Below are 56,841 nucleotides of genomic sequence, written 5' to 3' on the forward strand. Positions count from 1 at the left end.
TGTTGCCCGTTGAGACGGCGTTTTGTCGAGCCATAACAGGGTTTCGTCGGTATGCAGCCCAGCGATGTCGTTCGCCATGCCAGCCTGCGCGAATCATCCCCAGGACTTTCGCCATGTTGCTGCTCGCCCTGCCCCTGCTCGCCGCCGCACTCGCCGGCACCGCCCCCGCCAGCGACACCCTGCGCGAGCAGATCCGCGCAGCCGACACGCAGCTGTTCGCCGTGGCCTTCGATGCCTGCGATGCCGACAGGGCCGCCGCGATGACCACCGAAGACATGGAGTTCTTCCATGACAAGGATGGCAAGTCTGCCAACAGCCGCGAGGACTTCCGCCGCAGCGTGGCCACCCTGTGCGGCAACGCGCACAAGGGAGGCTGGCACCTGCGGCGCGAGCTGGTGGAGAGCTCACTGCAGGTCTTTCCGCTGCAGGACGATCGCGCCCTGGAAATGGGCGATCACCGCTTCCATGAGCGCGGCACCGATGGCGTTGAACGCTGGACCGGCCAGGCCCGTTTCATCCAGGTCTGGCGCCGCGTGAACGGTCAATGGCAAGCCGAGCGGGTGATCAGTTACGACCACCGCCCGGCGGACAAATAAATATCACCACCGCAGCGCCCGCTCAGTCGCGCAGGTTGCTGGCGCGCGTCAGCATCCAGCACCCGTAGCGGCGCGCGAAGGTGTAGGTATCGCGCTCGTCGTCGCTGCCGAAGGTCACGCGCTGTCCGTTGTCGTCGATCGCTTCGATGCGTGTGGGCGCGTTGTAGGTGCCTGCGCGCATGCGCTCCAGCGCGACCGGGTCACGGCTGACCGGCGAAGGCACGAACAGATCGAACGCAGCGAGGTAGCGGTAGCTGAAACGCTTCAATCGCGCGCCGCCCTGTTCCAGCGCGATGTGCGTGTGCGCCAGCCCCTCGTGGTCGTCGCGCACGGTGTGCATCGGCACCTCGTACTCCAGCGGGTCGGAGGTATAGCGCAGGCGCACCCGGTCATCGGCCGGGTCGGCAAAGCGTTGCAGGAAACGCGTGAAGTCCTGCGATGGGCAGGCGGGATCGTCCGCTGCTACCGGCGTGTCAGCCGCCGCAGCACCTGCGCAGGCCCACAGCCCCACGCCCAGCAGCAACCGCGCGGCCGCCTGTCCCCGTATCCGGATTGTCTCCCCGTGCACCACGCTTTCCCCCGCTGCCATTGCACCGGACGCCATCCCCTGCGTCGCCGGGCCACAGGCTAGCAACAAAGCGGTTACCGGCGCAGCCCGCGACCGTTTTACACTGGCCACATCCGGCCACACGGTAGCGGCCACATGGAGCCCCCAATGACCCCTGACGATTCCCTTCACCAGCAGATCCGCCAGAACGTGGCCGCACTCGACGAAAAGCACGGCCGCGCGTTCGACGCCACCAGCGAGAACGTGGCCGCCAGCCTGGCCGTCAAAGCCCGCGAACAGGGCCTGGAACGCGCCGACCACGTGGTGGTGAGCAACGCCACGGCCAACCACCCGGCCGGGCACAACATCTTCGTGGTGCAGGGCGACCCGGCCAACCCGGCGCACCTGCGGGCGATGCTGCCGACCGCCGTGGCCGCGCAGACGCCGGCCGAGGAGTCACTGCAGAAGCTGGGACTGGGTGGGCAGCAGCCGGTGCAGGCCGAGCAGCAGACGCTGGATGCACAGGCGCAGGATCAGCAGCAGAACCCTGCGCATCGGATGGGGTGAACACCGGCAGGCGTCGATGCGATCGACGCCTTTATGGCATGGGCCGCTATCAGCCCATTCGCGGCTGGGACTGCTGCGTCTGTTGCTGCAGCTGATCCTCATGCGCAATGCGGCAGGACTCACGCCCCTGATGCTGCACGCTGGCTTGTTGGTACACCTCTTCAACCGTGCCCTGCTGGGCATCGACCAGCGACAAGCGCTGGCGGTTCGCTGCAGGGTCCGGTGAAGCGGTGTCGCCAGTGCGCTGCAGAAAAACATAGCCCGGCGAATCCACAGCGCCGCCGCTGCTGAAGGCCACCTGCAAGGTATCGCGTTCGGTGTAGCCCCCCTGCACCGCCAATCGTGTCAGGTGGCCCGCCAACAGCTCGGGCTGTTGCCCCGCCGGCAGCCCTTGGCGCTCGGCGGCGTCACCCAGCGCTGCCCGCACCCGCTGGTCGAGAGGATGCAACGCGTCGCCCGGCACGCGTGCGTCGTTGGCCACCCGCTCGCCGCTGCGCTCGCCGATGTCGTCGTTGTCGCTCAGCAGGCGATGCTTCCACGTACGATCGGGCATCGGGTTGGTTTTCGTACGATTGAGATCACTGTTGGGGAACGGCGGATCGATGCTGTCGACGCCGTGGATGTTACGCAGCGGACGATAACCGTCCTTGCCACCGCCATTGATGTCCAGAGGAATGCGGACATCCGGGAAAAGCTGCCCGGCGGGACCTCCCAGCGCATTCACGTCGATGCTTCTTTTCCGCTCGATGCCCGCGTGGTTCAAGGCTTCCCAGGTGAAGTCCACGCAGTTGTTGCGGACATCCTGGTAGTGCTTGCTGAAGCCAAACCCCTCGGGATCTTTGCCGAAGGCGTCGAGCTTCTTGTATTGCTCCTCGCTGATTTCGAGCGTCCGGGTGTATCGCGGATCCTTATAGATCAGATCATCTTTCTTCACGATGTCGCCCGGCCCATTGATGTCGCCATGCACCACAGGTGCAAAGCCGTAGCTCTGGGGAGGCACACCCGTAGCGTGCAGGACGTAGAACATGTGCCCCGGCGCGGAGGTCTGCAGAACACCATCCACAACCTCCTGCTTACCGGTCGAAAGATCAAGCAGAGGGGTCCCGGGTGCCGCAATGACGATATCTACGGTGTAGCGTGGCTTGTCCATAAGATTGTTCCTTCAGTTCCTTCCAAGGGATGTAAATAGAGCCTACTTACCAACGGGTCGTGCAGCGTGGACGCGAAGACGGGCCGAATACTCGCCCAGTTCCGGGGTCACTTTGACGGTGCGAACCTGCACTCGATAGCGGTTGTCGTTCTGCAGGGGCAAGGCAACGACACTCAGCATGTACTGCCCGCCGCTACCTGACCGCAACATTGCATAGCGCCAAGTGTCCGACGTATGCCACGCAGGAAGCGGCTGACCTGCGTTGAGTGCTAGTGCCTGGTAATTGTCGTAGGTAGGCACATCCTTCCAAGCCCCGCCTGTCCAGCGCTGCAGGACCACTTCGAACGGAATGTTCAAGCGCTCCAAGTCCGGCGCATCCGCGCTGTACGGTCTTTGGCGTTGCATCTCGAGTTCCAACGCATGAATGCGGCTGGGAGTGAAATTGCGTCCGTTCATCTCGAACTCGAAAATCACCTCTTGGCCCGGCTGATCCACAGCGATCGGCTGCGTGAGGTCCAGCGGCTCGGGTGGAACAGGATCACGGCTGGAACAGGCGCCCAGCACGGAGCTCAAGATGATCAACAGGCCGGCGCGCAGCCAGCGGTGGATACACAGCATGATTCAGACCCTTTGGCTCCCTGCCATGGGCTTCAACCCTAGCGGGTTGGCGGTCGGCACTGCAACCGGGCAAAGAAAAAGGCAGGGCAAAAGCCCTGCCTTTTTCACGCGTCAGGACGCCGGGCGTGGCCCAGCGTCATCGCATCACAGCTGGATCCGCGCCACGCTCTCTTCCGCGCCCTTGGCATCCTTCTCGCCGTTCTTGATGCTCACGTACAGCACGTTGTTCCTGGCATCCAGCGCCAGGCTGTTCGGGTGCGTCGGCACGGCGTAGGTGGCCACCTTCTGGTAGCTGTCGCTGTTGTACGCGGTCACCGTACCGGCTTCGCGGTTGGTCACGTACAGGCGCTTGCGCGGTGCATCCAGCAGGATGCCCAGCGGGCCGGCGTCGGTCGGGATGCTGGCCAGTTCCTTGCCATTGCTGCGGTCGAGCACCAGCACGCGCTGGCCCGGGTGCTTGCTGACCAGCCCGCTGCTCTTGGCCTGGTAACCCCGCAGCATTTCCGAGCCCTGGTCGGTCACGAACAGGCGCTTGCCGGCCGGGTCCAGCGCGATGTTCATCGGCTGCTCGGCGGCAATCTTGTGCTGGGCTTCGACCTTGTTGGAGTCGGTGCCGACCACCACCAGATCGGCCAGCAGATTGCTGGTGTACACGCGCTTGTTGGCGGCATCCAACGCCAGGCCCGGCGCCTTGGCGTTGCCCAGGCCCGGAATGGTGTTGATCACCTTCAGGGTGTTGGTATCGATCACGAACAGCACGCTGCTCACATCGGGCTGGCTGCTGTGGCCGGTCACGTACAGGCGGTTGGCGGCGCTGTCGACCACCAGCTCGCGCAGGTCGTGGGTGTAGGCGGCCTTGCCGTCCTTGCCGGTCTTCTTCTCCATCAGCTGCACGGTGCCGATGGCCTTGTTCTGTGCGGTGTCGACCACGGTTACCGACAGGTCCACGGTGTTGCCCACGTACAGGCGGTCGTGGGCGTCATCCAGCACCACGCCGAACGCCTTGCGCTCCAGCGGGATGCGGGTTTCCACGGCGAGCGTAGTCGGGTTCAGGCGCAGCACCTGGGCCGGGCCGGCGTTGTCACCGAAGCCACCGGACGAGGCAACGAACACGGCGTTCTGCTTGGGGCTGTAAGCCAGCTCGTACAGGCCCTGGGCGATGGCCTGGCGCTGCACGGCGGTGGCGGGGCTGGTGGCGGCGGCGGCTTCGGCGGCGAAGGCGGTCGGAGCACCGAGGCTCAGCGACACGGCGACGGCCAGCGCGGCCGAACGGAAAAGGGAATTGCGGATCATGCGAGCGTCCTTCAATGGGCACGGAGGGTGTCCTGGCTCGCGGGGCCGTTCTTCGACGGCCCGGCCCTGCATCTGTCTGCGCGGGGTGGGCTGGCTGGGTAGCGCGGGAATGGTAGCAGGTAGGGGCCGTGGCGTCCGCCTGCGGATGCATGGCGGACGCGCTGTTCGGCGCTGGACGCCTAGACCATGCGCGGGGCGTGCGCCTGGGCCAGCTGCTGCTCTTCCTGTTGACGCTGGGCATCACGCTGCGGCTGTGCCTGCGCCAGTTGCTCGATGCGCTCGAACGAGGCTGCCACCGGCGTCTGCGCGGCGACGTCTGCCGGCAGACTGGCGCGCTGATGCGCCGGGTCGCTGCGATCGCCCTGCACGATGAAGAGGTTGGGGGCGGCATCGCCACGGCGCTCGCCGAGCAGCACATCATCTACGCGCGTGAACTGCTGCTCCTTGGAGAGTGCCAGGAGGCTGGCGCTGACGTTGCCGCTCTGGGCGCCGAAGGCTCCGAGGTCGGCCACCTGCTGGTGAAGCTGATTGAGGCGAGTGTGATCGGCGTGCGATGGATCGGCGGGGGTTCCGCTCAAGGGATGGGCATCCTGCGTCCGCTCGCCATTCTGCGAAATCCACCACTGACCGAAGGTCTGCGTCGGCATGTCATTCCACTTCACCTTGTCCAGCTCGCTGTCCTTGACCTGCTGTGGGATAGCGTTGATCGCGGGTATGTTGTCCAACACCTTGATCGAGCCTTCGTAGTTCCTGATCTCACCGGCCAGCCCTACCGGGCGCAGACCAGCGTGGTTCAACGCACCCCAGGCGAAGTCGGTGCAGGCATTGGTGACCAGGTTGTAGTTGTTCTTGTCGAAGCCGTGCTTTTCCGGGGCTTCAGCGAACTCCATGATCTTGTCGTACTGTTCCCTGCTGATTTCGACCGTGCGCTCGTAGCGCGGATTTCTGTAGACCAGATTGTCGTAGGTATCAACTTCACCTGCGTCCGGGTTGGTTGGCGTGGGCGCGCGCGTATATCCGTAACTTTTTGGATCGCGTCCGCTGCCATCATCGATCGTGAGGAACATGTGCCCCACGGACGAGTTCTCGAGCCGTACTGGCACGGAATCCCTCTCGCCCCAGCGAGGCGTTCCCGGAGCAGCCACATGGATCGTGACGGTGAAACGCTCTGCAGTGTCCTTCTGCATCTCTCATTTTCCCAGTAGTTGGAAGCCGACAATAAGCTCGGCCGATATGTCATTGAGCTGGGGTCGATCCTCCAGCAGGTCCACGGTCAAATGGTATCTGCCGGCATCCAGCAGGCCCGCATCGGCCAGTTGCAGCATGTGGTAGGAAACATCCTGCGAGTACAGTCCAGCCTCAATCAGCATCCCGCTTTCAACTTTCCCCTGAACCAACTTGCCGACGTGGCCGTCAGGCGGAAGAGGCTCCATGCTGCGGCCTCCCGGGGCCGTGGTCATCAGCCGCACCGATGTAGCGTGGTCGCCGTCCAGGCGCTCCAGACGAACGCGCGCGGGGACACCGACGTCCCTTATCCGCTCGGCCTCGGCAAGCAGCGGCTTGACCTCCTGTGCTTGCAGGCGGAACCCGATCTTCAGACTTGGAATCGCGGGAGGTACTGCAGGCGGCAAGTCAAAGGTCACGTCCACGATGCGCCTCGCCTTGTCCAACCGCACGTCTCGCGTGAACGGCACCACGGTCCGTGCATCAGCCTCCGCCCGGGTCAACAGCTTCGGGGCTTCAGGTGACGAAGTACTGCCGCAGCCCACCAGCAAGGCGAGTACCACCGACGCAACAACTGCAAGCGCCGCCCGCATCACTGCTCCTTCAACCGCAGCGAATCAGCCACATCGGTCTGTGCCGCCACCTCCGTAGCGATGCTCGCGCGGCGGTGCCCCGGATCATCGCGGTCGCCCTGCACGATGAAGATGCTCTCCGCCTCGTGGCTGCTCTTGGTAGGCCGGCTGAGCAGCACGTGGTCCACGCGGGAGAGGTTGTTCTGCTTGGCCAACACCAGCAGGCTGGCGCTGATGCGCTGGCTGGTGTCGTCGAAGGTGCGCCCGTGTGCAGCGTCCAGCTCGGCCACCTTCTGGATCAGCTGCGCGAACAGCCGGTGGTCCGGGTGCGAGGGGTCCAGCAGCGTACCGGCCACTTCCATCGGGCTGGGCGGCGGTTCGTGGCTCGGGCGACCGCCTTCGCGGTGCAGCTCGGCCTCGCGTTCGGGCATCGGGTGGTGCTGTTCGCCATTCAGCTCGCTGGCCGGGAATGGCGCCGCAATGCACTGGATTTCCGGCAGGTTGAACAGCACCGCGAACTCGCCCAGGTTGCTGCCGCCGTCCAGCGGTGCCGGCTGCGAATGCAGGCCGGCATAGTGCAGCGCGGACCAGACAAAATCGCTGCAGCGGTTGATGGTGGCCGGGCGATCGACATCGAAGCCGAACTCGGCCGGCTCCTCGGCGAAATCGCGCAGGCAGCCGTAGTGCTCCTCGCTGATTTCCAAGGTGCGGCTGTAATACGGGTCGCGGTGCTCGTCGGCGTCGTCGTGTACGACCTCGGCGTACTGCACACCGGCAGCGGCCTCACCGGTCGGCAGGCGCGGCGGTGCGAAGCCGTAGCTGTGTACCTCCACGCCGGCGGCGGTCTGAAAATACATGTGGCCGCGCGGTGAGCTGCCACCGCTGTTCAGCGGGGTGCCGGGCGCGGCCAGAAAGAGGGTTACCGTGTAGCGTGTTGCTTGCTCCATGCCTGCTCAGCCTTGTTGGGTACTGCGGTCCTGGCCGGATGATCGCATAGGTGGGTTCGCGGGCAGGTGGAGAGAAAAGCAGCACAGGGGCCGAAGCCCCCGAAACTGTGATCTACCATGCAGTACTCGGCCTGGGTCAACCCATTTGCATGGGCGCCCGGCTCTGTTCCAGCACGGGCTCCTGCTGTACCGCCAAGGCGCGTTCCTGCTGGCTTTGCGAAATCTGCTCGACCTTGGCGAACGACTGCTCCACTGGCGTTCGGGCTGCTTCCTCTGCCGTCATAGAGGCTCGCACATGCGCAGGATCGTTGAGCTCGCCCTGTACGACGAATAGCCGCTGTGCTGAGCCATCAACGGGGGGACTGCCCAATACAACATGATCGACGCGCTCCAGCCCATTTTCCTTGGCGGTGGCCAGCAACCCCACCGAGATGCGCTCACTGGTTTCGTCGTAGGCCCGACCGTGCCCCTCATCAATGCCCGCTACGCCCTTGCGGATGGTGTCGAGCATCTCGCGATCGTTGCCTGGCAATTGCTCATCGCTGATGAGGCGTTGCTTCAGGGTTCGGTCCGGCATCTTGTTGTAATGCTCGTTGTTCAACTCACTATCGGGAAACGGTGCGCGGATGCTCCGGATGTACTCGACATTGGTGAGCGGCTTGAGGCCACCTTGGAAATCCTTGTCCTGCATGAACAGCGCATTGGTGCGATGGAGTCCCGCGTGATTCAGCGCGCCCCAGGTGAAATCAATGCAGCTGTTGTTGAGCCCGTGATACTCCGTATTGAACCCGTGCTTGTCCGGCGCGGCACCAAATTCCTTGAGCTTTTCGTACTGATCTTTCGATACTTCAAGCGTTCGTTGGTAGAAGGGATTCTGGTACTCCCGCGCGTCAGAGTCGTAAACCTTGCCGGGGCCGGTCGTCGCCCCGTGCTCCTTGGGCGCAAACCCATAGCTGATGCTCTCACGGCCATTATCCACTGTGTAATAGACGTGACCCGCAGTAGATGTTCCCCCCTCCAACAGCGGGGTTCCTGGCGCCGCAACGTAAATTGTCACGCGATATCGTTCGTCCATGAAACGCTCCTATTTCGACTTGTGCTTGTAGGCGACAAGCAATTCTGCCGGCATCGGCGCGAGATGCACTGGTGGGTCAAGCAACTCCACACTCAGGCGGTACCTGCCCGGAGAGAGGTTCTGGCCCCACGCCATCGCCAGCTGCTTGTAGTGCCCCTGCGGATTGGACAGACCTGCCGCTTCAAGTGAAGTGTCGTCCACGTCATCAAGCCAGACCGTTGAAACGCGTCCATCAGCGTTGATCGGCACAAGAGTGGCGGCCGTTCCTGGCCGCTGCTCAACACGGACGAGTGGAGCACTTGCCTCACCCATTTCCCCGAGCTGAGTGAGGTGTACGCGTGCAGGCAGACCAGCGCTTCGAATCGTCAAGGCCCGCTCCTGCGCTACGGCACCATCTTCCCCACTTACGCGGACGGCAACCAGGAGCGTTGGTGTGGCGTTTCTACCGGGCGGCTCCAGATTGAACTCTACGACCATGGGCTCAGCCATTGACGTCAGAGTAAGCGGCCTGACAAGCGGCACATTGTTTTGTGCAGCACTTGAAGAAGTCTCAGATCGCGGCGAGGAAGTCTGTGCCTGGCAAGCGCTCAGCAGAAGAAAAGTCAAGCATGCGCCTGCTCCCAGCATCCGTCGTCCCAGTCGCAGCATCGTCCGTCCTCGCGTCAGCTTTGATTGATAGGTGTGTTTTCACCAGGCCTTCTTATACACCCAGGCCTAAAAGCAATCTACGACGACTGTCACTACAGAGCCGACCGTTACCGCCGGGCCCGCAGTAAGTCGAATTCACATCCCATGTGTTGAGACGCACTTCAGCCATTCTCCCCTCCCCACTGGAGGATCACCATGACCAAGATCGACCCCGCATGGCTCGAAGCCCTCGACAAAGAGCTCCTCCACCTGTTCGCCATCGACCACCGCGATGCTGGCATGAATGAGTACCTGCTGGGCTGCTACGCAGACCTTCCTCCACGCGAAGCAGCACTGGCGTTCGGCAGCGACTACGACCTGGAGCGCGACGATGCGCTGTGGCCACGCCCGCGCGTGCCTGTGTGAACCGCTCAGCAGTCCGGCACGCCGGCATTCAAGGCAAGCGATGCCAGGGCATGGCCGCTATGCTGGTAGCGCACCGGAATGGAAACCACGTATGCCCCGTTTGAACACCGCCCTGGCACTGAACCTCGTTCTGATGCTGCTGGGCGCTACACCAGCCATGGCCATGGCGGCAGACCCGCAGGTTTCCACTGAAGTGTTCGTAGAGCGCGGTGACAATCCCACCTTCGAGCTGCAACAGGCGCCTGCCGTTGTGTATTCAACGGCCCCTGCCACGCCGCCCGATACGTTGCTGCAGGTCCCCATGCAGGTGCTGCTGGTTGCTCAGCTGGATGAACTGGGCCACGTTTCCAACGTGATGGTGGCGCGGTCCAGCGGGCTGCGTGAGATTGATCGTGCGGCCTTTACCGCAGTGGACCAGTGGCGCTTCGAACCGGTCGTGGTTGAGGGCGTCGCGCTGCATGCGCGGGTTCGGGTCCGTCTGACCTTCGTGCCCACGGCCGAGGCGCCGCCCGGCTGAACCGCCGATCCAAACTGTCGTAATTGATCCTACGCCATGGGCCTGGCTGTGGGCATCCTGCGCTTGGGGCCAATAGCGCCAAGCCCTTCAAGACCGTTGCGGCACAATCGCTTGCCGGCTTAACACCGTGTGCGACAATTCCGAAAGCGTCAGGACTGGCGATCGTCAGTTCTGCAGTTTCTTGGCATTTCGCATCAGCGCGGGTACACCTTGGCATGCCACCGAAAAAGGGTGGCGCGGGTGTCGAAAACCCGTTCTGTAGCGATGTGTTTACGCTTGTCAGCCGGCGTCACCTTTGCGTGGCGCCGGCTGGCAATCCGTTCGCGTTCCATGGCGGGCGGTGCGTGGGGGTCTTCGGACCCACCGGCTTCGCTACAGACCGGTTTTCGAGCCACGCATCGTCCGCCACCTTTATCTGGTGGCGCTGCTATCTGTCCTGTACGGAGCATTGCCATGAACACATCGGACTTCCGTTCCCTGCACGCGCAGTACGATCCGGACAACGCCGAAGCCGAGCGCGAACCGTCCGTCGATCCCAACACCTTCGTTGCCACGCTGCGCCGCATCGGAACCGGTGCGGCTGCGGACGGCCAGCCTTGGCCGGAGCGGCATCAACTGCCTGGGCGGTGTCTTCAGCTGGCGGATGCGGATTGCGCGCTGGCGGGGCTGCGCGTGGTGGCGGAGCTGATGTTGGCTGCTGAGCGGACTCGGCAGAACGGCGCGCCAGAGGAGTACCTGGGGGATCGGGTGATGGAAGGGTTGAAGATGGCGTGTGTGGCGTTGACTGCGCAGGTGGCTGAGCGGCTGCAGGTGCGGGAGTAGAGCGCGAGGATCACAGATTGCGGAGCAATTTATGAGGCCCGCTGACGAGCTTTTGCGATCATCCACATTCCCCCTTCATCATTGAGCTGCGGGGCTCACAATGAGTGTCCTCGATATTCCATTGCTCTCGAGGCAGCGCTGATAGACGCAGCGCTCGGCAATCTTCATCTACCCAGTGCTAGGCCGGAGCTAATGAGCTGCGCCAAAGCCTCCGAGTCTGAGTTTGTGATCACGCGTGAAGTGCTGTACGTCTAATGGATGAGACTGGGCACTAGACGCTGGTAGCTGACCAGGTCAGGTCGTCGAGCTAGGGATGCTCTGAACAACTACATCGGTAGTGCCTGCCGTTGTCCGGCAGCCTGAGGGACAATGGCGGCACACATTGAGAAGCTATCCATGCAGCTGACATTTGGTGATGTCGAGGGCGTGGGCAAGCGCAAGCAGACCCGGCGGGAGATCTTCCTTTCCGAGATGGAGCAGGTAGTGCCGTGGAAGGCGCTGCTGGCTCAGATCGAGCCGCACTACCCGCGCTCAGGTCGCGTGGGCCGGCCGCCGTATTCGATGGAGACGATGCTGCGCATCCACCTGCTGCAGCAGTGGTACGCGTTGAGCGATCCGGGCATGGAGGAAGCGCTGCACGAGATCGCTTCGATGCGGCTGTTCGCCCGGCTCAGCGGGCTCGATGTGATCCCGGATGAGAGCACGATCCTCAACTTCCGTCGTCTGCTGGAGAAGCATGGCCTGGCGGCGAAGATGCTGGAGGCGGTCAATGCGCACCTTGCGCGCAAAGGCCAGAGCCTGCGCGCGGGCACGATCGTGGATGCCACGATCATCCCCGCGTCCAGCTCGACCAAGAACGCCAACAAGGCACGTGACCCGGAAATGCATCAGACCCGCAAGGGCAACCAGTGGTACTTCGGGATGAAGGCGCACATCGGCGTTGATGAATTCTCCGGGCTGGTGCACCACGTCAAGTGCACGGCAGCCAATGTCAGCGATGTCAGCGATGTCAGCGATGTCAGCGATGTCAGCGATGTCAGCGATGTCAGCGATGTCACGGTCACCGACGCGCTGCTGCATGGCAAGGAAGAGTGCGTGTTCGGGGACAGCGGCTATACCGGTGCCGACAAGCGTGCAGAGCTGTCCAACTGCAAGGCGATGTTCTTCATCGCCGCCAAGCGCTCGCAGGTCAGGGCCATTGGCAACGCGCGGGAACGCAAACAGGTTGAACGCTGGGAGAGCTGGAAGGCCAGCATGCGTGCCAAGGTCGAGCACCCGTTCCGGGTGATCAAGCGGCAGTTCGGTTACACCAAGGTGCGCTACCGCGGCCTGGCCAAGAACACGGCACAGGTGCTGACATTGTTTGCGCTGTCCAATCTGTGGATGGTGCGCCGGCAGTTGCTGCCGGCATAGGGATCAATCCGTCCGCAGGTGCCTGCAGGCACCACCAAAACGGCGAAAAACCGCACATCTGGCGCGCCTGCCAGTCGCTGGTCGGGCCGGACCTGGAAATTCAGGACTCAGTGCTGATTGTTCAGGCCATCCCTAGTGCGTCAGGACGAGTCAATCTCATAGTAGGAGGTTCATCAGCGCGGCGTCTATTCATAGACCCAATGGCCAGTATGTCCGAGGCACCTCGCGCGAAGTCAATTTTTTAAACCTCGGAGAAGCCGACTGGTGCGCAAGTGAATCCCGAGTACTGGCACCGCAGGTGAGCTCTCCCGTGGGTAGCACTGGCAGTTACCCGCACAAGTTGGTATTCGGATATCTGTACCTAGGGGACTGGAATTCGCCCGCATTGCATGAGGCACCTACCCCAGAGCATCAAAAGGATGGTTGCTTTCTAACTTTCTCCTGCAGATCTTCAATCTGGCAGTCGCGGCTGGCCAGGCTTGGGGCCGGAAAGACCGCCGCCGCATGCCTGTCATCCATGATTCATATCCTACTTCTATACACAGACTCCCGCAGATCCACCTCAGTGAATATCATTGCGTCCACGCGTCGTAGTGTATCGACGCGCTGCCAGTTCCTAGTTCGCTGCAGCTCCGCGTCCTAATCAGAATTCTGCCTGCGTGTAACGCAAGGCAGCAAAGCCATCTCAGACCCTTCGCTTGTGGCTCGCCGAGTGCGAAGGAGCAACCGCTTGCGAGGGCTACTCAACTGGCACGTTGTGAGCGGGGGGCCTCGTTCCGAAGGAGGCCACGTGGCACATGAGCAGGAAGACCGCAGGCTTGCCTTGGCCACTTGACACGGAGATCTGTCCTCTCTGCCCTTTCTGCTGCCGGTGCCATCCCCAACATCCAGATGTCGTCCCGGAACTGGGTTGTCTGCGAGCCATACTCGGCGGACCGCTATACACGCCAATTCACTGATGAATCTAGCAACCACTCAACGCGCTATCTGTTACGGCCATCCCCCATTCTTCGCACAGGTGCCTCTGATCATCAGTACTGGACTGGCATAGGTACGACTCAACCGAACTGGCGACGATCATGACTTCATATGTCGCAACTGAACTGCTAGCCTTGCCTTCCAACAGGAGGGCATGTGGCCAAGGCAGTTTTCACCTCGTCCGAGATATCTCCATATCGGGATCTCAAGGAGCAGTGGTATCACTTCTCAAAAAACTTACTCGCTCGGGCGCAGGAGACTATAGATGACTGGGTCATATTCTATGAGCCCCGGCGAAATAGCGGCCCAAGCAGCTCCGGAGGAACTCAAGCCTATGTTTCTCTCGCTCGAGTAGTTCGCATTCGCCCAGACCCCAACGCGGCGAATTACTACTTCGCAGACCTTGCAGAGTACATTGAGTTCGACCATCCGGTTCCCTTCAAATATGAAGGGCATTACTTCGAATCTGCGCTTCGAAAGGCCGATGGATCTACGAATAGGGGAGCATTCGGGCAATCCATTCGGATTATACCAAATGGCGAATTTCTCACCATATGCCAACTTGGATTCAAGAGGTCACTGTCTCTGAGTGAATCCGATGACAAGGCCGATAGAGCGGACGCTCACTATCCAGAAGAAGTCAAACGTGTGATCGTCACTACGACAGTGAGCCGTGCTGTAAGGGACGCCGCATTTAGGACTCGCGTGCGCCATGCATATGGGAACCGCTGTGCATTCACCGGCCTCACGTTGTTTGATCGACTTGGCAACCCTGAGGTCGAGGCAGCGCACATTCGGCCGGTATCGAAGAACGGGCCAGATACAATCAGAAATGGGATCGCATTAACGGGCACTGTCCACTGGATGTTTGACGCCGGCATTGTTTCAATTGATGAAGAATATCGAATCCTCGTGGATAGTAACTGCTCCTCTCTTTTCCATTTGATGAGAATGTTCCCCGATGACGGAAGAATAAGTCTGCCGCGACTTCCGGACGAGAGACCTCATCCTAAGTACCTGGAATGGCACCGCGCGAAGGTCTTTGAATCAGAGGCACGCGGCAGTGATTGCGCCTTGCATTGCCATAAAGGGTGAGCCCAGCCGGGGCTGGTAGGAATTCCCCTACACCGCCAACTCCGGCTAGATGGCAGAATGGTCTTTCAGCCGTCCAACAGGGGGACCAAATTGAGTACTGCACAGGCCTTTCCCGCAAAGCGCTTTTTCGTCGACATGCTCGTTAGAGATATCGAACTAAAAGACGCGATATTAGACCTTCTCGACAACTGCGTCGATGGCGTTATGCGGTCTCCAACTCAGCCGGAAGATCCGGAGATCCCATACGCTGGCTATTGGGCTCGGATTGAGTTCAACGAGAACTCCTTCACCATCAAAGATAACTGCGGCGGAATACCATTCGAGATCGCAGAGGAAAGCGCGTTTCGTCTTGGACGAAAGAACGCGGAACTAGACGCAGAGCTACCCACCGTGGGGCTTTATGGTATCGGAATGAAGCGAGCCATTTTCAAGATGGGAACTTCAGCCCGAATTACAAGCGAAAGATCGGACAAGTCATTCTACGTGGATATCACTCCGGAATGGATGCTGGACGACGATACCTGGACTTTCGACATGGTTGAAATCCAGAACCCAAACGAACGCTCGTTCGGAACCACCATCTCTGTTAAGAACCTTCGCCCGCCTATATCCAATAGCTTTTCACGAGATGAATTTCTGAATGAATTTAGAGAAGCCGTGCGAGCCTACTATGGGTACATCATTGAGAAGGGATTTAAGGTCTTCATCAATGATGTCGAAGCAGATTCACGAAAGATAAAGTTACTTCTAGAAAACGCTCCTGATAGCTCAGGCCAAAGCATCGCCCCATACATCTATAGGCGAGAGGGTCAGCCTGATGGGGTAGATGTCCACCTTTCCGTCGGGCTGTATAGAAACTCGCTAAGCGACGAGGAAGAGGAGCAAGAGCTGGAAGGCCGGGCCTCTTCCGAGAGCGCCGGCTGGACAATTATTTGCAATGACCGCGTGGTTCTTCACGCCGACAAGTCTCGGCTCACCGGCTGGGGAGAGTCAGGCGTTCCGTCTTATCACACTCAGTTTGTCGCGATCGCAGGGACAGTTGTATTTAGATCGAATGATCCATCCAAACTTCCACTTACGACAACTAAACGCGGTGTGGACGCGAGCAGTGAAATTTATCTTCAAGTAAAAGACTTCATGCGGGACGGCCTTAAACTCTTCACAAACTATACTAACAAATGGAAGAAGCGCCCCATTGAACGAAAGGAACGCGAGTCCCAGACAGAATCCGTGTCGCTTTTGCTTCCTGAGGAAATTGTCAAAAACAGCAGCCTGAGGTTTACTACTGTTCGAAAAACTGTTGGCGGCGAGCAATTTAGACCCGCACTGCCGGCACCCGAATCATTCACTGACCAGTGGATCAGATTCTCAAGGCCGAAGTCAGAAATTGAAGCACTTTCTGATCTCTACTTCGGCACGACGGATGCGAAGCCATCCGAAGTTGGGGAGGAGTGCTTCTCTCGTGCTGTGAGGGATCTCAGCAAATGAGTGGAGGGAACATAGCCTATCATTTGCGGCCCAATAAAGCGGCTGACAGAGCTCTATTCTTGGATTTGCTCAATCGGATCGGAAGAACATCTTTCAATATATCCGATTACAAATATTACGGATTCGGCGGCCCATTCATGGAGGACTTTCGGGCGATACACGCTGCGACCAGGATTTCGCATATGACTTGCATTGAGCGGGACGCCACCGTTCAGGCCAGACAACGCTTCAACTGCCCGCTTAGTTGCGTCAACTTCCAATTAATCGACTCTTCAACCTTCATATCTGAATTTAGCTCAGACTCACCATCAGTCGTATGGCTCGACTTCACTTCTCCCGGAGAACTCAAGCAGCAGCTTGATGATACATTTAATCTCGTCAACAAGCTCGCTCATGGGGATATCTTTAGAGTAACCCTCAATGCTTCGGTATCTGCGCTTAGAGAGGACAGCGGGAACCTGAAACAGGACGAATTAATTGCTCTTCGACGAAGAGTATTTATCGAGCGATCTGGGATAGATTGTCCAACTACACTTAAAGACTCCGACTTCAGAGCAAATCAGTACCCAACCATTCTCTTGCAAGCACTTAAACTTGCCGCGATTCGTGCCACCAACCACTCCCCTTTGGTGGTTCAGCCATTATCAGCCTTCACCTATTCCGATGGCACCACAATGCTAACCGCAACAGGAATCGTCCTGGACTCTTCAAAATTAAAGATTGAAGAATTTCCGACTGATAGCCGGATTGCGCACTGGCCCTTTGCAAGTATTGACTGGAAGTATCCACACGAAATCGACCTTCCCACTCTATCCAGCAGAGAGCGCCTGGCACTTGAATCACTTCAGCCAAATGGAACAGTTGATGCGGCCAGGAATATTCTAAAAGATGCAATTGGTCCAGCCGGCATTACGGAGAAGGCAGTCCGGTCATATGGAACTTTCTACCGCATCTATCCAGAGTTCGTCCGCATTAACGCTTGAAGGCGTTGAAGATTACCGAAAGAACCCTCTCAGCGACAATCGGACTCACGCTATTCCCGATCTGTCGAAATGAGTGCCACTTGGTCGGATGAAACAAGAACCAATCAGGAAAGCCCTGTAATCTCGCCGCTTCACGCGGCGAGATTACTCGGGGGTGCTTGGGGTGAATGGGTCTGACCGCCTGATAGCTTCCCTTATCAGAATTGGTCCCCGCTCTGATTGTTGGGCATAGCCCCTTCGGATCTAAGCGAGGAGATCTGTATACCTTATCCACCTCACCTGGTCCAAGTTTGGAGAATCGCGCGACGGTCTCTTCAGAATGACGAGTTCCAAGAAAGCCAGAAACAAGGTTTTTAGCAGAGCGCAGCACCGCCTCTCTGTTACCGACACCAGGTGGGATCACGCCCCTGGCACGATCATGAAATTGACTAGAAGTCACTGACTTTATCTTTCGCCAGCTTTGACTTTCCTCCTGCCAATCTTCATTAACATTTGGAAGACCTTTTAGCGCATCTGATACCGTGGTTTCCTCCCATTCTGAACTGGGGGAAAATGACTGCACAGACAAATCAAAAATTCTCTTCGGATCAAAGCCAATGAAGAATACACGAGTCCTAGTCGTAGGCGCACCAAATGCACTTGCCCTAATTTTAATTGGCGCAAGCAACGTGTAATTTGAAGGAATCTGGGCTAGCGCTTGCAGCACAAAGTCGGCGCTTGCTCCGTTAAGAATTCCAGGAACATTCTCGGCCACGTAGAAGGCTGGCCGTGTCTCAGCTACCAGCCTAAAAAAATGCATGAAAAGCTGATTGCGAGGATCCAGCTCATCGCGCCTTCCAATCAAGCTAAAACCTTGGCAAGGCGGCCCACCGATCAACCCGGAAAGCTCTCTTTGGCCCACCTTGCACCTTTTTAGCAACTCAGCTCCACTGAGAGTTCCCACGTCCTCCAAAAGATGCTGAGTCTCTGGAAAATTGAGCGCGTGATACTCGGCTGCAATTGGATCAAGCTCAACACTTCCTGCAACATGAAATCCAGCCCTGGCAGCTCCCAGGCTTAGCCCGCCAACTCCGGAAAATAGATCAATAACGTTCAAGTTGCCCATTGGTGGGTATAGCGCCGTTCGTTCTGAATCAGAATATTGGAAGAACCTATGTCGTCGACGTGCAAAGTCTAGGAAAAGGCCCAATAAGCAAATGAATTTGCATAAAGAAGAAGCGGCCCAAAGGCCGCCTCTTTCAATGCACAGACGAAATCAAACCCCAACAGGATTAGCCTTCTCCGGATCAATCTTGTACTGCTTGATCGCCCGGGCCACATCCTTCGCGGTCATCTTCCCGTCCTTCGCCAGCGCCGCAATCGCGGCATGCGCGATGTAGTACCGGTCAACTTCAAAGAACCGGCGCAGGTTCGCACGCGTATCCGAACGGCCGAAACCATCGGTACCCAGCACCGTGTAGCTCATCGGCACGAACGCGCGGATCTGGTCCGCATACGCACGCACATAGTCGGTGGCGGCAATCGCCGGGCCCTGGCGACCTTCCAGCAGCTCGGTCACGTAGGCCTTGCGCTGCTCACCTTCCGGATGCAGGCGGTTGGCACGTTCCACGTCGAAACCATCGCGACGCAGTTCGTTGAAGCTCGGGCAGCTCCAGATGTCGGCGGTCACGCCGAAGTCCTTGTCCAGCAGCTCGGCCGCGGCAATGGCTTCGCGCAGGATGGTGCCCGAACCCAGCAGCTGCACGCGCAGCTCGCCCTTCTTCGGCTTGCCGGCGTCGGTCAGCAGGTACATGCCCTTGACGATGCCTTCGGCCGCGCCTTCCGGCATTTCCGGGTGGGTGTAGTTCTCGTTCATCAGGGTGACGTAGTAGTACTCGTCAATCTGATCTTCCATCATCGCCTTGGTGCCGTGCTGCAGGATCACCGTCACTTCAAAGCCGAAGGTCGGGTCGTAGCTGCGCACGTTCGGAATGCCACCGGCCACCAGATGGCTGAAGCCATCTTCGTGCTGCAGGCCTTCACCGTTCAGCGTGGTGCGGCCGGCGGTGCCACCCAGCAGGAAGCCGCGGGTACGCATGTCCGCTGCCTGCCAAGCGATATCGCCCACGCGCTGGAAGCCGAACATCGAGTAGTAGATGTAGAACGGCAGCATCGGCACGTTGCTGACCGAGTAGCTGGTACCGGCGGCCATCCACGAACTGATCGCGCCCGGCTCGCTGATGCCCTGCTGCAGCACCTGGCCGCTCTGGTCTTCGCGGTAGAACATCAGCTGGTCGGCGTCGACCGGCTTGTACTTCTGGCCGAACGGCGCGTAGATGCCGATCTGGCGGAACAGGCCTTCCATGCCGAAGGTACGGGCTTCGTCGGCCACGATCGGCACGATGTGCGGGCCCAGTTCCTTGTCGCGCAGGGTGATGTTCAGGCTCTGCACGAAGGCCATGGTGGTGGAGTAGCTGCGCTCGCCGCTGCTCTTCAGCAGGCGCTCGTAGCTTTCCAGCTTCGGTGCATTGAAGCTCTTTTCGGCCTTGCGGCGGCGCTGCGGCAGGTAACCACCCAGCGACGCACGGCGTTCCTGCAGGTACTGCACTTCCGGCGAATCCGGGCCCGGGTGGTAGAACGGCACCTGGCCATCGGCCAGCTGCGCGTCGGTCACCGGAATGTTGAAGCGGTCGCGGAAGTGGCGCACCGCTTCGTCGTCCAGCTTCTTGGTCTGATGGGTCGGGTTCAGTGCCTCACCGGCGCTGCCCATGCCGTAACCCTTCACGGTCTTGGCCAGGATCACGGTCGGCATGCCCTTGGTGTTCACGGCCTGGTGGTAGGCGGCGTACACCTTGTGCGGGTCGTGGCCACCACGGTTCAGGCGCCAGATGTCGTCGTCGGAAAGACCGGCCACCATCGCAGCGGTTTCCGGGTACTTGCCGAAGAAATGCTCGCGGGTATACGCGCCACCGAAGGCCTTGCAGTTCTGGTATTCGCCGTCGACGGTTTCCATCATCAGCTTCTTCAGGACGCCATTGGTGTCCTTGGCCAGCAGGGCATCCCAGTAACCGCCCCACAGCAGCTTGATGACATTCCAGCCGCCGCCACGGAACACGCCTTCCAGTTCCTGGATGATCTTGCCGTTGCCGCGCACCGGGCCGTCCAGGCGCTGCAGGTTGCAGTTCACCACGAAGATCAGGTTGTCCAGGCCTTCACGGCCGGCCAGCGCGATGGCACCCAGGGTTTCCGGCTCATCGCTCTCGCCGTCGCCGATGAAGCACCACACCTTGCGGTCGGACTTCTCGATCAGGCCACGGTTTTCCAGGTAGCGCATGAACTGCGCCTGGTAGATGGCGGCCAGCGGGCCCAGGCCCATCGACACGGTCGGGGTCTGCCAGTATTCCGGCATCAGCCACGGATGCGGGTACGACGACAGGCCGCCGCCGTCCACTTCCATGCGGAACTTGTCCAGCTGCTCTTCGTTGATGCGGCCTTCCAGGAAGGAACGCGCGTAGATACCCGGGGCGCTGTGGCCCTGGATGAACAGCAGGTCGCCCGGGTGGCTTTCGCTGGGGGCGCGCCAGAAGTGGTTGAAGCCCACGTCGTACAGCGTTGCGCCGGAGGCGAACGAAGCAATGTGGCCGCCCAGGTCACCCGGCTTGCGGTTGGCGCGCACCACGGTGGCCATCGCGTTCCAGCGGATGATCGAACGGATGCGCCATTCCAGTTCGGCGTTGCCCGGGCTCTTGGCCTCCAGCTGCGGCTCGATGGTGTTGACGTATTCGGTAGTGGGAGAGAACGGCAGATAGGCACCCGAACGACGGGTCAGTTCCACCATGCCTTCCAGCAGCTGATGCGCGCGCTCGGGGCCCTCGACATCAATAACGGCCTTCAACGACTCGATCCACTCCTGGGTTTCCACAGGATTCGGGTCGTTGTTCAGCACCTCGTTCAACCAGTTCATTAGCGCTCCCATTACCGCACGCACGCGCGCGACTGTTGATAGATTTCTAGACCACAAAGTGTAGCGCACCAAGGGCTTTCGTCACTTGGCTACGCTGGCGTATGGAGGCAGGCCACCCATGTCTGCAAGGCATGTCCCGGGACGTCCACCAGCGGGACAAAGCGCTGCTGCAGGCCGCTGTGGCTGCCTGCAAGGGCTGCGCCAGCTGTCGCTCGCGGCCTGCTGCGCCCATGCGCAGGACGCAGTGTTACTGCTGCGGATGACCGTTGTGGGGCAAGGCCGGCGCCGTGTCGGCGTTGTCTGACGGGCTGCCGCTGAACCCGCGACAACGTGTCGCGCGCGCCTCTCGACGCGGACGGGGCCGCTGCGCACGGTTGGCGGCGAGCAGGCCCCTTCCCGCGGTTCGCCGCTCGTCTGCTGCGCCCCGCTCGGGGCGGAAACCCGCAGCGCCGTTGCGTGGCCCGATACGGATGTCAGGCCGCGCAACGGTGGCTTGCGCCGCGCGCAACCCTCCCCTTCAGCCCTTGCAGTAGCTGGCTGCATGGCCCGATCTGGCAAGCGTTGTGGCCGAAACCGTACTTGTCGGGTCCGGCTTATCGATATATCGTTTGCGGCACACGTTACCGATATATCGAAATGGGCCGATCCCCCTCCCCCAGGAACCGCACCGACGATGCCGCGGTACCCCGCCGCAACGGCCAGCCGCGCGTGCTCAGCCGTGGCGACCTGCGCCTGCTGGTGCTGGCACTGATCGGCGAGCAGCCGCGCCACGGCTACGAGTTGATGCAGCACATCAGCACCATGTTCATGCAGGCCTACACGCCCAGCGCCGGCACCATGTACCCGCTGCTGGCCAGCTTCGAGCAGGCCGGCTGGGTGGCGTCGGAAGAGGTGGACGGCCGCCGTGTGTTCCGCATCACCACCGCCGGCGAGTTCGAGCTGAAGGTGCAGCGCACCCAGGTGCGATTGGCGCAGCGACGCGCCTTCGACCGCGCCCGCGAGATCACCAAGGCCTCGCTGCCGGCGCCGCTGGCCGCTGCGCTGCGCGAGTTCAAGCTGGCGCTGGTGCACCACCACGGGCGCTGGGCCGACGGCGAAGCCGAGCAGGTGGCCGCGCTGCTGTCGCGCGCGTCAGCGCTGATGAATGGCCAGCCCAGCAACGTGTCCTCTCCCTTTTCTACGACCCAGCCAGACTGAATCCAGCCAGGTCTTCCCCCATGCCGCGCGACCCCGCGCGACCTTCCGACAGGTACCCCCATGACCGAACATCACAACTCGCGACTGCGCCTGGATGTGCGCTTCCGTGAACTGACGGTGCTGCGCACCGAGACTGTCACCCCGCACATGCGCCGCATCGTGCTGGGCGGCGACGACCTGGCCGGCTTCGATTCGCCCGGCGCCGACGACCACATCAAGCTGTTCTTCCCCAACGACAGCGGTGAAATGGTGCTGCCGGTGCTGACCGCCGAGGGCCGCAGCTATCCGGACGGCAAGCAGCCTTCGCCGGCGCGCGACTACACCCCGCGCTGGTGGGACCACGAAACCGGCGAGCTGGCCATCGACTTCGTGCTGCACGACCAGGGCATTGCCGGGCCGTGGGCCGAGCGCGCGCAGGCCGGCGACACGCTGCTGATCGGCGGCCCGCGCGGTTCGTTCGTGGTGGCCGACAGCTACGACGCCTATGTGCTGATCGGCGATGAAACCGCGCTGCCGGCCATCGCCCGCTGGCTGGACGTGCTGCCCGAGGGTGCGCAGGTGCAGGCGTACATCGAAGTGGCCGACGAGGACGAGCGCCAGGATCTGCCGCAGTACGAGAACGTGCGCATCCACTGGCTGGAGCGCAATGGCTTCCCGGCGGCCAGCAGCACGCTGCTGGAGGACATGCTGACCGACTTCGAGGCCCCGGACGGCGATGCGTTCTACTGGATCGCCACCGAATCGCGTCGCGCACGGATGATGCGCAAGTTCATTGAAGGGCACCTGGGCGTGCCGCGCGACTGGATCCGCTCGACCGGTTACTGGAAGGCGCACCCGGACGAACAGGACGGCGATTGACCGCAAAACGGTAGGTGCGGACCGTTGGCCCGCACGCTCTTCTACGGGTAGTGCCGGCCGCTGGCCGGCAACCTCATGACCCTACCGACCACGCGCGGGCAATGCCGGCCGCTGCAATGACCACACCTGGTAGTGCCGGCCGCTGGCCGGCAACTGCAATGATTCCTCCGACCACGTGGTAGTGCCGGCCGCTGGCCGGCAACTGCAATGAACCTGCCGTAGGTTCAAAGGGCTGCCGGCCAGCGGCCGGCACTACCCTTCTTCGGCAGCGTCGCGAGGCTGCCGGCCAACGGCCGGCATTACCCGTTTTCAGCGGGGTCGTAACGTTGCTGGCCAGCAGCCCCACGCACCCACCCGAACCGATGCGCGGCCCAGATTTCCAGCGCCAGCAGCAGCGCGATGATCGCCAGCGGCAGCAGCAACCCCAGGTACACGCCCGGCATCATGCCGTTGATCTGTGCCTTCACCAGCCGCAGCACGCCACGTGTATGCAGCAGCTCATCCATGCGCATGGTCAGCGCCTCGCGCACCATCTTCGGCTCCAGGCCAACCGTGCCGGCCTTGTCGATCAGCGTGTCTTCCACCATCGCGCGCAGCAGCCCGGCGCGCACTTTGCCGATCACCCAGCCAACGCAGCGCGCCATCGGCCCGTCACCCAAACGGTCCACGCCGGGCAGCGGATGCTCGCTCAGGTAGATCGCAGCCAGCGAATCTGCAACATCACCCACCGTGCCCTGGCTCTGCAGCGCGGCACGCATGCGCTCGTCTTCCAGCGAAGCGGTAAAGCCACTGCTCCACCCTTCCACCATCGTCTGCAGGTGTGGCTGGAAGTGATCGAGCTGCTTGAACAGCGCGCGGTGCGCGCCGGCGGTGAAGCCCAGCTGCAGGCCGAAGAATGCGACCAGCAACGGCAGCAGCACCACATACGAGGCCAGCAGCCCGTGATGCCAACGCCGCTGCCGCCGCAGCCAACCGCGTCGATGCAGCCAGCGCCAGGCGAAGATGCCCAGCGCCAGCCCCAACAGGGTGCCCAGCACGCTGCCGCCGATCAGATCGAGCACGCTCAGGCCGGTCCAGAATTCGCCAAGCCAGTACTGCGCTTCCTGCATGGTGTTGCCTTCCGTGGTTCAGTGCGGCCGCCATGGTAACCGCGACCCCATGCGACAATCGCGCTCCTTTCCTGCACCAACGAGGCCCCACGTGGGCAAACTGACCCTGAGCGGCGTGGACACGCTGCGTACCCGCCTGGCCGATGACACCGCCTGCGACGCAGCGCTGTCTGCCTTCGCCGACCCGGCAGCGGCGCGCACACCGCTGCGTGAGCTGGTCGAAGCACAGCACCGCTACCTGCAGGCCGAACATGAAGTGGCACAAGTGGCCGACATCCTGCGCCGCGACCAGAAGTACGCGCCGGTCGGTCGTCCGTCGGTGCATATCGTGCAGCTGCGCAAGCAGCAGGCGTCTACCAGGCAGGCGGCACTGATCGCCCGCCAGGTGGTGGCACAGGCCGCGCAGACGTTCGTGCGCGCGAGCGGGTTGGTAGTGAAAGCCAAGCAGAGCCCGAGCGAAGCGTCGGCCGCGTGGCTGGGTACGCTGCGCTGAGCGCGCATACCCGGTAGTGGCCAACCTTGGTTGGCCTGCGGATTGATTGTGTTCCGACCAAGGTCGGCACCTACCGGAGCACGCAAAAAAGAAGGCCCGCTTTTCAGCGGGCCTTCTGCCTTCTCACGACGAGTGAGCGGGATGTTGCATCAAGCAGCCGGCTTCTCGCCGGTGGCTTCGGTGGTGATGCGGATCTTCACTTCATCGCTGACGTTCGGGGCGTAGGCGCCGACGCCGAAATCGCTGCGCTTGATCGTGGTGGTGGCATCGAAGCCGGCGGCCGGAACCTTGGCCATCGGGTGCTCGCCGCCGCCGTTGACGGTCACATCCAGGGTCACCGGCTTGGTGATGTCCTTGATGGTCAGATCGCCGGTGACGGTCAGCTTGTTGGTGCCAGCCGATTCGACCTTGGTGCTCTTGAAGCTGGCGGCCGGGAACTTGCCAGCGTCGAAGAAGTCGGCGCTCTTCAGGTGCTCGTCGAACTTGGCGGTGAAGCTGTTCAGGCCGCTCAGCGGCAGCTTCACTTCCACGGTGGACTTGGTGACGTCGGTGGCGTCGTACACCAGGGTGCCTTCGGCATTGCCGAAGTGCGCGCTCGGGTTGGAGAAGCCGAAGTGGCTCCACTGCGCCAGCACGTCGGTGTGGGTCGGGTCGAGCTTGTAGGTGCCCGAGGCGATGGTGATGGCGGCAGCCGCCGGGGCAGCAGCAGCGGCATCGGCGGCCGGGGTGGTGGCAGCCTGCTCGGTGGTGGCCGGGGCAGCAGCATCAGCCGCCGGGGCGGCGGTGTCGGCCGGCTTGGAGCAGGCGGCGATGGCCAGGGTCAGGGCCAGCGGCAGCAGCAGTTTACGGGTGGCGCTCATCTCAGGAACTCTCCGGATCGTAGGGTGGGAACACAGTGCAGCAATGGCCCGCCACGGCGGGCGGGCCCGAAACCGATACAGCGACTTACGCGATGCGCGCCGCTTCGTCGAACGACAGACGCGGCAGACGGGGGAACAGGCCCGAATCGTCACCGTACCCCAGGTTGACCAGGAAATTCGACTTGATGCTGGTGCCGGCGAAGAAGGCTTCGTCGACCTTGGCGTTGTCGAAGCCGGACATCGGGCCGGCATCCAGGCCCAGCGCGCGGGCGGCCAGGATCAGGTAACCACCCTGCAGGCTACCGTTGCGGAACGCGCCTTCATGGCGGCCTTCGCGCGGGCCGTCGAACCAGGCCTTGGCATCGGTGTGCGGGAACAGGTACGGCAGCTTCTCGTGGAAATCCTGGTCGAAGGCGACGATGACAGTGACCGGGGCAGCCAGGGTCTTGTTGTGGTTGCCTTCGGACAGCGCCGGTGCGAGCTTGGCCTTGGCTTCGGCCGACTTCACGAACACGAAGCGTGCCGGGCTGCCGTTGGCGGCGGTGGGCGCCCACTTCAGCAGGTCGTACAGAGCGTGCAGCTGCGCGTCTTCGACAGGCTTGTCGAGGAAGGCGTTCTGGGTGCGGGCGGTGCGGAACAACTGGTCCAGTGCAGCAGCGTCGAGCGCGTGGGACATCGTGGATCTCCAGGGCGGCTAAGGTCAGTGCCCGCGGGCGGCGCGGGGCGAAACGTCGATCCGCAGTGTAGAGTGTCGCGACTGTTGCAACACCCAGCAGGATTGAAACGAATTAATGCCAATGGTGAAACGATCGAGCACGCCATGGACGGTCACCGATGGCCGTGCCGGTAATGTCCGCCAGGCGGTCGCGCTGGCGACGGCGCTGCGCCTGGGCAGCCACCGGCCCCTGGTTCTGCAACCCCGCGCCCCATGGCGCTGGCTGTCGCCGCGGCGCTTGCCCGGTGATGTGAATGGCTACGGTGAGGCGTTCGCGTCCCTCGCTGCCGAGGCGCCTGCGCTGGCGATCGGCTGTGGCCGCCAGGCCGCCGGTGCGCTGCGCGTGCTGCGTGCGCGTGGCAGCCAGGTGGTGCAGGTCCTCGACCCGCGCATCGGTTCCCGCCACTGGGACGTGGTGGTGGTGCCCGAGCATGACGCTCTGCGCGGCAGCAACGTGCTGACCCTTATCGGCAGCCTGAACCCGGTGGACGATGACTGGCTGGCCTGGGGCCGTGCCGCGTTCGCCAGTTTCAGCACCCTGCCCGGCCCCCGCACCGCGCTGCTGGTGGGCGGCCCGACGCCGCTGGCACCGTGGGATGAGACCGCGATGGTGCACGTGTTCCAGGCGCTGGCCGAACAGATCCGCAGCGAGGGTGGCAGTCTGCTGGCGACTACCTCGCGGCGCACGCCGCCGGCCCTGGCCGAGATCCTGCGCGCGAAGTTCGCCGATCTGCCGCATGTGATCTGGGGCGATGGCGGCGATGGAGTGAACCCGTATGCCGGCCTCCTTGGCTGGGCCAACCGGGTGGTGGTGTCGCCCGATTCGGTGAACCTGCTGTCCGAGGCCAGCGCCACGCGCATGCCGGTGATGGTGGCCCTGGCCGATACCGCGCAGGGACGGCTGGCGCGCTTCCAGCAGCAGCTGCGCGAGCGCGGGCGCTTGCAGACACGCTGGCTGGACTGGCAGTACGACCGCATCGAACCGCTGCGCGAGACCGCGCGGATTGCCGCCGAGGTCAAAGCGCGGCTCACCTTGGGGTAGTGCCGGCCGCTGGCCGGCAACTCATGATCTTCGGTGAGGTGCGTGAGGTTGCCGGCCAGCGGCCGGCACTACCCTCTCCAGCGTTTTCTGAACATCTCGATCCGTCGGCGCGGTTAGAGTCCAGCCTCCCCCTCGGACTGGGCGTCCCCATGCGTACCCTGCTTCTGCTGCCGCTGGCCCTGTTGGCGGCCTGCTCTACCACCCCCACCGAACTGGATCCGTTGTCGCACGCCTGCCAGCAGCAGCTGGATGCCTACCGCGAGCAGCCGGCGCTGCGCAATCCGCGCAACGAGCGCCCGCCGTTGCCGATCGCGCCGATCAGCGATACCTGCGACAAGGAATTGCGGCGCAAGGGCGTGGAGCGCTGATTCCAGCGATGCGGGTATGATCGGCGCGCGGGCCTGCCCGCCTCTGGAGCGGTATACATGGAACGTCTGCATCGCCTGTGCTGCGGCCTGCTGTTGTTGATGGGCCTGCTGGCTTCCGCGCCGGCATGGGCCGACAGCGGCACCTGCCTTGAGCGCTATCCCAGCGTGGCCGCGCAGGCGGCGATGTTCGATGTGGCGTGGACCACGGCCGAGCGCCTGGATGCGCTGCCCGATGTAGATGTGGTGATCGCCGCGCGTGGTGGCCAGGACCTGAGCCGCTACGGCCTGCGCCACAGCCACCTGGCCTTCCTGCTGCGCGAGGACGACGGCCGCTGGCGCGCGATGCACCTGCTCAACCGCTGCAAGACCGACAGCTCGCAGCTGTACCGCGAGGGCCTGGGCAATTTCGTCGGAGAGAGCGGCACCCATACCGATCTGCGCATCGGCGTGCCGCCACCGGCGTTGCAACTGGCACTGAAGCGGATGCTGGCAGCACCGGCGATCCAGCCCAAGGCGCTGCACGAATCGAAGTACAACGTCGTGGCCTATCCGTTCGCCACCGACTTCCAGAATTCCAACCAGTGGATCCTGGAAGTGCTGGCCGCGGCGATGGCACAGGCTGAAGGTGGCCCGGTGATCGTCAAGCGCGAACAGGCGCAGCAATGGCTGCGCACGCAGAAGTTCCAGCCCAGCGTGCTGCATATCGGCCTGGGCAAGCGCGTGGGTGCGCGCTTGTTCGTGGCCAACGCCACCACCACCGACCATCCGGCCAGCGAACGCATTTCCGGCAACTACTCGGTGGTGACGGTGGAATCGGTATTCGACTTCCTGCACCAGCGCAGCCAGCTGCAGCAGGAACTGACCATTGCGCATGCGACAGTCGACAGCACCGCCGCCGCTGCGCCCTGACCTGGCAAGGAGAAGATGATGCGCAACCTGCAGTTTTCCGCGTTGGCCGTGCTTGTGTGCGGCAGCCTGTTGTCCGCGGCGCCGGCACACGCCGAGCGCCGCATCGTGATCATCCAGAACAGCGTGCCGGAAGGACCGAATCTGGAGATGTCCGCACCGATGGTGGCGGCTGCGCAGGCGGCGGCGGCCAAAGAAGCCGAAGATACCGGCGTGCCTGCAAGCCGGGGCGCGGTGAAGCTGCCGCAGATGCAGGTCAGCGCCATTTCCACCACCGTCGATGGTCGCCGCGAGGTGCTGCTGCGCGATGCCAACAATCCGCAGAACACCGCGTCCATGCAATGGCCCAAGCGCCCCGGCGATCCGGCCGTGCAGTTCAACGTCGGCCAGACCGTCAACTTCGAGCCTGCCGGGTCCAGCAACGGCTGGCAGGTGCGGGACAACCAGGGCCGGCCGCTGGAATACCTGCCCGAGGCCACCGGCCCACGCGACATTTTCGATACGCAGCGCTGAGCCGCTGCTTCTCTTCCCGACCAGGAGGTCACCATGCTTCGTTCCCTGCGCGCGCCCGCCGCCGCCCTGCTGTTGTCTGCCCTGACGGTACCGACCGTGCACGCCGGCGCCGCCCCGCACCTCAACAGCGGCCAGGCCAGCGTGCTGGTCACTTCGTTGATCGTGGTGTCGGTTCCGCTGGCCACTTCGATGGGCCTGGCCGCGCTGTCGAAGGCGCCGTTCAAGGCCAGCGAACGCAATGGCAAGGTCGCCGAGCGCACCCCGGCGGTGCCGCTGCCGCCGATGGAAGTGAGGCAGGTGGCGACCACCGCCGCCGGCGAGCGCCAGGTGCATCTGCAGGTACCGGACAAGGCTGACCAGACCGCCACCCTGCAGTGGCCGGCGATTGAGGGCGAAGACCCGGTGGCCGGCTTCGTGGTCGGCCAGCAGGTGCGCTTCGACCCGACCGATGCCGGTGCCGGCTGGACGGTGAAGAACAGCGACGGCAAGGCCCTGGCCTATGTGCCTACGGCCTATGCCGCCGGCGACGCGCTGAGCGAGCAGCTGTAAAGCTGAACGGCCGTTTTTGGCTTTGCGACGGGCCGGGCGGATAATGGGCGATCCCCTTTTTCCCCTGGCTCGCCATGTCCGTGCGTCCTGCGCCTGTTTTTGCCCCGTTGACCGTCCGCGCCCTGGTGCTGGCGGTACTGGCCATGGGCGCGGTGGTGCTGCTGTCCAACGTACTGGTGCAGTACCCGATCAATGACTGGCTGACCTGGGGCGCTTTCAGCTATCCGGTGGCCTTCCTGGTCAGCAACCTGATCAACCGCCGCTTCGGCCCGGGCCCGGCCCGTCGCGTGGCGTGGATCGGTTTTGCGGTGGCGGTGCTGCTGTCGGTGTGGGTGGCCACACCGCGCATTGCGATCGCCTCGTGCTCGGCCTTCATCGTTGCCCAGCTGCTGGACATCACCGTGTTCGACCGCCTGCGCCGTGGCAGCTGGTGGCGGGCGCCGATGGTGGCCACCACCTGCAGCGCGACGGTGGACACCACCATCTTCTGGTCGATCGCCTTCGCTGGTTCCACCCTGCCTTGGGTGAGCTGGGCCGCGGGCGACCTGGCCGTGAAGCTGGCGATCGGCGTATGCCTGCTGGCCCCCTTCCGCGCGCTGCTGTGGAAGATGGCGCCGCTGCGCACAGCGGGCTGACCGCCTCACCGGTAGGCGCCAACCTTGGTTGGCACACTCCCAGAACCCGGTGGGTGCCGACCGTTGGTCGGCACGCTTCTTCAGGGTTCATCGCAGCTGAGAGGTTGTGCCGACCAACGGTCGGCACCCACCCAAAGCTGCTACAGCCATTGCAGGCGGTCAGGCGAACGGCAGCTCCGCGGCGATGCACGCGGCGCTGATCGCCGCACACGCGTCTTCGATGGCCGGCGTCGTCGGCGCCAACCGTGGCCTGCGATCCAGCGTGCAGGCCAGCCCCACTTCCAGCAGCGTGGCATGCGCGCCATGCAGCGCCTGTGCGGTGGCGTCGGGCAGGAATCCCGCCGCTGCCAACGCGTCGATCAATGCCGGCGTGGCACGCGGCTGCAGCAACGCAGGTGTCTGCGCACTACGTGCCAGCACGCCGGTCTGCAGCAGGAATTCCAGGTCGACCACGCCGCCTGCGCCCTGCTTCAAGTCGAGCCGCGCAGCATCGCTGCGATCCAGTTCGGTGCGCATGCGCCCGCGCATCTTCAGCACATCGGTATACAACGTTGCACGATCACGTTCGCGGCCCAGTGTCTGTGCACGCACCTGCTCGAAGTCGGCCAGCAGACTGGCGTCGCCGGCCACGCCGCGTGCGCGCACCAGCGCCTGGTGTTCCCAAGTCCATGCGCGTTCGCGCTGGTACTCGGTGTAGCTGGCCAGGGAGGACACCAACGAGCCCTTGCCACCGTCCGGACGCAGGCGCACGTCGATGTCGTACAAGCGGCCGGCGGCGGTGACCGCAGCCAGCAGCGCCATCACCTTCTGCGCAAGGCGCGCATACCAGCGGCCCGGCTCCAGCGGGCGCGCGCCATCACTCGCTTCCACACCCGGCGGGTGATCGTGCAGGAACACCAGGTCAAGATCAGAACCGAAGCCCAGTTCCAGCCCGCCCAGGCTGCCGTACCCGATGATCGCGAAGCGACCACCGGCAATCACGCCGTGCGCAGCATGCATATCGGCCTCGGCCATCGCCAGCACGGTGACCACCACCGCCTGCGCCAGTTCGGCCAGTTGCCGGGTGCTGTCGACCGCGCCCTGGCGGCCGTCCAGCGTGGCCATGGCCATGCGGAAACTGAGGGCGAGCCGCGTTTCGTTGAGCCAGCGCAGCGCCGATTCGGGATCTTCCACCGTCAGCACCTGCTGGCATTCGGCCAGCATGCCGGCTGCATCGGGCATCGGCCCGGACACGCGCACGTCCAGCAGTTCGTCCAGCAGCAGCGGATACGCGGCAAGGCGTTCGGCCAGCAATGCACTGCGTGCCAGCACGTCGACCAGGCGCGCGAGCGCGCTCGGCTGTTCGTCCAGCAGCGCCAGATAGCTGGTACGACGCAGCACTGCCTGCAGCAGGCCGAGCACGCGCTTGAGTGCGGCATCGGGCTGCGGTGAACGGGTGGCGGCGTGCAGCAGTGCTGGCAGCACGCGGTCCAAGCGCGCACGCGCTGCATCGGACAGTGACTTCACGCCCGTGCCCTGGGCGAAATCGCGCAGTGACTGATCGGCGCCATTGGCATCGAGGAAACCGGCCTCGGCCAGCAGCGCTGCGTTGCTGCCCTCGGGCAGGCTGCGCCAGTAGTTGGCCAGCGCATCCGGCGCGGCTTGGCCCTTGCGCGGGGCCAGCAATGCACCGAACTCGGTACTGACGCGCTGCTGCTGCACGGTCAATGCGGCGCGCAGTGCATCCCAATCGGCATAGCCGAGGCCGATGGCAATGCGTTCGCGATCCAGCACATCGGACGGCAGCACATGGGTCTGTGCATCGCGCAGCATCTGCAGGCGGTTTTCCAGCCGGCGCAGGAACAGATAGGCCTCGCGCAACGCGGCGCCATCATCGCTGGCGATCTGCCCGGCAGCGACCAGCGCATCCAGCGCGACCAGCAGCCGTCGCTCACGCAGCGCCGGCTCGCGGCCACCGCGAATGAGCTGCAGCGCCTGGCACAGGAATTCGATTTCGCGGATGCCACCGGCGCCACGCTTGATGTCGTCGTGCATCTCGCGGCGCGCGACTTCGGCGGTGATCGCCGCTTTCATTTCGCGCAGGCCGTCGAGCGCGGTGAAGTCCAGGTAGCGGCGATACACGAACGGACGCAGGGTCTGCAGCCACGCCTCGCCGGCCGCGATATCGCCAGCCACCGCGCGCGCCTTCAACCAGGCATAGCGCTCCCAGTCGCGGCCTTCGCGTTGGAAGTACTGATCCATCGCCGCAAATGACAGCGCCACGCGGCCGGCGCTGCCGAACGGGCGCAGGCGCAGGTCGACGCGATGGCTGAAGCCATCGACGGTGGTTTCATCCAGCAGCTTGGCCAGGCGCTGGCCGAGCCGGGCGAAATACTCTTCGGCCGCCAGCGCGCGCGGGCCGTCGGATTCACCGCCCTGCACGTAGGCGTAGACCAGATCGACATCGGAACTGAAGTTGAGCTCGCCACCACCCAACTTGCCCAGCCCGAACACCACCAGCTGCTGCGTTTGGCCGTGGTCATCGAGGATCACCCCGTGGCGCTGGGCGAACTCCTGCTGCAGGGCATCCAGCGCCAGCCGCAGGCAGTCCTCGGCCAGCGCGGTGGCACCAGCGAGGGTCTGTGGCACGTCGTCCAGCCCGGCCAGGTCGCGCCAGATCAAGCGGGTCGACATCGCCGTGCGCCAGCGCCGCAGCTGCGCCGGCCAGTCGCTGGGCTGCAGCGGGTCGAGCACCGGCGCCGGCAGCGGCGGGCAGCCGGGCGTGGCCAGTTGCGTCAACAGACCAGGCTGGCGCACCAGGGTGTCCATGGCGAAGTCACTGCTGACCGCGAGTTGCACCAGCATTGGCTGCAGCTCGGCCGGGATGGGATCGGGCACTGCCTGGGCCAGGCGCGCCAGCGCGCGGTCGACGAGGGGCTGCAGGGGGGTGGGCAATTCGGCGGGGGCGAGGGTCATACCCTGATTCTCGCGGGGTCGGATCCCTTTGCCAACGGCGAAGGGCTGTGACCCGTTGCTGCGATCCTGCCGAAGGTTGCTGGGGTTGCCGGCCAGCGGCCGGCACTACCAAGAGTGCAGACCGCGCATTCATCTTGGGCGACAGGCAATAAAAAAGCCCGCTTGCAGCGAACTGCCAGCGGGCTCTGCTCCCTCCCCCACGTCGGGATGCAGGGCCATCGTGCGGTGTACGAAAGTACTTTGCACGCTGCACTGCAAAACAAAACTGACGGGTATCGGAGAGGCGTTCGCGGAAACACCATTCCACGAAGGTAGAACCCCCCGTACGGCAAGGGATGGCCGATAATCGGGATTCCCCCCAGAAACGCTGTCGTCATGACTGTTGATCGCATCGCCAACGCGCGTCTTCGTGACCGCGTGGTCTCCGCCGAGGCCGCAGCCGCGCTGATCCAGCCCGGTGAAACCGTGGCCATGAGCGGCTTTACCGGCTCCGGTTACCCCAAGGCCGTTCCCGTTGAACTGGCCCGCCGCATCGAATCGGTGCATGCCCAAGGCCTGCCCTTCCAGATCAGCCTGATGACCGGTGCCTCCACTGCGCCGGAGCTCGATGGCGCGCTGGCCAAGGCCGATGGCATCGCCATGCGCATGCCGTTCCAGAGCGACCCGGATGCGCGCAACCGCATCAACGAGGGCAAGCTGGATTACATCGACATCCACCTCAGCCATGTCGCCCAGCACGTCTGGTTCGGCTTCTACGGCGAGATCGATACCGCCGTGATCGAAGTCTCGGCCATCCGCGAGGATGGTTCGCTGGTGCCGTCCACCTCGCTGGGCAACAACAAGACCTGGTTGGACCTGGCCAAGAAGGTGATCATCGAGGTCAACGAGTGGCAGCCGGCCGGCGTCGATGGCATGCATGACATCTACTACGGCACCGCGCTGCCGCCGCACCGCAAGCCGATTCCGCTGGTCAATGCCAACGACCGCATCGGCGAGACCGCGTTGCGTTGCGACCCGGACAAGATCGTGGCGGTGGTGCGCACCAACGGCCCGGACCGCAACAGCCCGTTCAGCCCGATCGATGCGACCAGCGAGCAGATCGCCGCGCACCTGATCGAGTTCCTGCAGCACGAAGTGAAGCGCGGCCGCCTGCCGGCCAACCTGCTGCCGCTGCAGTCGGGCGTGGGCAACATCCCCAACGCGGTGCTGGCCGGCCTGGCCAAGAGCGGCTTCCGCGACCTGGCCGCGTTCACCGAAGTGATCCAGGACGGCATGCTCGACCTGCTGCGCGACGGCGTGCTGAGCTATGCCTCGTGCACCGGCTTCGCACTGAGCCCGCAGGCCAACGAGACGTTCAAGGAGAACATCGATTTCTACCGCGAGCGCATCATCATGCGCACGCAGGAAATCTCCAATCATCCGGAACTGGTGCGCCGCCTCGGCTGCATCGGCATGAACGGCATGATCGAAGTGGACCTCTACGGCAACGTCAATTCGACGCACGTGATGGGCACGCGGATCATGAACGGCATCGGCGGTTCGGGCGACTTCGCGCGCAATGGTTTCCTGTCCGCGTTCCTGAGCCCGTCGACGGCCAAGAACGGCACCATTTCGGCAATCGTGCCGATGGCCAGCCACGTCGACCACACCGAGCACGACGTGTCGGTGATCGTGACCGAACAGGGCCTGGCCGATCTGCGTGGCCTGACCCCGCGCAAGCGCGCGCAGGTGCTGATCGACAACTGCGCGCACCCGGATTTCCGCGCGCAGCTGCAGGACTACTTCGATCGCGCCAGCCGCGAGAGTTACGGCAAGCACACCCCGCACCTGCTGCCGGAGGCGTTGTCGTGGCACCAGCGGTGGCTGGATACGGGCACGATGAAGGGCTGATGTGAAAAGGCCGGGCAGATGCCCGGCCTTTCTTGTTATGGCGCGGACATCCGATCCCGGACATCGGGTAGTGCCGGCCGCTGGCCGGCTCTCCGCAGCAACGACCGCACGCCGAATGTGCGCTTGGGCCACGAAGCTGCCGGCCAGCGGCCGGCACTACCTTCAGGCGGATATCGGGTAGTGCCGGCCGCTGGCCGGCTCCTCACAGCAACGACCGCGCCGGATGTTCGCTTGGCCCCGGAGCTGCCGGCCAGCGGCCGGCACTACCTTCAGGCGGTCAGGCGGTCAGGCGGTCAGGCGGTGCGCAGGCTTGCCAGCGATTCGGCCTGGATGCGCTCGTAGATCTCGAACTCATCATTCACCACCGCGCCCATTGCCTGCTCAAAGGCTTCGCGATTGGCATGTGCGGCGTACGCGCGCTGCTCGCCACCGCCCAGGTTCGACTGGAAGATGCCCGCGGCGCTGACCGGCAGGAAATCCTCGTAGACGATCGGATCGGCCGTGGCCAGGCCGGCAGCCACCAGCACTTCGGCCGGCAGGTCGGCCACGCGTTCCGGCGCGGCGCGGCCCGCGTCGGTCAGCTGGTAGCGGTAGTAGCCCAGGCCTTCCTGGCGCAGGGTGTCGTGGTCATCCGGGAAGCTGGCGAACACCGCCTGCAGGCGCTGGCCATAGTCACCGCCGGTGTTGCCGGCACCATCGGTATCGCGCGCCTGGGTCAGCAACTGGTCGTACAGCGCGCGGCCCTTCGCGGTCAGTGCCAGGCCGCGCTGTTCGATCTCGCCGAAGCGCGCGGTATGGGTACCGGCGTCGCCGCCCGCGTTGTCCGGGAAGTGCACGGCCTCTTCCAAGGCCTTGAAGCTGGTCTGCCGCAGCAGGATCGGGCAGGCGCGACGCGGCGGGCCCTCGATCACCGCCTTGGCGGCCATGCCGTGCTCGATCATCGCCGCCTGTGCAGCGTCGATGTCCAGCGTGCGCGGGGTCAGGTGGTTGATGTGCGGGCCACGGAAGCTGACCACGTCGGCCACCAGCCGGTGCGCCTTGTGCAGGGCGTGGTAGGTGGGCAGGTCGACGGTGGCGTCGCCATGCCAGCGGAAGGTCTCCAGCGCCTGCTCGATGAAACGCTCGGCATCGGCCTGGCTCAGGCCACCGTCGCGCTCGGCCTGCTCGATCAGCGCCAGTGCCTCGTCGGTGAAGATGCGGCGGCGGGCGAGGATCTCGGCCGACTGCGCACGCAGCACCTCGTCTTCGATCAGTTCCAAGCGCAGCAGCGAGGTGAACACGCGGAACGGATTCAGCGCCAGCGCAGCGGCGGTCAGCGGGCGGAAGGCGGTGGAATGCACCGGCACGCCGGCCACCGACAGATCGTAGTAGCCCACCGGGTACATGCCCATCACCGCGAACAGGCGACGCAGGGTCGCCAGTTCCTGCGGGGTGCCAACGCGGATCGCGCCATGGCGTTCTTCATCCAGGCGGGCGCGCTCGTCGTTGCGCAGCAGCTGCGCGGCCAGCGCCGGGTCCTGCGCCAGGACCTGAGTGTTGATCCGCTCCACCAGTTCCACCAGCGTGCCGTACAGCGGCACCTCGGTGCGGTACATGCGGGACATGGCCTGGGCGAACAGGCGGCGGATCACATCAGGCGAAACGAAAGAGGCGCTCATCAGTCACTCGGTTACGGGAACGGGAACGGCGAGAACCCGTATTGTCGCCGGAGTGCGCGGCCGCGGCGATACGCATAGCAGCATGACCGCGGTTGGGTAGTGCCGGCCGCTGGCCGGCAACCTCGATGCGTCGACGGTTGGGTAGTGCCGGCCGCTGGCCGGCAACCTGTGTGCGTCGGGGGCGTGCAGTTGCCGGCCAGCGGCCGGCACTACCGTTTCAGTTGGCGCTTCAGCGTGGCATCCAGGGTGATCGGCCGGTCCCAGTGCTCGTAACTGGCCACGATGGCGTGGCGCACGGCGCGGTAGTGCAGGTTCTGCGGCTTTGCCGGCATCCGCTTCACCACCGCCTCCCAGCCGCCCTCGGGGTCCTGGCTGAAGGCGCGAACGCTGTCGCGGCAGGTCTGGCCACTGGCCTTGGCCCAGAAGCAGGCGAAGTAGATGTCGCCGGCCTGCCACTGGTGGGTGGTGGCCAGCGCGGCGATGTAGCCGCGCGGTACACCGGCATAGCGCGATACCTCGTCGAGGAAGGCATCGGGGTAACGCTCGGCGTAGTGGTTGATGTCGGCCAGCTGGGTGTCGACCCAGGCGTCGCCGGTATCCACCTCGTAGGTCGCCGAACGTTCGGCGGTCTGCTGGGCCAGCACGATGGCCGGCGCCAGCAGCAGGGACAACAGCAGCGCTCGCAGTGGCAGTTTCATGATCCGATTCTGCCGCAGCGGGCGCGCCGTGTCAGGCCGCGGCAGCGGCCTTGGCCTCGATCGTCGCCAGCGCGGCCGGCCAGTCCCAGGCGCTATCGGCGTTGACCATGCGCGGTTCGTCGTCGGCCACGCCGTGCTGGGTCTCGTGCGCCCAGGTGACGGCGTACGGGGTATGGATGCCCCAGCCGCCCAGAGTGACCACCGGTTCGATGTCCGAACGCAGCGAGTTGCCGACCATCACGAACTGCTGCATCGGCAGGTTGAACTCAGCGAGCACGCGGGCGTAGGTTTCCGGATCCTTTTCCGAAACGATCTCGATGCGCGGGAACAGCTCGTGCAGGCGGGCCACCTTGATCTTGGCTTCCTGATGGAACAGGTCGCCCTTGGTGATCAGCACCACCGGGTAGTGTTCGGCGATGGCCGCTACCGATTCGCGCACGCCATCGATCAACTCGACCGGGTGGCGCAGGGTGTCATGGCCGATGTCCAGCATGCGCTGGATGTCCTTGGCGTCGATGCGCTGGCCCGTGATGTCGATGGCGGCTTCGATCATCGACAGGACCATGCCCTTCACGCCGTAGCCGAACACGGCCAGGTTGCGCTGCTGCACTTCCAGCAGGTGGCGGGCGGTCTGAGTGTCGTGCACGTCGACGTAGCGCGACAGCAGGTCCAGGTAATCCTGCTCGGCCTTGCGGTAGTAGTCCTCGCTCTTCCACAGCGTGTCGTCACCGTCAAAACCGACCAGGCCGATGGCGCGCGAGGGCGCAGGCGTGGAGGTGTTCATCGCCCTAGGATACAGGCGCAGAGATGACGAAAAAAACCCGGGTGGCCGAAGCCACCCGGGTTGCCCATGCACCGGTTGTCCCGAATTCAACCGTGGATCAGCGGCCCTGGCCTGCGGCCGTGCCACCCGCGCCGGCACCGGCCTGCTGGGCGGCCACGTAGGCCTTGTACTCATCGGCGCTCAGCTGGCCGTCCTTGTTGGCATCGGCCTGGTCGAACACCTGGGCAAGGCCCGCATTCACCTGCGCTTCGCTCTTGCTGATGGTGCCGTTGCCATCGGTATCGATGCTGGCCCAGGTCTGGCCACCGCCGTTGGCCTGCGCCGATGCTGCCGCGGCCGCATCGGTCGCCTGGTCGGCGGCCTGGCCTGCCTGTGCCGCTGACTGCTGGGCCTGCGCCGCTTCGTTCTGTGCATGCGCGGCCTGCTGCTTTGCCGTCTGCGCCATCGCCGGGATGGCCAACACGCTGCCGGCGGCGACGATCAGGGCGATCAGGGGCTTGCGGTTGCGAATAGTCATCTGGGGTGTCTCCTGAAGGGTGGTAGTGCGCGGTCGTTGTCTCCGCACGGCACCTACCCTGCCACCGCGTTTCTGAATCGATTTTGCGCAGCGATCGCCGCGAACACGCATGGTTAACCACTCACCCAGACGCATGCTTTAGCGCGGTGGTTAGTGCGAAGTGAGCAGGGAGTAAGACGAGCATTCAGCGCTACCGGATTTAACCGGCAACGAACGAAAAACCTGCGTCAGTCGACGGTTTTTTCCGATGACCGCGAACTGAACAACACCCATCCCAATGCAACACCGGAGAGCGCACCGGCGATTTCCAGCACCACGCGGCTGCCCAGTTCGTTCGGATCGTGGATGGTGGACAGGAACAGGCGCGCATACAGCGGCGACTCCAGCCGCACGATGCCCATGTAGAACAGCTTCCAGGCGTCGATGCCGGCGGAGATGATCACCGCGATGACGCACGACCAGCCGATCGCATGGCCCACGGTCCAGTGCAGCAGCCGGCACAGGTGGTGCCACAGGAAATACACCAGCAGGCCGACCAGCAGGGCGATGAGGCCCGCTTCGAGCGTACCAAGCAGGCCGAAATGCAGAGGAAGGTTCATCGGGCGGGGACGCAGGAGAAGGCGGCCAGTGTAAGGGTATCGGCAGGGCTTGCAGCCCTGCACCCGCAGATGCCGAAGCAACGGCAACAGCGGGCATTCCGTGGGATGGCGGGGCGGTGTCGGATTGCGGGGACGCCGTAAACCCATCCCTGGGGGCTTGGCAGCCGCATCCATGCGGCTGACACCCCGCAATCCGACACCGCCCCACCTCTGACAGATTCCCGCGATCGGGTAGATCCACGCCATGAGTGGATGACTCCATCGAAATTGAATATTTCGACAATTGAACGAAGAGCATCCACGCATGGCGTGGATCTACCGTGTCGACCAAGATCGACACCCACCAAGAGCAGGCCAAGAGCAGGTCATGCCATCCAGACAGATCGCGGAAATCTGTCGAAGGCTGGGTGGGTCCGGTTGCGGGGGTGTCCGCGGCATGGATGCCGCGGCCAAGCCCCCAGGGATGGGTTTACGGCGTCCCCCGCAACCGGACCCACCCCGCCATCCCACGGAATGCCCGCTGTTGCTTTTGCCGTTGCCGTTGCCGTTGCCGTCGCTTCGGCGGGTGCAGGGCGCAGCCCTGCCGACACCCCCTACCGCACGGGCACGTCGTACGCAGTACCGGCATCCGGCTCGGGTTGCAGCGTGTAGTGCCACCACTCCTGCGCATAGTTGGCGAAACCACGCCGTGCCATCGCCTGCACCAGCTGCTGGCGGTTGGCGTTCTGTGCATCACTCAACCCCGGCGCCCGCGTATGCGCGCGTGGGCCGAAGAAATCGAAGTCGGTGCCCATGTCCATCGGCGTACAGCGCCCGCTGCGACAATCCAGCAGGCCCAGATCGACGGTGGCACCGCGGCTGTGGCCGGAACGCTCGGCGATGTAACCGTCGCTCAGCAGCTGCGGCTTCTCCAGATGCGGATACTGCAGCGCCTTGCGCGACTGTTCCTGCGGATCACTCACCCAGGCCATGAACGCCTGCACCGCGCGCACCGGGCGGTAGCAATCGTAGAGGCGCAGCGCGAGACCCTGCGCGCGCAGGTCAGCCTCTACATCGGCCAGCGCCTTTGCCACCGGCGCCAGCAGGTAGCATGCAGGCGCCTCATAACCGGGCACGGGCGCAGCGGTGAAGTTGTTGGCACCGGCATAGCGGATGTCCATCTCGATGCGCGGCGACAACGTGCGGATCTCCACCAATCCCGCCGCAGCGGCGTCGGTGGCGGGCGAAATGCGTGGCGGCTCAGCGGCGTGGGCCGCCGGTGCCAGGGCAATCGCCAGTACGAGTGAAATGCAGGTCCTGGAAGTCATAGCTGAAGTCGATCTCCGGATCGATGGCGCGCAGCTCCAGCGTCGGCGTGTCTGCACCGGGATTCAGCCACGCCTGCGCCGAGGGTTCCAGCGTATCCCACTGCAACAGCCAGCGCCCTTCCAGCTGCTTCACTGTTGCGTGCAACGCGGGCGACTTGTCCACGCTGAAGCGCAGGCCGTTCGAGGTGGGACACAGCGAGGCAGGGCCCAGCCAGGGATCGCGGTAGCGTCCCTGCCATTGCGCCAGATCGGTGGCAGCAGCCGGTTGCGCAGCCCTGGTGGAGGGCGCACGACTCCCCGTGGCAGCACGCATGGCTCGATCGGCTGCCAGCTCCGCCAGGTAGTCCGCGGCAGGGTGTGCGTCTTCCGGTGCGGTGAACTGTTTCAGCGTCGACTGCATCAACGCGGTACGGGCCTCTTCGCCCTCGCCGTTGATCAGCATCACCACACCGGCCTTGCGATCCGGCAGCAGCGCCAGCGAGGAATACATGCCCGACAACGTACCGGTATGTGCAACCTTCCACTGCCCGTCCATGTCCGACACCCGCCAGCCCAGCCCATAGCCGTAGAAACGGGCGTTCTCCCAGTCGCGTTGGCGTTTACCCAACGGCATCGGCATGTGCAGCGTCCACAGCATGCGGCGTTGCTCGGCGCCCAACCACGTCGGTGCCAGTGCCGGGTCCAGCAGCACCTGCATCCAGCGCGTCATGTCGCGCAGCGAACAGCGGATGCCACCGGCCGCCATCGACGTCAGATCGGGGCTTTGCGTTCCATCACCACCGACCACCACGTTTCGGCCATCGCGCCGCGCATGCGGTTGGGCGACATTGCCGACCTGCTTCACCGACCACGCGCCTACCTGGCAACGGGTCATCCCCAGCGGTTCAAACACCTGCTCGCGCATCAGCTGGTCATACGGCTTGCCACCGGCGGCCGCAGCCACCTCGCCGGCCACCACGTACATCAGGTTGTCGTAGGCGTAACCGCTGCGGAAGCTGGTGACCGGCTTCAGGTGTGCCAGCCCGGCGATGACATCGGCGCGGGTGAAGGCATTGGGCTCAGGCCACAGCATCAGGTCGCCGGCACCGAGGCCGAGGCCGCTGTTGTGGATCAGCAGATCGCGTACCTGCAGGTGTTCGCCCACCCACGGGTCATGCATGCGGAACGCCGGCAGGTGACGGCGTACCGGATCGTCCCAGCGCAGCTTGCCCTGCTCCACCAGCGTGGCCAGCAGCGCGGCGGTCATCGCCTTGCTGTTGGAGGCGATCTTGAACAGCGTGTCCTCGTCGATGCGGCCGCCGTCACCGCGCACTCCTTCGGTGTGGCGATAGACCACCTGGCCATCCTCGACCACCGCCATTGCCAGCCCCGGCAGGTGTTCGTGCTGGACCAAGAAGGCGATGTCGGCATCCAGGCGTGCGCTGTCCACCGCCTGTGCAGGGGCGGCGGCAAGCAGCGCGGCCAAGGTCAGCAGGCGATACACGTCCGGTCTCCATCGGCAGCGCCGGGCAACGCCCGGCACTGCGCATCCTCGTCGATCAGAAGTTCCAGGTCACCACCAGCTGGGTGTAGCGCGGGGCCTGCCAACGGGTACCGGTGGCGAAGGTGTTCTCGCGGTACTGGCCAGGCTGCGCTTCGTAGCGCTGGTGCACGTTGATGGTCTTCTGGTTGTTGAAGATGTTGTACACCGACAGTCGGGCACTCAGGTCGATGCCCTCCACCGGCAAGCGCCAGGTCACGTTCGCCCCCATGGTCCAGGTCCACGGCAGCCGACCGAAAGCACCACGCGGGCTGTAGTCGAACTGGCGTTTGTCATACGGGCCGGAGCAGTTGGCCACGCACAGCCAGCCGGTACCACCACCACTGCCTTCACTGGACGTGCTGCCACCGGCAATCGAATCGTTTGGCCACATCACGCCATAGGCGGTGATCGGGCCGCCAGACTGCACCTGCAACGTGGTGCCGAACGACCACTGCTTGTTCAGCGCATACGCAGCGCGCAGCTTGAACTGGTGACGGAAGTCGTTGAACAGCACGCCGTAACGTTCGTTGGTGGCCGGGTGATCCCAGAACTGGACCATGCCGGTGTCGCCATAGTTGGTATCGGAGTTCACCGGCCCTTCGAAATTGCCCTCGCTCTTGGACCACAGGTAGGACGCGTTGAGCATCCACTTCTCGTCCCACGCGCGGTCGATCTGGAATTCCAGCGCCTTGTAGGTCCGCTTCGGCTTGGAATAACCGGTCACCTCGCCGCTGCCACCCTTGCGATAGCCGCTGTTGGCGGTGTCGATGGTGATCCAGCCTTCGTTGGCGCAGCCGATGCTCTTGTCGCCCCAGATCGTCAGGCTCTCGCCCGGGTTTGCGATCGGCCACAACGTGCTCGGCGTCGGTCCGCAAGGGGTGTAGTTGATGCGGATGTCATCCAGTGCGCGGGTCATGCGCCGGTAGGTCGCGTTGACGCCCCACGACCAGGCCTGGTTGATCATGTTCTGGAAACCAAGGATGTACTCGTCCTGGTAGACCGCCTTCAGATCCTTGTCCACGCTCTGCCGCAGGTCGGCACCACCGGTGTTCATGCGGGTGTCGGTCGGCCCGACCTGCTGGCCGATGACCGGTGCCATGTACGCCGAACCGGTGGGCGAGGTCTTCCGTTCCCAGCCCTCAAGCACGTAGTAGCTGTACTCGTCGGTCAGGCCGCCGGCGAAGTTGACGTTGATGTTGTTGGTCACCGGCAGGTAGTAACGGCCCGCGTTGCCGAACAGCTTGGTGCTGCCATCACCCTTCATGTCCCACGAGAAGCCCACGCGCGGCGCGACCAGATCGTCCATCTTGATGAACGCCTTGCCGGCGGCCGTGCGGTTCTCGAAGCGGTCCCAGCGCACTCCCAGATTCAGCATCAGGTTCGGGGTGATGTTCCAGATGTCTTCCAGGTAGAAGGCATTGGCTTCGGTCTCGAACTTGCCGCCGGATTGCCGGTTGCGCGCGCGCAGCATCTCGGTGACACCGACCGGCACGTAGGCATTGGCGCCGTCCCACACCTCATCCCCGGGACGCGCCACGTAGGCGGTGTAGCTCAAGGCGGTCGGCCCGGGATAGCGGGTGGTCTGGTCGGTGGTCATCAGCTCGCGGTCAACGCCGAAGCGCAGCAGGTGGTCCCCCAGCTGCCATTCGAAGTCCAGACGCGCCACGTCGCGCGTGTCATCACGTTCGGCCACGGCAGTGCCGGTCGGATGGCAACCGGCGCGCAGGCCCTGCAGCTTGGACAGACGGGTGCCATAGGTGCTGTCGGTGAATACCGGGCTGCAGGCCTGGTCCAGCGACGAGTTGGTGAACGCACGCTGGTTGTTCTGGCCGACCATCGCGCGCGCGGTGAAGTTCTGTCCGAAGTGACCGGTGTAGGTCGCTGACCAGTTCTTGCCGCCAGTCTCGGTGATCGAATCACCGCCCCAGTCGCCGAGGCGATTGTCATTCCAGGCGTAGGCGTAGGACGCATTGGTGACATCGCCTTCATCGGAGAATGCCAGCAGCGCCAGGCTGTGGTTGTCATTGATGTTCCAGTCCAGCTTGGTGCCCCAGAACCCATTGCCGGACTTGTTCTTGAACCAGGTGCTGCCATCGGACGAGGTGTTGTGGCCGCGGTCGTTGCGGTCCTCGTACATGGCGAACAGGAACAGCTTGTCCTTGATGATCGGCCCAGAGCCCCAGACGTTGGTCTTCAGGAACGAGTTGTTGTCGCGGCTGCCGTAGGAATGCGGCGTACCGTCGCGATGGAAATGGTCGCCGCCGCTTGAGCGCCCCGCGCTGGGCTCGGCAGTGACTTCCACGCCGCCCTTGAACTCGTTGCTGCCCGAGCGGGTGACCGCGTTGATCACGCCGCCGGTGGAACGGCCAAACTCGACCGAGTAGCCGCCGGTCTTGACCTGGAATTCATTGAAGAACGCGAACGGGGCCGTGCTGAAGCCGCGTCGCGTGTACATGTCGGTGACGTTGAGGCCGTTGATGAAGACCGCGTTCTCGGCCACCGAGGAACCCGCAAAGGACAGGCCGCCGAACGAGGAGTTGCCGCCGACCACGCCCGGTGCCATCAGCGCGACGGCGGACAGATCCTGTGCTACCGGCAGCCGTGAAATCTCCTGCCGGTTGATGTTGAACGAGGTCTCGGTGGAATAGACGTCCACCCGGTTGATCACGCGGGTACCAACCACCTGCAGCGCATCGAGGTTGGTGACGCCGCCGCCACTGGCCAGGTTGACGGTCGTGGTACCGCCGACAGCGACACTGACCGCCACCTGTTCGCCCAGTGTCTGGCCATCGCGGCTGAGCTGCAGCCGATAGTCGCCCACTGGCAGCTGGCCGAGGCGGTAGCTGCCATCGGCGCCGACGGTGACTGTCCGGGTCAGACCAGTACCGGCATTGACGACGGTGATCTGGTCGCCCGCGGTCGCGCGGCCGGCAACGGCACCCGACACGTTCTGGGCCATGGCCGTGGTGGGCAGCATGATGCCCAGACACGTACCGAGGGCGACGCACAAGGCCGCCCGCTTGATGTTGTAAGCCTTCATCCCCTGCTCTCTCCTGCAAGAATTGAATGGTGGTGAGGGTGGTGTATCGCGCTAGCGTTGCCCGGCTGGCAGTACCCGCCACTGGAAGTCATAGCTCCATTGGTCGAAGTACAGGTTGCCGCCTGACCACTCGGCCTCGCCGCGCTGCGAGTCGACCGTTTCCGAGCGGTAGTGCTGTTTGGCCGGCACGAAGGCCTGGCCGAAATCGTCGTTGAAGGCGATGCGGTAGCCATCGAGGCCACCCAGGTAGAGATCACGCAGCGCGGGCGTGTCGCTGGCCAGGGCACCGGTGGTCACATCCATCGGCAGCCAGCCATACGGCGCCAGGTAGACCTGGCCCCAGTCGTGCAGGTTGTTGTAGCCGCTGCCATCGTCGGAAAACACCATGCCCGACTGCCAGCGCGCGGGAATGCCGTTCATGCGCAGCAGGGCGATCAGCAGCAGGGTCTGCTGCCCGCAATCGGCGTGCCCGGCGCGTAGCGCGTAGTCGCTGATGTTGCTGATCGTCGAGTACTCACGTGCACCAGCCCACGGAATGCGGTCAACCGCCGCGAACAGCTTGCGTACCACTTCATACGGGCGCGTCTCGCCCTGCAGCACCTGGTCGGAGAACAGCTTCAGCGCCGGGGTGAAGCGCACGTGCGGCAGCTGCTCGGCCAGATAGGGCTTCAATGCGGGATCATTCGGCGTGGCCTGCACCTTCGTCGGATCGATGGCGGTATGGCGCGCGGAGATCGTCACCGCATAGCGGACTTCGAAGCGCGTCGGCTGGCCAGCCACGGCCTTGGCTTGCAGATAGGCGGTGCGCTGCTGGGTGTTCGCTGGCGCGATGCGCGCCTTGCCCGGCGCACTGGCAATCCACTGCACGCGCTCCTGCTGGCCGGAAATCTCACGCGGGTACGGAATCCATGCACGAATGGTTTCGCCAGCCGGTACGGTGTCGGCCTTGACCGTCAACGACTGGGTAAATTCGATGCGCTGCGGCAACACGGATGCGTTGCCGCTCTGTTCGGCGGCAGCAACCACGCGCGCATGATGCGCATTGAGCACTTCATTCGGGCCGGGCAGTGGCATCGGTGCATCGGCTCGACGACGCGCACGCGCCTCGTCGCTGAGCAGGAACAGGTTGGAGGGCGCACGCTTGAAGTAACAGCGCGTGCCGTCGATATCGTAGTGCTCGATCAGCCCTTGCTGGTCCCAGCGCGCGAACTCCTCGTCGGTCAGGTCGGGAATCCAGCGGCGAACGGCGGCTTTGGCTGCGGCTTCGTCGAGGCTGAAATCCAGCTTGATGCGACGCATGCGCTCGTACTGGAAGTCAGCTGGCGCGGGCACGCCGTCTGCGGCGAACGTCGCATCGACATCCCTGAAACGACCGCTGTCGACCAGATCGATCAACTGCGTTTCCTGTTCACGATCGACGGCACTGCGCTGATCCGCAGCCGATGCCGACCACGCCCACAGCAGCAGCGCGGCACCAAGGCCGGCGGCGGCAGGCAGAGACGGTTTGCGAACGGCAGGATCCACAGCGACACTTCCCAAGCGCGGGTGGTAACGGCTGTGTAACACGGGCCGGGGGACCGGTCAATAATTTATTCTTGCTTTCGCCGCCAAAAGGAATAAATATTCCAACAGGCATTCGAGGAGGGTGTGCAGCGCATGATCCTGGCTTCCCGCGAACCGCGTCGGCACTGGCCGCGCAGGTTGACCCTGGCGCTGGCGCTGGGCCTGCTGGCCACACCCGCATTCACCCAGGCGGCCACGCCTGCACCCGATCCCGGCGCGCCGCTGCCGTACGTGATCGGCCTGCATGAGGCCTACCTCACCCCGGACTACTGGGCCGCACGGCTGGACAACGCCGACGCACCGATCCTGGACCGCGCGCAGATCACTGCGCAGAACGCGCGGATGCGCACCCAGGACAACCACATCCAGGACATCGCCACGCTGCCCGCACAGCTCAGCGCCGCGCAGGTCCGCGACAGCATCGGCGCACTATCAAGCTGGCCCAAGCGCTCGTTGTATGACGAGAAGGGCCAGGCCATCGCCCCCGGCCTGCGGGCTGCAATCGAAGCCAACCTCGGCCTCGACGTGGTTCCTTCGCAGGTGGGACCGTCGTACGGGTTGGTGGTGAAGCGTGCCGCGCTGCGCACCTTCCCCACCCGCCAGCGTGTTTTCAGCACAGTCGGCGACACCGATATCGACCGCTTCCAGGAATCGGCGCTGTTCCCCGGCGACAAGGTTGCCGTGGTCCACCGCAGCGCCGACGGACGCTGGTTGTTCGTGCACAGCGAGCGCTACAGCGCGTGGATCGAAGCCGATGCCGTGGCCAGCGGTGACAAAGCCACGGTGCTCGGCTACGGCGCGAAGGGCCCGTACCGCATCGTCACCGCTGCCACTGCGCACACCGCCTACACCCCCGAAGAACCGCGCGTATCGCGCCTGCAGCTGGACATGGGCGTGCGCCTGCCGGTGCTGGCCGACTGGCCCGCCGCCGAACCGGTGAACGGGCAACAGGCACACGCCTCGTGGGTGGTGCAGCTGCCGGTGCGCGAGGCAGATGGCCGCCTGCGCCTGGTGCCGGCGCTGCTGCCGCGCTCGCAGGACACCGCCGCCGACTACCTGCCGCTGACCCCGCGCCTGCTGCTGCAGCAATCGTTCAAGTTCCTCGGCGAGCGCTACGGCTGGGGCCACGACTACGACACCCGCGACTGCAGCGGATTCGTGTCGGAGATCTACCGCAGCTTCGGCGTACTGCTGCCGCGCAATACCAGCGCACAGGCGATCAGCCCCGCGCTGGACCGCCTGCCGTTCACCAGCAAGGACAGCAAGGCCGTGCGCGACCGCGCCGTCACCGATCTGCAGGTGGGCGATCTGGTCTACATCCCCGGCCACGTGATGATGGCCATCGGCCACGCCGACGGCCGCACCTGGGTGATCCACGATACTGCGGGCGGCAGCTGGTTCGGTGCCGACGGCAAGCGTGTGCAGGCCCATCTCAATGGCGTATCGGTCACGCCGCTGGAGCCGATGATGGCCAGCGACAGCGTCCGCTACATCGACCGCATCACCAACATCCAACGCCTGCGTGCCAAGAATCCCTGAATGAAGATCACCGCCATCGAACTGGGCATGCTGCGCGTGCCGCTGAAAACACCGTTCAAGACCGCGTTGCGTACCGTGGAGACCGTGGAAGACGTGGTGGTGCTGATCCGCACCGACACCGGCCACACCGGCTACGGCGAGGCACCGGCCACCGCGGTGATCACCGGTGACACGCACGGCTCGATCATCGAAGCGATCCGCCACTTCATCGCCCCGCGCCTGATCGGTCAGGAGGTGGTCAACCTCAACCGCCTGTGCACGCTGGTGCAGACCGCGATGGAACGCAACACCAGCGCCAAGGCTGCAGTGGAGATTGCGCTCTACGATCTGTGGGCGCAGCTGCATGGCGCTCCGCTGTACCAGATGCTGGGCGGTGGCGACCCGGTGATCACCACCGACATCACCATCAGCGTGGACTACATCGACAAGATGGTGGCCGATTCGCTGTCGGCGATCGAACGCGGCTTCGAGTCGCTGAAGATCAAGGTCGGCAAGGACATCGGCGTGGACATCGAGCGGGTCAAGGCGATCCATGCCGCCGTGGAGGGCCGTGCACTGCTGCGCCTGGACGCCAACCAGGGCTGGACCGCCAAGCAGGCCGTGCATGCGATGCGTACGCTGGAGGAAGCCGGCGTGGTGCTGGAGCTGCTGGAGCAGCCGGTCAAGGCCGCTGACATCACTGGCCTGAAGTACGTGACCGACCGCGTCAACACGCCGGTAATGGCCGACGAGAGTGTGTTCAGCCCCAGCCAGGTGATGGACCTGATCCAGCAGCGCGCCGCCGACATCATCAACATCAAGCTGATGAAGACCGGTGGCCTGTCCAACGCGATCCGCATTGCCGACATCGCCGGCATCTACGGCGTACCGTGCATGATCGGCTGCATGATCGAGTCGAGCATCAGCGTGGCCGCGGCAGTGCATCTGGCGGTAGCCAAGAGCGATGTGATCACCAAGGTCGATCTGGATGGCCCGTCGCTGGGGCAGTTCGATCCGGTCAGCGGCGGGGTGCGCTTCAACGAATCGGAAATCAGCATCAGCGATGTGCCGGGGCTGGGCATCACCGAAGTACGGGGGCTGGAGATGCTCGGTTGATCGTTGACACAACGATCGCCGCCATCAGTAGATCCACGCCATGCGTGGATGCCTTCGCTCTTGCTTTTGCCCCATCCCGTATCTCCTTCGCGGCTGGCACGCGCGCGATCTGTCCGGAGGCGGGCGGGTGGGGTTTGCAGGGGTGTCCGCCGCATGGGCCCGAGGCATGCCTCGGGCGGGTTGGGCAGAACGCCCAACCCCGGTCTTGCCGTTTGCGCAGGACAGCGCAAACGAGCAAGCGCGGCCAAGCCTACACGGACGTACTTGCGGCGTCCCCCGCAAATTCCACCCACCTGACCCACTCCATGAGACGCTCTACGCAGCCAACCGCAACGCGCCTACACATGCCCGGACGCCCCGCATGCCGCCCCTGCTGAAAATCCGCACCGAGCGCGGGCAGATGTCGGCCATCGAACGCCGCATCGCCGACTTCATCCTCGACAACGCGCACCTGCTGCGCGATTACTCCTCGCAGCAGCTGGCCAGTGCCCTGGGCATCAGCCAGTCCAGCGTGGTCAAGTTCAGCCAGAAGCTCGGCTTCAAGGGCTACCCGGACCTGAAGTATTCCATCGGCGAAGACGTCGCCCGCGCCGGTGCCGACCCGCAGCAGGCACCGGCCGCACCGGACATCAGCGATGACTACCTGCGCCTGGGCGATGCCCTGCGCCGCAGCAAGGCGCAGGCCGAGGAAGAAACCCGCCAGGCCAACCCGCGCGAGGAGATCGAGCGCATCGTGCAGCTGCTCGACGGCGCGCCGAAGCTGTTTGTCCACGGCCTCGGTGACGACGGCCTGTACGCACGTGAATTCGCCATGCGGCTGTCGCTGCTCGGCCTGCTGGTGGTGCCGCATACCGATCCGATCCTGATGCTGGCCAACCTGTCCGCCGCGCGTCCGGGCGATGTGCTGTTGATGTTCTCCGAGTTCGGCAACCTGCCACAGCTGTCGCAGCTCTCGCGCCAGTTCCAGGACATGGGCGGCAAGGTCGTGTCGATCACCCGCCACACCGCCAATCCGCTGCGCGCGCATGCCGATGCGGCGCTGGTGGTGTGCGCGCATGACCGCGCGCCGCAGGTGGCACAGCTGCTGTACCGTAGCGCCATGCACGCCCTGCTCGATTTCCTGTTCGTGCTGCTCTGCCACGCCAATCCGGATCGCCAGCAGCAGCTGGCGGTGAACCTGGAACGGATCGATCACCTGCTGGATTCCTGACCGGAGCGCCCGATGAACCTGCTGCTGGCCCGCATTGCTTCCGCCGCGCTGCTGCTCGTAGCGGCCGTCACTGTCCATGCTGCTCCGCTGGACGACGCACGCCAACTGATCGTCGTCACCAGCGATAACTGGGACAGCACGCAGGGCCAGCTGCAGGCCTTCGTGCGCGACGGCAAGCACTGGCGCAAGCACGGCCAGGCGTTCCCGGTGGCGCTGGGTCGCACCGGCAGTGCCTGGGGCCTGGGCCTGCATCCTGTCCAGGCCGATGGCCCACAGAAACAGGAAGGCGACGGCCGCAGTCCGGCCGGTGTGTTCGCGCTGGGCAGTGCGTTCGGTTATGCCGTCACCCGCCCCGGCACGGCAATGACCTACCAGCCAATGTTCGAGAGCAGCTACTGCATGGACGTACCGGCGTCGCCGTTCTACAACCGCATCGTCGATGCAAAGAAGGTCGGCAGTACCGCCATAACCGGCTCCACCGAACCGATGCGGCTGGACCTGCACAACAAGGGCGACGTGCGTTACCAGGAAGGCTTCGTGATCGCGCACAACCCGGACAATCAGCCCGGCAAGGGCAGCTGCATCTTCGCCCATCTGTGGCGCCAGCCCGGCGAGGCCACCGCCGGCTGCACCGCGATGCCGCAGGCGCGCATGAAGGCGTTGCTGGACTGGCTGCGCCCGCAGGACACGCCGCGTTTCGTGCTGTTGCCACGCGCCGAATACCAGCGCCTGCAGGCGCAGTGGAAACTGCCCGCGCTTGAAGGAGCCGCACGTTGAGCACCGTCGAAGAACCACAACTGCAACGCGCGGTCAGCCGCTGGCAGATCGTCGGCCTGTCGATCAACGATGTGGTCGGCAGCGGCATCTACCTGCTACCGGCCGCCACGGTCGCCCTGCTCGGCCCCTTCAGCCTGTGGGGCGTGGTCGCTGCCGGCATCGTCGTCGCCCTGCTGGTGCTGTGCTATGCGCAGGCGGCCAGCTATTTCGATGAACCCGGTGGCAGCTACCTGTACGCGCGCGAAGCCTTCGGTCGCTTTGCCGGCTTCGAGATCGGCTGGATGATCTGGCTGACCCGCATCAGCTCCGCCGCAGCGCTCAGCAATGCGCTGGCCGACGCCGTGGCGCGGTTCTGGCCATGGGCTGGCGCAGGCATGGGGCGCATCGCGATCATCGTTGTCTCGCTCGCTTTCCTGACAGGGGTGAACATCATCGGCGTGCGTTCGGCCGCCCGTACCGGCATCGTGCTGGTGATCGGCAAGATGCTGCCGCTGCTGCTGTTCGTGGCCATCGGCGCGTTCTACATCGACCCGCACCTGGCGTTTTCTGGCCAGCGCCCGGACCCGCACGACCTGCAGCGCATGGGCGAGGCGGCGCTGTTGCTGCTGTATGCCTACGCCGGGTTCGAGAACATCCCGGCCGCGGCCGGCGAGTACCGCAACCCACGCCGCGACATCCCGTTCGCGCTGATCACCATGATCGTCACCGTCACCGTGATCTATGCGGCGGTGCAGATCGTGGCACAAGGCACGCTGCCCGGCCTGGCCAGCTCCGCCACGCCGCTGGCCGATGCCGCCTCCAGCTTCGGCGGCGAGGCGCTGGCGCTGATCCTCACCGTGGGCGCGACCATCTCCATCCTCGGCACCAACAGCAACACGATGATGATGGGCCCGCGCTTCCTGTTCGCTCTGGCCCGCGATGGCTACGGCCCGAAGGTGTTAGCGCAGGTGCACCCTCGCTTCCGTACCCCGGCTGCAGCAATCTTCTGCCAGGGCCTGATCGCCCTCGGTCTGGCGCTGTCCGGGTCGTTCGTGCAACTGGCGCTGTTGTCGATGACCACACGCCTGTTCGCTTACATCGGTACCGCGGCAGCGGTGCTGGTACTGGCCAAGCGCTATGCGGACCGCCCCGGTGCGTTGAAGCTGCCCGGTGGCCCGTTGATTCCGGTGCTGGCACTGCTGCTGTGCGTGGCCCTGTTCGCCAGTGCCAGCTGGCAGAACATCGCTGCTGCCTTGGTCGCCTTTGCGGTCGGTGCCGTCATCTACAAACTGCCGCGCAAGGACGCCGCCGTGGATTGACCTGGCGGTCACACTGCCAGCCCGGCGTGTTAACCGGCCGATAGGCAGGATCAGGTTTCGTCCACCACGGAGCCTCCTGCCCATGAGTACTGATTACCAGATCCCCGGCCGAGTACCGGAAGACGGCACACCCCGCCAGGCGGTTTCGGACTACTGGCGCGATCGCTACACCAGCGAACCGTACTACGACAACCAGCTGTTCTTCGACGATTACGAGCCGGCGTACCAGATCGGCCACACCGCGCGCGCGCAGGACATGATCCGCGCATACGAAGAGATTGAAGGCGAGCTGGAGTCGCGATGGGCGAACGAGCGCGGCAAGAGCCGGCTGGAATGGGCGCAGGCCCGCAGCGCAGTGCATCGTGGCTGGGAAGAAGCGGTCAATCTGGACCCGCGCCGGGACCGCAGCGCGTAACAGCATCCTGTAGAGCCGAGCACATGCTCGGCTCTACCCTCGCCGGTCAGTCCTGTTCCGGCAGCGGCGGAATCGACGAAGCGCGCTTGGGCTCAGCGGCATTCGCGGCAATCAGGTCGCGGGTGTTCTTCTGCACCGCCACCGCGCCAAACAGCGACAGCGCGAACGCCATGCCATAGAAGCCCTTTTCGCTCAGCACCAGGGTGGCGTTCCACAGGCCGACCAGCAGCAGCAACAGCGCCGACAGCAGCGCGAACCAGCACAGTGCGTAGTACAGGCCGCTCACCGGAATGCTCTCGACGCGGTCGCGCACGCTCTTCTGCAGCGATACCGCCGCGAACAGGCCGAACAACAGCAGGGTCAGGTAATAGCCCTTTTCGTTCAGCGGCATTTCGGCATTGAACAGGCCTACCAGGTAGGCCACCGCGCCCAGCAGCAGGGCTACCCACGAGGCGGCGATGAAGGCGGGCGAAGGTCGATGGATGAGGGGTGCGTTCATTGCAGATCCTTGGCAGACAGGCGGGCATGCTTTGCCCGGGCGAGAACACCCTAGACGATCCGCGCCATGGCGCACAGGGGGTAGCAGGACCTTCGGGCCACGCCCGTCACCCCGCCGGTGGTATACAAAGGAGAGCCTGGCCATCCGCATCCCCTTCCGCTGGAGATCCCATGACCCGCACACCCCTGCTGCTCGCACTCGGCCTGCTGCCGATCCTCGCCACCACCGCCTGCAATGCTGCCGGCCCTGATGCGACAGGTCAGAAGGCCCCGGCAATCGCCGCGACCGCCAACGATCAACGCCCCTTCACCGCCACCGAGGTCGCCCGCTTCGACCAGCCGTGGGCGATGACTTTCCTGCCCGATGGCAGCCTGCTGGTGACCGAAAAGCGCGGCAAGCTGCAGCACCTTGACGTGGCCAGTGGCCATAAGCATGAGATCACCGGTGTCCCCAAGGTCGCCTACGGTGGCCAGGGTGGTTTCGGTGATGTGATCCTGCATCCGGATTTCGCCCGCAACCAGGTGGTCTATGTCAGCTATGCCGAGGAAGGCACGCTGGATACGCGCGGCGCGGCCGTGGCCCGTGCCACCCTCGCCCTCGATGCCAACGGTGGCGGCCAGCTGAAAGACCTGAAGGTGATCTGGCGGCAGACGCCGAAGGTCAGTGGCGAAGGCCACTACGGCCACCGCCTGGCCTTCGGCCCGGACGGCAAGCTGTGGATCAGTTCCAGCGAACGGCAGAAGTTCGATCCGGCGCAGGACATGAGCGGCAACCTGGGCAAGATCATCCGTCTCAACGACGACGGCAGCCTGCCGGCCGACAATCCGTTCGCCTCTCAGGGCGGCGTCGCGGCACAGGTATGGTCGCTGGGCCACCGCAATGTGCTGGGCATCGCCTTCGATGCCAATGGCAAGCTGTGGGCGCAGGAAATGGGCCCGGCCGGTGGCGACGAGCTGAACCTGATCGTGCGCGGTGCCAACTACGGCTACCCGATCGTGTCCAACGGCGACCACTACGATGGCCGTCCGATTCCCGACCACGACACGCGCCCGGAATTCGCCGCACCGAAGGTGACCTGGAACCCGGTGATTTCCCCGGCCGGCCTGATGTTCTACAGCGGCAACCTGTTCCCGCAGTGGAAGGGCAGCGCCTTCATCGGCGGCCTGTCATCCACTTCGCTGGTGCGCGTGGCCTTCGACGGCGACAACGCGCGTGAAGCCGAACGTTTCAACATGGGCGAGCGCATCCGTGAAGTGGAACAGGGCCCGGATGGCGCACTGTGGTTGCTGGAAGATGGCAGCAAGGCGCGGCTGCTGAAGCTCACGCCGAAGGCCTGATTGGCCTGATTGGCCTGATTGGCCTGATTGGCCTGATTGGCCGGGTCGGCCGGGTTGGCCGGGTTGCCGGCCAGCGGCCGGCACTACCGGTCTGCAACGGCCCCGCATGCGGGGCCGTCTGCTTTCATTGGATGGTGATGACCTTCACTTCCGTGCGCGTGCAGGCCTTGTCCAGGCACTGCCCGTTCAACCACACCTGGCCATCGCCGATCATCACGCCCTGCTGGTTGACGAAGACTTTGCCGAACTCCTGCGCGGATACGGCCTTGACCACTGCCGGGGTGATGATCTTTTCGTAGTTGCGCTGGAACTCACCGGGTCCGGTGATCTTCTTTCCACCACTGATGTTCAGCGGGAAACGCACTTCTTCAACCACGGCAGGACGGTCACCCGCGACCACGGCGGTCTTGAAGGCATTGAATACTTTTTCATACTGCGCCGCATCGCCGAGCAGCGTCTCGATGCGCGCGCGGGCGTCGTCTGCTGCGGGCTCGACCGGGCTGGAAGCATCCGCAGGCGCCGCAGCCGCATCCTTTGCGTGTTCCGCCGCAGCCTGCGGTGCCGCAACGGCATCGGGCGTGGTGCTGGCCGCCGCCTCGGCCGGCGTCGCACCGGTCATCGGCGGTGGCGCATCGGCGGCGGGCTCGGGCGGCGATGCCGGCTGCGAACAGGCCGCCAGCAGCAGGGCCGGAATCAGGAAAGCAATCTTGCGCATGCGCGGGCTCCATCGATACAGGGAGTCCGATGGTAGCGCCGGGCCGCGCCCGGCGTGTTCGCCATGGGTGAGGAGGCCGGGGCATGGCCCGGCGCTACTCATTGCCAGTAGATCCACGCCATGCGTGGATGCTCTACCTATCAGGCCTTCAGCAGCTCGAACTGCACGGCCTCACCGGCCATCGACGAGGCACACACCCATACGTCGAACAAGCCCGGCTCGGCACGCAGCACGCCGTCGCGGCCGGTGAATGCCAACTGCTCGCGGGTCAGGGTGAACACCACCTCGGCCGACTCGCCCGGCTGCAGGGCCACCTTGCGGAAGTCCTTCAGCTCACGCACCGGCCGCACGCGGCTGGCCACGCGGTCGTGGATGTACAGCTGCACCACTTCCTCGCCAGCCACGTTGCCGGTGTTGGTCAGCGTGGTGGTCAGGGTCAGGGTGTCGTCCCAGCCGACGCGCGCACTGCTCAGCTGCGGCACGCCGTAGGCGAAGGTGGTGTACCCGATACCGTGGCCGAACGGATACAGCGGCTCGTTCGGAATCTCGCGCCAGCGTGCCTTGAACTCCGACATCGTCGGCAGTTCCGGGCGGCCGGTACGCGGGTGGTTGTAGAAATACGGCTGCTGGCCGGACACCTGCGGGAAGCTGACCGGCAGGCGACCGGACGGGCTGTAATCGCCGAACAGCACATCGGCCACGGCATGGCCGGTCTGCGTGCCCAGGTACCAGGTGATGGCCACGGCGTGCGCATTGCGCACTGCGCCCTGCAGCGCCAGCGCGCGACCATTGCGCAGCAGCACCACCAGCGGCTTGCCGGTCATCGCCACCGCTTCGGCCAGCGCCTGCTGCGCCGGCGGCAGGGTGATCTCTACGCGCGACTGTGCCTCACCGCTGTAACGCTGCGGCTCGCCCAGCGCCAACACCACCACGTCGGCACGCAGCGCAGCTGCCACGGCCGCTTCGGTGCCACCGGCAATGGCCACTTCCAGCTCGCAACCCGGCACCACTTCCAGCAGCGCGTCATCGCCGATGGCAGCGCGCACGCCGGTTTCCAGGTCCACGTAACGCTGCTTGTCGCCGAACAGCGTCCAGCAGCCTTCAATGTTCTCGCGGTCCTGCACGAACGGGCCGATCAGCGCGATCTTCTGGCCGTTCTTCTGCAGCGGCAGCACGTTGTCGCGGTTGTTCAGCAGCACGATCGAACGGCGCGCGGCATCACGCGACAGTTCGTCATGGGCGGCGATATGCGAGGTATCGGCTTCGCGCGCCGGGTCCAGCGAACGGTACGGGTCGT

General features: G+C 64.2%; 53 protein-coding genes (1 of these 53 cut by a window edge). 26 read left to right on the top strand and 27 right to left on the bottom strand.

The window, feature by feature from the left end; translation table 11 throughout:
- Nucleotides 1–113 precede the first annotated feature (113 nt).
- Complete coding sequence (locus ACQ5SA_RS10605; protein WP_394198165.1) at nt 114–596, top strand: DUF4440 domain-containing protein; 483 nt, start codon at nt 114–116, stop codon at nt 594–596.
- Nucleotides 597–618: 22 nt separating this feature from the next.
- Here ACQ5SA_RS10605 and ACQ5SA_RS10610 read toward each other — a convergent pair whose 3' ends face one another.
- A complete protein-coding gene (locus ACQ5SA_RS10610; RefSeq protein WP_447944544.1) occupies nt 619–1,164 on the bottom strand; it encodes a hypothetical protein in 546 nt (181 codons plus the stop codon).
- 147 nt (nt 1,165–1,311) lie between these two features.
- Here ACQ5SA_RS10610 and ACQ5SA_RS10615 point away from each other — a divergent pair, with 147 nt between their 5' ends.
- Nucleotides 1,312–1,710, top strand: a complete 399-nt coding sequence (locus tag ACQ5SA_RS10615; RefSeq protein WP_243380336.1) for an XVIPCD domain-containing protein — start codon at nt 1,312–1,314, stop codon at nt 1,708–1,710.
- Between the two features lie 49 nt (nt 1,711–1,759).
- On the opposite strand, the gene ACQ5SA_RS10620 is transcribed toward ACQ5SA_RS10615, so the two are convergent.
- The 8 genes from ACQ5SA_RS10620 to ACQ5SA_RS10655 all read right to left on the bottom strand — a co-directional run bounded on the left by ACQ5SA_RS10620 (nt 1,760) and on the right by ACQ5SA_RS10655 (nt 8,958).
- The gene (locus tag ACQ5SA_RS10620) at nt 1,760–2,860 is read right to left on the bottom strand and encodes a hypothetical protein (protein ID WP_363729536.1); all 1,101 of its coding nucleotides are present in this window, start codon (nt 2,858–2,860) and stop codon (nt 1,760–1,762) included.
- A gap of 42 nt (nt 2,861–2,902) precedes the next feature.
- Nucleotides 2,903–3,478, bottom strand: coding sequence for a hypothetical protein (locus ACQ5SA_RS10625; protein ID WP_363729534.1), 576 nt, complete (start codon nt 3,476–3,478; stop codon nt 2,903–2,905).
- A 144-nt stretch (nt 3,479–3,622) separates the two neighbouring features.
- Complete coding sequence (locus ACQ5SA_RS10630) at nt 3,623–4,771, bottom strand: YncE family protein (RefSeq protein ID WP_312785726.1); 1,149 nt, start codon at nt 4,769–4,771, stop codon at nt 3,623–3,625.
- Nucleotides 4,772–4,950: 179 nt separating this feature from the next.
- The gene (locus ACQ5SA_RS10635; protein WP_499314200.1) at nt 4,951–5,958 is read right to left on the bottom strand and encodes an XVIPCD domain-containing protein; all 1,008 of its coding nucleotides are present in this window, start codon (nt 5,956–5,958) and stop codon (nt 4,951–4,953) included.
- A gap of 3 nt (nt 5,959–5,961) precedes the next feature.
- Nucleotides 5,962–6,588, bottom strand: a complete 627-nt coding sequence (locus ACQ5SA_RS10640) for a hypothetical protein (RefSeq protein ID WP_478034333.1) — start codon at nt 6,586–6,588, stop codon at nt 5,962–5,964.
- The gene (locus tag ACQ5SA_RS10645; protein WP_499314201.1) at nt 6,588–7,514 is read right to left on the bottom strand and encodes an XVIPCD domain-containing protein; all 927 of its coding nucleotides are present in this window, start codon (nt 7,512–7,514) and stop codon (nt 6,588–6,590) included. The genes ACQ5SA_RS10640 and ACQ5SA_RS10645 overlap by 1 nt, the downstream gene beginning before the upstream one ends.
- A gap of 136 nt (nt 7,515–7,650) precedes the next feature.
- Nucleotides 7,651–8,589 carry an XVIPCD domain-containing protein gene (locus ACQ5SA_RS10650; RefSeq protein ID WP_499314202.1) on the bottom strand — a complete coding sequence of 313 codons (939 nt, stop codon included), beginning with the start codon at nt 8,587–8,589 and terminating at the stop codon, nt 7,651–7,653.
- Between the two features lie 9 nt (nt 8,590–8,598).
- Nucleotides 8,599–8,958 carry a hypothetical protein gene (locus tag ACQ5SA_RS10655; RefSeq protein ID WP_499314203.1) on the bottom strand — a complete coding sequence of 120 codons (360 nt, stop codon included), beginning with the start codon at nt 8,956–8,958 and terminating at the stop codon, nt 8,599–8,601.
- 474 nt (nt 8,959–9,432) lie between these two features.
- Here ACQ5SA_RS10655 and ACQ5SA_RS10660 point away from each other — a divergent pair, with 474 nt between their 5' ends.
- The 7 genes from ACQ5SA_RS10660 (at nt 9,433) to ACQ5SA_RS10690 (ending at nt 16,938) form a co-directional block, all read left to right on the top strand.
- Nucleotides 9,433–9,642, top strand: coding sequence for a hypothetical protein (locus tag ACQ5SA_RS10660; protein ID WP_499314204.1), 210 nt, complete (start codon nt 9,433–9,435; stop codon nt 9,640–9,642).
- A gap of 91 nt (nt 9,643–9,733) precedes the next feature.
- Nucleotides 9,734–10,159 carry a TonB family protein gene (locus tag ACQ5SA_RS10665; protein WP_499314205.1) on the top strand — a complete coding sequence of 142 codons (426 nt, stop codon included), beginning with the start codon at nt 9,734–9,736 and terminating at the stop codon, nt 10,157–10,159.
- A gap of 453 nt (nt 10,160–10,612) precedes the next feature.
- Nucleotides 10,613–10,981, top strand: a complete 369-nt coding sequence (locus ACQ5SA_RS10670; protein ID WP_499314206.1) for a hypothetical protein — start codon at nt 10,613–10,615, stop codon at nt 10,979–10,981.
- Between the two features lie 396 nt (nt 10,982–11,377).
- Complete coding sequence (locus ACQ5SA_RS10675; protein ID WP_499314207.1) at nt 11,378–12,394, top strand: IS5 family transposase; 1,017 nt, start codon at nt 11,378–11,380, stop codon at nt 12,392–12,394.
- A 1,134-nt stretch (nt 12,395–13,528) separates the two neighbouring features.
- Nucleotides 13,529–14,467 (top strand): HNH endonuclease, encoded by a 939-nt coding sequence (locus tag ACQ5SA_RS10680; protein WP_499314208.1) that lies wholly within the window; start codon nt 13,529–13,531, stop codon nt 14,465–14,467.
- A 90-nt stretch (nt 14,468–14,557) separates the two neighbouring features.
- On the top strand, nt 14,558–15,955 hold the full coding sequence (locus ACQ5SA_RS10685) for an ATP-binding protein (protein ID WP_212669128.1): 1,398 nt from the start codon (nt 14,558–14,560) through the stop codon (nt 15,953–15,955).
- Nucleotides 15,952–16,938, top strand: coding sequence for an O-methyltransferase (locus tag ACQ5SA_RS10690; protein ID WP_318263610.1), 987 nt, complete (start codon nt 15,952–15,954; stop codon nt 16,936–16,938). The genes ACQ5SA_RS10685 and ACQ5SA_RS10690 overlap by 4 nt, the downstream gene beginning before the upstream one ends.
- On the opposite strand, the gene ACQ5SA_RS10695 is transcribed toward ACQ5SA_RS10690, so the two are convergent.
- A complete protein-coding gene (locus tag ACQ5SA_RS10695; RefSeq protein WP_499314209.1) occupies nt 16,928–18,034 on the bottom strand; it encodes a DNA cytosine methyltransferase in 1,107 nt (368 codons plus the stop codon). The two genes, ACQ5SA_RS10690 and ACQ5SA_RS10695, sit on opposite strands and share 11 nt — an antisense overlap.
- Nucleotides 18,035–18,193: 159 nt before the next feature.
- Nucleotides 18,194–20,881: a pyruvate dehydrogenase (acetyl-transferring), homodimeric type gene (aceE, locus tag ACQ5SA_RS10700; RefSeq protein ID WP_099821378.1), complete on the bottom strand. Its 2,688-nt coding sequence runs from the start codon at nt 20,879–20,881 to the stop codon at nt 18,194–18,196.
- A gap of 636 nt (nt 20,882–21,517) precedes the next feature.
- Between aceE and ACQ5SA_RS10705 the strand changes: the two genes are divergently transcribed.
- Together ACQ5SA_RS10705 and ACQ5SA_RS10710 are read left to right on the top strand one after the other, a co-directional pair.
- Nucleotides 21,518–22,078 carry a PadR family transcriptional regulator gene (locus ACQ5SA_RS10705; RefSeq protein ID WP_499314210.1) on the top strand — a complete coding sequence of 187 codons (561 nt, stop codon included), beginning with the start codon at nt 21,518–21,520 and terminating at the stop codon, nt 22,076–22,078.
- Nucleotides 22,079–22,138: 60 nt separating this feature from the next.
- Complete coding sequence (locus ACQ5SA_RS10710; protein WP_499314211.1) at nt 22,139–22,936, top strand: siderophore-interacting protein; 798 nt, start codon at nt 22,139–22,141, stop codon at nt 22,934–22,936.
- 299 nt (nt 22,937–23,235) lie between these two features.
- Here ACQ5SA_RS10710 and ACQ5SA_RS10715 read toward each other — a convergent pair whose 3' ends face one another.
- Nucleotides 23,236–24,045 (bottom strand): hypothetical protein, encoded by an 810-nt coding sequence (locus tag ACQ5SA_RS10715; RefSeq protein ID WP_499314212.1) that lies wholly within the window; start codon nt 24,043–24,045, stop codon nt 23,236–23,238.
- Between the two features lie 91 nt (nt 24,046–24,136).
- Between ACQ5SA_RS10715 and ACQ5SA_RS10720 the strand changes: the two genes are divergently transcribed.
- Nucleotides 24,137–24,538, top strand: a complete 402-nt coding sequence (locus tag ACQ5SA_RS10720; RefSeq protein ID WP_499314213.1) for a hypothetical protein — start codon at nt 24,137–24,139, stop codon at nt 24,536–24,538.
- Nucleotides 24,539–24,687: 149 nt separating this feature from the next.
- Here ACQ5SA_RS10720 and ACQ5SA_RS10725 read toward each other — a convergent pair whose 3' ends face one another.
- Together ACQ5SA_RS10725 and ACQ5SA_RS10730 are read right to left on the bottom strand one after the other, a co-directional pair.
- A complete protein-coding gene (locus ACQ5SA_RS10725; RefSeq protein ID WP_108266937.1) occupies nt 24,688–25,398 on the bottom strand; it encodes a YceI family protein in 711 nt (236 codons plus the stop codon).
- A gap of 85 nt (nt 25,399–25,483) precedes the next feature.
- The gene (locus ACQ5SA_RS10730; protein WP_089238298.1) at nt 25,484–26,074 is read right to left on the bottom strand and encodes a malonic semialdehyde reductase; all 591 of its coding nucleotides are present in this window, start codon (nt 26,072–26,074) and stop codon (nt 25,484–25,486) included.
- A gap of 121 nt (nt 26,075–26,195) precedes the next feature.
- Between ACQ5SA_RS10730 and ACQ5SA_RS10735 the strand changes: the two genes are divergently transcribed.
- The 6 genes from ACQ5SA_RS10735 to ACQ5SA_RS10760 all read left to right on the top strand — a co-directional run bounded on the left by ACQ5SA_RS10735 (nt 26,196) and on the right by ACQ5SA_RS10760 (nt 30,126).
- Nucleotides 26,196–27,155, top strand: a complete 960-nt coding sequence (locus ACQ5SA_RS10735; RefSeq protein ID WP_499314214.1) for a mitochondrial fission ELM1 family protein — start codon at nt 26,196–26,198, stop codon at nt 27,153–27,155.
- 149 nt (nt 27,156–27,304) lie between these two features.
- Nucleotides 27,305–27,523 carry a hypothetical protein gene (locus tag ACQ5SA_RS10740; protein ID WP_100460003.1) on the top strand — a complete coding sequence of 73 codons (219 nt, stop codon included), beginning with the start codon at nt 27,305–27,307 and terminating at the stop codon, nt 27,521–27,523.
- Nucleotides 27,524–27,580: 57 nt separating this feature from the next.
- Nucleotides 27,581–28,432, top strand: a complete 852-nt coding sequence (locus ACQ5SA_RS10745) for a DUF2145 domain-containing protein (protein WP_499314215.1) — start codon at nt 27,581–27,583, stop codon at nt 28,430–28,432.
- Nucleotides 28,433–28,450: 18 nt separating this feature from the next.
- Complete coding sequence (locus ACQ5SA_RS10750; RefSeq protein WP_353100961.1) at nt 28,451–28,942, top strand: hypothetical protein; 492 nt, start codon at nt 28,451–28,453, stop codon at nt 28,940–28,942.
- A 33-nt stretch (nt 28,943–28,975) separates the two neighbouring features.
- On the top strand, nt 28,976–29,491 hold the full coding sequence (locus tag ACQ5SA_RS10755) for a hypothetical protein (RefSeq protein ID WP_499314216.1): 516 nt from the start codon (nt 28,976–28,978) through the stop codon (nt 29,489–29,491).
- A 74-nt stretch (nt 29,492–29,565) separates the two neighbouring features.
- Nucleotides 29,566–30,126 carry a queuosine precursor transporter gene (locus ACQ5SA_RS10760; protein WP_499314217.1) on the top strand — a complete coding sequence of 187 codons (561 nt, stop codon included), beginning with the start codon at nt 29,566–29,568 and terminating at the stop codon, nt 30,124–30,126.
- 159 nt (nt 30,127–30,285) lie between these two features.
- On the opposite strand, the gene glnE is transcribed toward ACQ5SA_RS10760, so the two are convergent.
- Nucleotides 30,286–33,081, bottom strand: a complete 2,796-nt coding sequence (gene glnE / locus ACQ5SA_RS10765; protein WP_499314218.1) for a bifunctional [glutamate--ammonia ligase]-adenylyl-L-tyrosine phosphorylase/[glutamate--ammonia-ligase] adenylyltransferase — start codon at nt 33,079–33,081, stop codon at nt 30,286–30,288.
- Nucleotides 33,082–33,456: 375 nt separating this feature from the next.
- On the opposite strand from glnE, the gene scpC reads away from it, so the two are divergent.
- Nucleotides 33,457–34,971, top strand: coding sequence for a succinyl-CoA:acetate CoA-transferase ScpC (gene scpC, locus ACQ5SA_RS10770; protein WP_229980891.1), 1,515 nt, complete (start codon nt 33,457–33,459; stop codon nt 34,969–34,971).
- Between the two features lie 293 nt (nt 34,972–35,264).
- Here the strand turns inward: scpC and hglS are convergent, their stop codons facing one another.
- The 9 genes from hglS to ACQ5SA_RS10815 form a co-directional block, all read right to left on the bottom strand.
- The gene (hglS, locus tag ACQ5SA_RS10775; RefSeq protein ID WP_499314219.1) at nt 35,265–36,629 is read right to left on the bottom strand and encodes a 2-oxoadipate dioxygenase/decarboxylase HglS; all 1,365 of its coding nucleotides are present in this window, start codon (nt 36,627–36,629) and stop codon (nt 35,265–35,267) included.
- Between the two features lie 209 nt (nt 36,630–36,838).
- Nucleotides 36,839–37,327 carry a hypothetical protein gene (locus tag ACQ5SA_RS10780; protein WP_230112600.1) on the bottom strand — a complete coding sequence of 163 codons (489 nt, stop codon included), beginning with the start codon at nt 37,325–37,327 and terminating at the stop codon, nt 36,839–36,841.
- Between the two features lie 31 nt (nt 37,328–37,358).
- Entirely contained in the window at nt 37,359–38,111 is a 753-nt protein-coding gene (locus ACQ5SA_RS10785) for an HAD family hydrolase (protein WP_499314220.1), read from the bottom strand.
- Nucleotides 38,112–38,208: 97 nt separating this feature from the next.
- Nucleotides 38,209–38,628 carry an EF-hand domain-containing protein gene (locus ACQ5SA_RS10790; protein ID WP_089238276.1) on the bottom strand — a complete coding sequence of 140 codons (420 nt, stop codon included), beginning with the start codon at nt 38,626–38,628 and terminating at the stop codon, nt 38,209–38,211.
- 227 nt (nt 38,629–38,855) lie between these two features.
- Nucleotides 38,856–39,227 carry a hypothetical protein gene (locus tag ACQ5SA_RS10795; protein WP_025878234.1) on the bottom strand — a complete coding sequence of 124 codons (372 nt, stop codon included), beginning with the start codon at nt 39,225–39,227 and terminating at the stop codon, nt 38,856–38,858.
- Nucleotides 39,228–39,820: 593 nt separating this feature from the next.
- Nucleotides 39,821–40,534 carry a M15 family metallopeptidase gene (locus tag ACQ5SA_RS10800; RefSeq protein ID WP_499314221.1) on the bottom strand — a complete coding sequence of 238 codons (714 nt, stop codon included), beginning with the start codon at nt 40,532–40,534 and terminating at the stop codon, nt 39,821–39,823.
- Nucleotides 40,467–42,017, bottom strand: a complete 1,551-nt coding sequence (locus tag ACQ5SA_RS10805; RefSeq protein ID WP_499314222.1) for a serine hydrolase domain-containing protein — start codon at nt 42,015–42,017, stop codon at nt 40,467–40,469. Before ACQ5SA_RS10805 ends, ACQ5SA_RS10800 begins: the two co-directional genes overlap by 68 nt.
- A 55-nt stretch (nt 42,018–42,072) precedes the next feature.
- Entirely contained in the window at nt 42,073–45,096 is a 3,024-nt protein-coding gene (locus tag ACQ5SA_RS10810; RefSeq protein ID WP_499314223.1) for a TonB-dependent receptor, read from the bottom strand.
- Between the two features lie 51 nt (nt 45,097–45,147).
- Entirely contained in the window at nt 45,148–46,620 is a 1,473-nt protein-coding gene (locus ACQ5SA_RS10815) for a transglutaminase-like domain-containing protein (RefSeq protein ID WP_499314224.1), read from the bottom strand.
- A gap of 132 nt (nt 46,621–46,752) precedes the next feature.
- Here ACQ5SA_RS10815 and ACQ5SA_RS10820 point away from each other — a divergent pair, with 132 nt between their 5' ends.
- The 6 genes from ACQ5SA_RS10820 to ACQ5SA_RS10845 all read left to right on the top strand — a co-directional run bounded on the left by ACQ5SA_RS10820 (nt 46,753) and on the right by ACQ5SA_RS10845 (nt 52,993).
- Entirely contained in the window at nt 46,753–48,198 is a 1,446-nt protein-coding gene (locus tag ACQ5SA_RS10820) for a C40 family peptidase (protein ID WP_499314225.1), read from the top strand.
- Nucleotides 48,199–49,293: a dipeptide epimerase gene (locus tag ACQ5SA_RS10825; RefSeq protein WP_230113326.1), complete on the top strand. Its 1,095-nt coding sequence runs from the start codon at nt 48,199–48,201 to the stop codon at nt 49,291–49,293.
- Nucleotides 49,294–49,654: 361 nt separating this feature from the next.
- The gene (locus ACQ5SA_RS10830; protein ID WP_100461502.1) at nt 49,655–50,503 is read left to right on the top strand and encodes a MurR/RpiR family transcriptional regulator; all 849 of its coding nucleotides are present in this window, start codon (nt 49,655–49,657) and stop codon (nt 50,501–50,503) included.
- 12 nt (nt 50,504–50,515) lie between these two features.
- Nucleotides 50,516–51,280: a L,D-transpeptidase family protein gene (locus ACQ5SA_RS10835; protein WP_499314226.1), complete on the top strand. Its 765-nt coding sequence runs from the start codon at nt 50,516–50,518 to the stop codon at nt 51,278–51,280.
- Nucleotides 51,277–52,578 (top strand): APC family permease, encoded by a 1,302-nt coding sequence (locus tag ACQ5SA_RS10840; RefSeq protein WP_478034409.1) that lies wholly within the window; start codon nt 51,277–51,279, stop codon nt 52,576–52,578. The genes ACQ5SA_RS10835 and ACQ5SA_RS10840 overlap by 4 nt, the downstream gene beginning before the upstream one ends.
- An 82-nt stretch (nt 52,579–52,660) precedes the next feature.
- On the top strand, nt 52,661–52,993 hold the full coding sequence (locus ACQ5SA_RS10845) for a hypothetical protein (protein ID WP_499314227.1): 333 nt from the start codon (nt 52,661–52,663) through the stop codon (nt 52,991–52,993).
- Nucleotides 52,994–53,039: 46 nt separating this feature from the next.
- Here ACQ5SA_RS10845 and yiaA read toward each other — a convergent pair whose 3' ends face one another.
- A complete protein-coding gene (gene yiaA, locus ACQ5SA_RS10850; protein WP_099821353.1) occupies nt 53,040–53,492 on the bottom strand; it encodes an inner membrane protein YiaA in 453 nt (150 codons plus the stop codon).
- Between the two features lie 170 nt (nt 53,493–53,662).
- Here yiaA and ACQ5SA_RS10855 point away from each other — a divergent pair, with 170 nt between their 5' ends.
- Nucleotides 53,663–54,829: a PQQ-dependent sugar dehydrogenase gene (locus ACQ5SA_RS10855; protein ID WP_499314228.1), complete on the top strand. Its 1,167-nt coding sequence runs from the start codon at nt 53,663–53,665 to the stop codon at nt 54,827–54,829.
- 124 nt (nt 54,830–54,953) lie between these two features.
- Here the strand turns inward: ACQ5SA_RS10855 and ACQ5SA_RS10860 are convergent, their stop codons facing one another.
- Entirely contained in the window at nt 54,954–55,544 is a 591-nt protein-coding gene (locus ACQ5SA_RS10860; RefSeq protein ID WP_230112530.1) for a hypothetical protein, read from the bottom strand.
- Between the two features lie 140 nt (nt 55,545–55,684).
- On the bottom strand, nt 55,685–56,841 hold the 3' portion of the coding sequence (locus ACQ5SA_RS10865) for a glycoside hydrolase family 3 N-terminal domain-containing protein (protein WP_499314229.1). Its footprint extends 1,018 nt past the window's final position; the window shows 1,157 of its 2,175 coding nt (coding positions 1,019–2,175); the start codon falls outside the window, past its right edge; its stop codon occupies nt 55,685–55,687.

The sequence above is a fragment of the Stenotrophomonas indicatrix genome, assembly GCF_050573115.1.
Classification (GTDB): Bacteria; Pseudomonadota; Gammaproteobacteria; order Xanthomonadales; family Xanthomonadaceae; genus Stenotrophomonas; species Stenotrophomonas lactitubi_A.

Coding starts and splice junctions, on each gene's coding strand:
- ACQ5SA_RS10605 (WP_394198165.1), top strand. CDS start 114: ATGTTGCTGCTCGCCCTGCCCCTGCTCGCCGCCGCACTCGCCGGCACC.
- ACQ5SA_RS10615 (WP_243380336.1), top strand. CDS start 1,312: ATGACCCCTGACGATTCCCTTCACCAGCAGATCCGCCAGAACGTGGCC.
- ACQ5SA_RS10620 (WP_363729536.1), bottom strand. CDS start 2,860: ATGGACAAGCCACGCTACACCGTAGATATCGTCATTGCGGCACCCGGG.
- ACQ5SA_RS10625 (WP_363729534.1), bottom strand. CDS start 3,478: ATGCTGTGTATCCACCGCTGGCTGCGCGCCGGCCTGTTGATCATCTTG.
- ACQ5SA_RS10630 (WP_312785726.1), bottom strand. CDS start 4,771: ATGATCCGCAATTCCCTTTTCCGTTCGGCCGCGCTGGCCGTCGCCGTG.
- ACQ5SA_RS10635 (WP_499314200.1), bottom strand. CDS start 5,958: ATGCAGAAGGACACTGCAGAGCGTTTCACCGTCACGATCCATGTGGCT.
- ACQ5SA_RS10640 (WP_478034333.1), bottom strand. CDS start 6,588: ATGCGGGCGGCGCTTGCAGTTGTTGCGTCGGTGGTACTCGCCTTGCTG.
- ACQ5SA_RS10645 (WP_499314201.1), bottom strand. CDS start 7,514: ATGGAGCAAGCAACACGCTACACGGTAACCCTCTTTCTGGCCGCGCCC.
- ACQ5SA_RS10650 (WP_499314202.1), bottom strand. CDS start 8,589: ATGGACGAACGATATCGCGTGACAATTTACGTTGCGGCGCCAGGAACC.
- ACQ5SA_RS10660 (WP_499314204.1), top strand. CDS start 9,433: ATGACCAAGATCGACCCCGCATGGCTCGAAGCCCTCGACAAAGAGCTC.
- ACQ5SA_RS10665 (WP_499314205.1), top strand. CDS start 9,734: ATGCCCCGTTTGAACACCGCCCTGGCACTGAACCTCGTTCTGATGCTG.
- ACQ5SA_RS10670 (WP_499314206.1), top strand. CDS start 10,613: ATGAACACATCGGACTTCCGTTCCCTGCACGCGCAGTACGATCCGGAC.
- ACQ5SA_RS10675 (WP_499314207.1), top strand. CDS start 11,378: ATGCAGCTGACATTTGGTGATGTCGAGGGCGTGGGCAAGCGCAAGCAG.
- ACQ5SA_RS10690 (WP_318263610.1), top strand. CDS start 15,952: ATGAGTGGAGGGAACATAGCCTATCATTTGCGGCCCAATAAAGCGGCT.
- aceE (WP_099821378.1), bottom strand. CDS start 20,881: ATGAACTGGTTGAACGAGGTGCTGAACAACGACCCGAATCCTGTGGAA.
- ACQ5SA_RS10705 (WP_499314210.1), top strand. CDS start 21,518: ATGGGCCGATCCCCCTCCCCCAGGAACCGCACCGACGATGCCGCGGTA.
- ACQ5SA_RS10710 (WP_499314211.1), top strand. CDS start 22,139: ATGACCGAACATCACAACTCGCGACTGCGCCTGGATGTGCGCTTCCGT.
- ACQ5SA_RS10715 (WP_499314212.1), bottom strand. CDS start 24,045: ATGCAGGAAGCGCAGTACTGGCTTGGCGAATTCTGGACCGGCCTGAGC.
- ACQ5SA_RS10725 (WP_108266937.1), bottom strand. CDS start 25,398: ATGAGCGCCACCCGTAAACTGCTGCTGCCGCTGGCCCTGACCCTGGCC.
- ACQ5SA_RS10730 (WP_089238298.1), bottom strand. CDS start 26,074: ATGTCCCACGCGCTCGACGCTGCTGCACTGGACCAGTTGTTCCGCACC.
- ACQ5SA_RS10735 (WP_499314214.1), top strand. CDS start 26,196: ATGGTGAAACGATCGAGCACGCCATGGACGGTCACCGATGGCCGTGCC.
- ACQ5SA_RS10740 (WP_100460003.1), top strand. CDS start 27,305: ATGCGTACCCTGCTTCTGCTGCCGCTGGCCCTGTTGGCGGCCTGCTCT.
- ACQ5SA_RS10745 (WP_499314215.1), top strand. CDS start 27,581: ATGGAACGTCTGCATCGCCTGTGCTGCGGCCTGCTGTTGTTGATGGGC.
- ACQ5SA_RS10750 (WP_353100961.1), top strand. CDS start 28,451: ATGCGCAACCTGCAGTTTTCCGCGTTGGCCGTGCTTGTGTGCGGCAGC.
- ACQ5SA_RS10755 (WP_499314216.1), top strand. CDS start 28,976: ATGCTTCGTTCCCTGCGCGCGCCCGCCGCCGCCCTGCTGTTGTCTGCC.
- ACQ5SA_RS10760 (WP_499314217.1), top strand. CDS start 29,566: ATGTCCGTGCGTCCTGCGCCTGTTTTTGCCCCGTTGACCGTCCGCGCC.
- glnE (WP_499314218.1), bottom strand. CDS start 33,081: ATGACCCTCGCCCCCGCCGAATTGCCCACCCCCCTGCAGCCCCTCGTC.
- scpC (WP_229980891.1), top strand. CDS start 33,457: ATGACTGTTGATCGCATCGCCAACGCGCGTCTTCGTGACCGCGTGGTC.
- hglS (WP_499314219.1), bottom strand. CDS start 36,629: ATGAGCGCCTCTTTCGTTTCGCCTGATGTGATCCGCCGCCTGTTCGCC.
- ACQ5SA_RS10780 (WP_230112600.1), bottom strand. CDS start 37,327: ATGAAACTGCCACTGCGAGCGCTGCTGTTGTCCCTGCTGCTGGCGCCG.
- ACQ5SA_RS10785 (WP_499314220.1), bottom strand. CDS start 38,111: ATGAACACCTCCACGCCTGCGCCCTCGCGCGCCATCGGCCTGGTCGGT.
- ACQ5SA_RS10790 (WP_089238276.1), bottom strand. CDS start 38,628: ATGACTATTCGCAACCGCAAGCCCCTGATCGCCCTGATCGTCGCCGCC.
- ACQ5SA_RS10795 (WP_025878234.1), bottom strand. CDS start 39,227: ATGAACCTTCCTCTGCATTTCGGCCTGCTTGGTACGCTCGAAGCGGGC.
- ACQ5SA_RS10800 (WP_499314221.1), bottom strand. CDS start 40,534: ATGACTTCCAGGACCTGCATTTCACTCGTACTGGCGATTGCCCTGGCA.
- ACQ5SA_RS10810 (WP_499314223.1), bottom strand. CDS start 45,096: ATGAAGGCTTACAACATCAAGCGGGCGGCCTTGTGCGTCGCCCTCGGT.
- ACQ5SA_RS10820 (WP_499314225.1), top strand. CDS start 46,753: ATGATCCTGGCTTCCCGCGAACCGCGTCGGCACTGGCCGCGCAGGTTG.
- ACQ5SA_RS10825 (WP_230113326.1), top strand. CDS start 48,199: ATGAAGATCACCGCCATCGAACTGGGCATGCTGCGCGTGCCGCTGAAA.
- ACQ5SA_RS10830 (WP_100461502.1), top strand. CDS start 49,655: ATGCCGCCCCTGCTGAAAATCCGCACCGAGCGCGGGCAGATGTCGGCC.
- ACQ5SA_RS10835 (WP_499314226.1), top strand. CDS start 50,516: ATGAACCTGCTGCTGGCCCGCATTGCTTCCGCCGCGCTGCTGCTCGTA.
- ACQ5SA_RS10845 (WP_499314227.1), top strand. CDS start 52,661: ATGAGTACTGATTACCAGATCCCCGGCCGAGTACCGGAAGACGGCACA.
- yiaA (WP_099821353.1), bottom strand. CDS start 53,492: ATGAACGCACCCCTCATCCATCGACCTTCGCCCGCCTTCATCGCCGCC.
- ACQ5SA_RS10855 (WP_499314228.1), top strand. CDS start 53,663: ATGACCCGCACACCCCTGCTGCTCGCACTCGGCCTGCTGCCGATCCTC.
- ACQ5SA_RS10860 (WP_230112530.1), bottom strand. CDS start 55,544: ATGCGCAAGATTGCTTTCCTGATTCCGGCCCTGCTGCTGGCGGCCTGT.